Source organism: Paraburkholderia ferrariae NBRC 106233 (genome assembly GCF_000685035.1).
GTDB lineage: Bacteria > Pseudomonadota > Gammaproteobacteria > Burkholderiales > Burkholderiaceae > Paraburkholderia > Paraburkholderia ferrariae.
The window spans coordinates 226,808-283,031 of the sequence record NZ_BAYB01000008.1; the positions used below are offsets into that span (position 1 = coordinate 226,808).

Here is a 56,224-nt window from a genome sequence, read left to right on the forward strand (position 1 = left end):
ATGGTGACTCGGTAGCGCATCCGGGATCGGCATCCGAGGGTTGCATCATCATGGACCCGCATACCCGCTCGCAGGTTTGGACCAGTGGGGACCGCAAACTTCAGGTGATTCAATGAAGCGATTGGCCATGATATTGCTCGTCGCAAGCGGCGCGGCATTCGCGGCCCCACCCATTGGTACACCCGATCAGATATCTACTGCCGTCGATAGCAAAGGCGCGCAGGCGTTTTTCGAATCTCTCAGCGAAGATGACGCCGATAAATTGATGGACAAGATTGGTTCTGGTCAATCGCAGTGGATCGCACTGGCACCGAAGCTGGCAAAAGGTGCGGATGCATCCAACGCAGAAGGGCTTGGAATCGAACTGGCCTATGCCTTGCCCAAAAACCCCACGGCAGTACTCGGAGTCGTGGATCCGGTGGATGGCGATGGCCATAGCCTGCAAGTATCGCGTGTCTGCGGCATCCCGTTCATCGAGACGATTCCGCGTGGATACAAGGCCAAAGCTCTGCGTGCGGTCGAGAAGGTGAGCGACCCACAACTACAGCAGATCAAGGCGCGTTGCCTGAAAGCGCTGGAAAATTCGTGAGTACGCGAATCGGGCTGCGGTCTTGTCACGGTGATTCCGCAGCCCAAATCAACCGGGTGGCTTGCGAAGCTTCCCGCGATGCCGTGCATCGCCCCGATCAGTCTCCATCAAACCATCGCTATCGAGCCTCGCGACAAACTACGACTCCGGCCCGAACGAGAAGTTTTATCGTGTTCGATGGTGGGCCCGGATTAAGCCATTGCGTTGCACATTGCTTTCCCAAAACTCTCGAGCCAACCGCCCTTAGGCCCCCTGACGCAAGGGCTTTCGGACCCTTCCGCTGCCCCTCAGTCGTTGCTATGGAGATTCGTATTCAGGCCGCCCCAGCGCGATGCGTCGGTGGGCAGCACCTCCACCGCACCAGTCTGGCTGTTGCGGCGAAACAGAAGGCCGGAGCGGCCGGATAACTGGCGGGCCGCCACGACACTGCCGTCCGGCAGTTTGACCTTGGTGCCGGCCGTCACGTAAAGACCGGCTTCCACAATGCACTCGTCGCCGAGCGAAATGCCGATGCCCGCATTGGCGCCCAGCAGGCTGCGCTCGCCGATGGAATTCCGGCTCTTGCCGCCGCCCGAGAGCGTTCCCATGATCGAGGCGCCCGCGCCCACGTCCGAATTCCGGCCCACCGTGACGCCCGGCGTCACGCGCCCTTCGACCATCGATTCGCCCAGCGTGCCCGCGTTGAAATTGACGAAACCCTCGTGCATCACGGTGGTGCCGGCAGCCAGATGCGCGCCCAGCCGCACGCGATCCGCGTCGGCCACGCGCACGCCCTCGGGCACCACGTAGTCCGTCATGCGGGGGAAGCGGTCCACCGACGCAACGGTGAGGTGGTGGTATTCGGCGGCAACCCGCTCCCTCAGTTCGTCGACGTTGCCAGGCAGCACGGGGCCCGCCGATGTCCACGCGATGTTGGGCAGCAGGCCGAAAATGCCTTCGAGATTGATGTCGTTCGGCTTGACCGATCGCTCGGAAAGCAGATGCAGGCGCAGATACGCCTCTTCGGTGGAAACCGGCGCTGCATCGAGCGAATCGATTGTGACTTCCACGAAGTCGCCGCGAACGAGGCCGACTTTCTCGGCGAGGCAACTGCGCTTCCTGCCGCCACCCGTGGCGGGAAACCAGACGTCGAGCGTTTTGCCCGTTTCCGTGTCGCAGTATCGGTGGCCCGATCGCTGAATGGTCATCGAAGTCTCCTGTGTCGCAACGTGTCGCAGTCCGTGAACCGGTCGATGATAGCCGAGAGGCGGCCGCTTTCAGCGGACGGCCCCTCGTGCCCCTGGTGCAACGGCTACTTCGATTTCGCCGTCATATAGCCCACGGCCGCCTTGATATCGGCATCGGAGCAGTCGGAGCATCCGCCGCGCGGCGGCATGGCCTTGAAGCCCAGCAGCGCGTGATGCAGCAGCGTGGCGTCGCCTTCGGAGATGCGGGGCAGCCATGCCGCCTTGTCGCCGAGCTTCGGCGCCCCTGCCGCGCCCGTGCCGTGGCAGGCGAAACAGACCGAACCATAAACCGATTCGCCGGAGCGCGCCGGGCTTGCCGCCGCCGGTGCCGCAGTTGCAGTCGCCGCGACCGTTTCGTGCTGCGCGCCGCCAGTACCCGAAGGAATGGGCGCCGCCCCGCCCTCGTTCGCTGCCACCGCGCCGCCGCTCACGCCGTTCATGCCGCTCACGCCATTGAGCGTGCTGAAGTACGCGGCAATGTTGGTGACGTCGCGATCCGAGAGCGGCGCCGCCATCGCGTTCATCGCTGCGTTCTGGCGCGTCTTGCCGTCGCGGTAGGCCAGCAGCGCATTCTCCAGATAAGCGCGATGCTGGCCCGCCAGGTTCGGCACGCCGGGAATCCTCGCCACGCCGTCCACGTTATGGCATGCGAAGCAAACGGCCGCGCGCCGCTTGCCCGCGCCGACATCGGGCGCCAGTCCCGCGCTTTGCGCATGTGCCGCCGTGTAGAGCAGCGACAGCATCACCAGTCCGATCCGGATGATGAAATTCATCGGGAGTCCTCCAATATCAGTTGAGGTTGAAGCTGTCGTGCATCGAGATCGCAATCCCGTACACGAAGAACACGGCAATCCACACGCCCAGCACCGAAACCGCGCCGGTGCCGAGGCGCGACACCGTGCGGTCCGCCTGATACACGCCGCGCACGCGGCCCGCGCGGTACAGCAGCGTCAGGTAGAAGCCCCCCACGAGCCCGCCGATGCCCAGCAGCGTCGCGAAGAACAGGACCGTCGAAGGCCAGTCCGCATGAACGGTATAGGTCTGCACCGTGTACCCGAGCGGCCGCAGATAGTGGATGCGGATGACCTCGCGCCACACCGCGAGCACCCCCAGCAGTCCGAAGCCGCAGACGGCGGGCAGATAGCCGTGCGTATCGTCGCCGAGCTGCCGCATCCACAGCGCCATGGTGGCCAGCGCGCCGACGATGAACCAGCCCACGGGATGCAGCACGAGGCCCGATCCTGCGGGGAAGTCGAATTGCCAGGCGAGCATGGGCACGAGCGCGAGGCCGTAGCCCCACTGCGCGATCCGCTTGCCGAGCGCGCCCACGAAAGCGCGGTAAGCGGGCTCGCGGTCTTCGCGGCCGGCGAAGTAATGGGCATAGGCCAGCAGAAAGACGCCCACGGCCGGCACGGCAAGACCCATGATGAAGACATAACGCGGCCATTGAATCGCATGCAGCGCCGCGCCGCGCGTATCGACCATGCCGCCGGGCGCGTACCAGTTCATCCATTGTTCGGGCAACAGCGCCTGATACGAGAGCGCATGCATGATGAGCCCGTCGAGACAGAAGAGCCCGAACGCCACCCACGCGTAAAAGCCCACGTGCTTCTTCGCGCCTTCGTGATTCGCATGATAGAAGGCGAACCAGCAGCAGTACGCCACGATCAGCGTGAAGATGAAGGCGATGGCCCAGCGCCCGGACAGCACGTTCGACGTGTACCACTGCGGGTCGTAGATCACCTGGGTGAAGAGCAGCGGCGCCACGCCCAGCACGATCAGCAGCGAGACCGACACCTTGGCCACCTTGGTCATCGCCATCGAAAGGCGTTCCCAGTACGCGCCCGTTGCCTTGTCCGCCCCGCGCCGATGGAAGGCGAAAATCGCGAGGCCCGCCGAGCCGAGCGCAAGATGCACGAAGGCGATGTGCGCCACCCACGTGATCACCATCAGAACCTGAAACACCACGGGATGCGCGGGAACCCCGGCGGGGTCGCGCATCGTGTTCATCACGGCACCAATATCCATTGCTAGTTCCTCGACGGCGCCGGTTGCCCCGCCGCGTGTTGTTCTGCGATCAGTGCATCGGCGCTCTTGTTGCCGCCGCCGTTGCCGCCCTTGCTCTCGTCCTTGCCCTCGCTCGCAGCGACCTGCGCCTGCTGCCCGGCCGCATGCTGTTCGGCGATCAGGCGGTCCACGTTCTTGCCGCTGTCCACCGCGGCGAGATAGTGCGCAATCGCGCGGATCTCGTTGTCGGGCAGGTCGATGCGCGGCATGTACGGCTGCGTGCCGTACTTGAGCGGGCCGCGCAGGAAGGCGGCAATCATGTCCTCGTCGGTGGCGAGGTGCAGCTTGTCCGGCAGGCTGCGCAACGGGCCGCCCGGTTCGAGCGAGTGGCAGTTCGCGCAGGCGATCTTGGTGAGGAGGCGCCCCACTTCCAGTTCGTTCGCGTCGGTAACGGTCCTGAGCCGGTCGGGCACGAACGGATGCAGTTGCAGCAGGCCGTGTTCGGCAATGCGCTCGACTTCCGAATGAATGCCCTTGCCCGGCACGTCGCGCGCGATCACCTGATTGCCGTAGATGTACTGGCCCGCCACATAGGGCTTGCGCATCGACTCGCGCATGCGCTCTTCCGGCCATACGCCCACGATGGCGATGAACGTGAAGAGCGAGACGGCGAGCGACGTGTACACGCGCTGCGGAAAGGCCCAGGCAAACACGAGCCAGAGCGTGGAGACGAGAAACACCGCCACCATGCCCTTCGCGTAGACCGGCAGCAGATGCGTGTCGAGCATCACGAGCGCATTGGGCGGCAGCGTGCGCAGGTAGTAGAAGAACATCACCACGGCCACGGCGCCGCCGATCAGCCCGACGGGCGCGATAAAACGCACGACGCTGCGGCGCAGCGCGAGGTCTTTGACGCGGCTCGCCACCAGCAGGCCCACGAGCGCGGCCATCACGAGCATCCCGCCCGTGCGCGTGCCGAGTTGCGCGAAGAAGTTGACGTTGTAGAACGCCTCGCTCGTCGAGCCGGTTTGATACCAGCTATCGTGGCCCGGCCACATCATGAAGGACAGCACGCCGACGATCAGCAGCATCGTGGCCCACGAAGCGAGCGCGAACGACCAGGTGAGCTTCAGGTGGGTGCGCGCGTCCACCTTGCCGATCAGGTACACGAGCGCATACACGCCGATCACTTCGACCGTGAAGTACACCCACTCGCTCGCCCAGATCCAGACGAAGTTATGGATCAGCCCGCTCACGCCGCGGGGGCTCGCCACGGTGATCGCATACCAGATGCCGGGCCCGGTGATCGAGCCGATGATGTACGAGAACACCAGCAGGAACATGCCGTAGCGCTTGATGAACGTCATCAGTTCCGGCTTGTTCTCGCGGTACGCGCGCGTTTCTAGCAGTGCGAACAAAAACGACGCGCCAACGGATGTATGGGACGCGACGACGTGAATCACGCCGATGATCCCCATGACCCAGGCTGTGCCGATGCCCGGAACGTAAAACGTCGGATACATGCCTAGCATGCCCATACGTCTCCCCCCTTCTTTTACTTTCTACGGATCGAGCCCGGACCGGCGCGGCCCACGCACCTCGCGGCACGAACGAACGCGCGCCCGCAGCGCCCCGAGGGACTGCCGGACTGGCGGATGACTACGACGGAACGCCTGTGGCGGGAAGCCGTGCGATGCGCGGCGCCGCTCAGGCGATGGCGAACAACGAAGATGGCGGCGCGCGGCTGCCGCGGCCGTAACGGTGGACGGGCTGGGTGAAGCCGCGCTCGAAACCGGCGCCGGCCGCCGAAACGCCGGCCGCGCCGGGTACGACCCACGCTGCGGCGAGGGTGGGCAGCGCAGGCCAGTGATACGCGAGCAGGCAATAGCCGCAGCGCACGCCATCGGCCGGATTCGGGATGGGCGAACGCTTCGTTTCGGCCTGCGGCACGGCGACGCGCGTGCCGACCGCGCCGCCCGCACCACAGATCACAGCAGAGGGCGCGGCTTCGGCGGAGGCGAGCAGCCCCGAAATCGCCGGCGCGAAGCAGCCGAATACGAGGCCGAACAGCGCGAGCCACGTAAGCCGTCTGAAGAGCGCACCGTCCTGCTTCATCGTTCGACCCGCGTGGCCATGACGGCCGGCGGCGCGGCGCCCTCGTGGCGGCACGGCCCGACGCCACGCGCGCAGGCCGGCTCGCAGCCGGGCTGTGGCGGGCTGCGCACGACGAAGGGAACCGGCAACGACGAAAGACATGGCGGAGCTTTGCATTGCGCCGGCGCGTGACGCGCAGGACGCGTCCGTGGCCGGTTCGGGCCGTAACGTGAATTTCAGGGAGGGCCATGCTAGCAAAGGCTCGCCGAAACTACGCTGCGTACTGGTTATGTCCGGCATCGCTCAGACGAAACATCGGCCGGTTTTCGCCCTCGCCCTCACTCGTGTTTTCACCCTCATTACGGACCGCCGCACGGCGCGCGCTGCCCCGGTCCGTGCCTTTTTTGCATCAAACGCCACGGGACAATTGACGCGGCGAGGCCTGGCCCATTACGCTCTCGCGCTGATGGTTCCCGGAAACGGGATCAAAAGGGAACGCAGTAACAGGCGCCTGCGCCTCGAGTCTGCGGCTGTCCCCGCAACTGTGAGCGGCGAGTCCGCGCCTAACGAAGCCACTGGTCAATCCGGGAAGGCAGGCGCGGGCGACAACCCGCGAGCCAGGAGACCTGCCATCGACCGAGGTCCATGCAGCCGCAACGGGCGGGGTGTCCCGATGCGCCAGCGCCGCTTGCCGCGGCCGCTCGTTGCAGGGACAGCCCCGACCTCAGCCCCGCATATGAAACTCAAACCCATCCTTGTCGCGTCGGCCATGACGGCCTGCGCATGGCATGGCGCACAGGCCGCCGAAGCCAGCCCGCTCGCCCAGCAAGACCCGGCTCAGCCCGAAGCGCAATCCACAGGGCAACCCGCAGTACAACCCGCAGCACAGCCCGAAAACGCGCTGCCGAACATCCTCGTGGTGGGCGATACGCAGCATCTGCCGCAATCGTTCGACCAGCGTTACGCGAGCACCCAGGTCCTCACGCGCGCCGATCTCGACCGCCTCTCGCCCGCCGACCCCAGCATCACCCAGGCGCTCGCCACGCTGCCCGGCGTCACGCTCTCGCAGAACAGCGGCCCGGGCACCACCGCCTCGATCAGCATTCGCGGCTCGGCGAGCAACCAGGTGGCGGTCTTCATCGACGGCATCCGCGTGGGCTCAGCGACCACCGGCGAGGCTGAATGGGCCGACCTGCCCACCGAAGCCTTCGACCGCGTGGAAGTGATCTCGGGGCCTGCCGCGGCCTCGTTCGGCGCCGATGCGGTAGGCGGCGTCGTGCAGCTCTTCACGCGCCATGCGTCCAACCTGCCGAACCAGACCACGGCGTCGTTCGGCGGCGGTTCGAACAAGACCTTCGACACGCATCTGCGCACCTCCGGCACGGTGCCCTCCACCGGGCCGCTCGCCGCGCTGGGCGGCCTGACCTATTCGCTCGGGCTGCACGACTACAACACGGCGGGAATCGACGCCACCCAGCCGTGGGCCTACGGCCACGAAGACGGCCGCAACCCGTACCACGCGCAGGACGTGGACGGACGTCTCGGCTACGCGCGCGACAACTGGTCGATCTCGACCTTCGCGCTCTACCACCGCTCCGACCTGTCCTACGACAATCTGGGCGGCGACGACCGGCAGCTCGACCATCAACTGACCACCGGCATTGCGTTCCACCTGGACATCACGCCGACCACCCAGTTCGACCAGTCGGTGGGCTACGCGAACGATCGTCAGTTCCTCTACGCAAACGACCCGACGATTCCCACCGACGAAATCGACTCGACGCGCTTTAGCACGTCCACGTCGCTCACGCACCAGGAGACGGGCCACACGCTGTTCGGCATGCCGCTGACCGGCGAAACGAAGCTCGCCTACGACTTCACGCGCGAGCAGGCCTTCCTGCCCGTCGACATCCCGAGCGGCGTGCCCACGCGCAACGACTCGGCCGTATCGATGCACCAGTCGGCCACGCTCGGCCCCTGGACACTCTTCCTCGCCGGGCGTCACGAGATCGTGCAGGGGCAGTCGGTGAACACAGGCAACGCGGCTCTCGCATGGGCAATCACGCCGGTCTATACGGCGCGCGTGTCCTATGGCAACGCATTCCGTCTGCCGACCTTCAACGACCTCTACTACCCGAGCTACTCGAACCCGAATCTGCAGCCGGAGCGCAGCGATTCCGTCGAAGCGGCGCTCGATGCCACGACCTCGTACGGCACGTTTTCCGCGGCGATCTACGACACCCGCGTTCACGATCTGATCACCTACGACTCGCAGACCTTCCTGCCCGTGAACGTGGGCGAAGCGCATATCCAGGGGATCGACCTCTCGTACAAAGGCACGATCGGGCAGTCCACGGCGGTCAGCCTGACGATCGGCCTCATCAACCCGAAGGACGTCACCGACGACACGTGGCTCAATCGCCGCCCGCGCCAGACGGTCAATCTGAGCGTCGATCACACGTGGGACGAGTTCCACCTGCACGCGCTGAGCACGGGTATTTCGGTGCTGTACAACGGCTCGACCTTCGACGACCAGTTCAACACGATCTATCTGCCTTCGTGGACCACCGTGAATCTGCGTGCGGCGTATAAGGTCAATACGCATGTGACGCTTTCCGCCACGCTTTCGAATCTGTTCAACCGGCAGTACATGACAGCGTACGGATACAACAGCCTTGGGCGAACGGCGTTTGGCAAGGTGAGCTACACGTTCTGAGCGCCGCCGAACCACGACTGCCCCGGCGGCGAGTGGTAGACTGGCGCGGCACTAACCGCTCCGCTTATGTCCGCTCACACCCGCAAGCACCTCACCGCATGGCTTGGCCTCGTCGCCATGTGGCTGATCGTGCTCGCGCCGCTGGTGAGTCAGCTGGTGAGTCAATCGGCCGCGGCCGCGCATCGGGACACGCCTGGCGGGAACGTGCTGTGCTCGGCAAGCCCGCCGCCCGCAAGCGCTTTCCTGCAAGACAGGCATGACACGGCCAACCGCGGCTCGGCCTGCGGCTATTGCGACCTGCTGATCAATCATGCGGTCATGCCGCCCGCGCCGGCGGTCCCGCTCATGTTCCTCGCCGTGACGGCGCACGACGCCGTCGCGCCGCTCCTCTCCCGGTTCGTTCCATTCGGCGCCTACGCGTCGGGGCGCCCGCGGGCCCCGCCGGTCCGGTCGCAAACCGGTCTACAGGCTATCGGCGCCGCTTAGCGGCGCATGCCTCGCCCGCAGCCACCCTCGATCCACGCATTCGGCGCCATGCCGGATGCGCAACCGCCATGTCATCGCGCTTCGCGGCGCTGCCTCGTCTGAAGCGCCGCCGCAAGCGACATTCGTTACACGAACCCAGGAGATCCCTCCATGCGCCGTACCTTCCGCCAACTGGCCGTTGCCGTGCCGTTCGCCCTCGCCTCGCTGTCCGCCTTCGCCGCCTCGTCCGGCGCGATCACGGTGTCCGGCTGCTGGATCCGCTCGATGCCGGGCGATACGCCCTCTGGCGGCTACTTCAAGCTCGCGAACGCCAGCGACAAGTCCATCGATCTCGATAGCGTCGATACCGATGCCTTCGGCATGGCCATGCTGCATCAAACGCAGAGCAGCGGCAGCACGTCGAAGATGGTGATGGTGGACAAGGCCACGGTGCCGGCGAACGGCACGCTCGCCTTTGCGCCGGGCGGCTATCACGTCATGTTCGAGAAGGCGAAGAAGCCGCTCGCCGTCGGCTCGACGATTCCCGTCACCTTCAAGTTCAGCGACGGCGAGAAGATCGACGCGCAATGCGCCGTGAAAAACGCGGCAGGCCAATAAGCGCGCGCACCGCTAGTCGACGATGAAGAGCGTCGCGCCCGTCTGCGTGGACGAGCGATGCGGTTCGGCATTGTCGGCAACCTGGTAACTCATGCCGGGCTTCAGGACGAACGTGCGGCCGTCCTGAAGCTCGGTGTGCAGTTCGCCTTCGAGGCATAGCAGGATGTGCCCCTTCACGCACCAGTGGTCCGCCAGATAGCCCGCGGAATACGTGACGCGCCGAACGCGAACCGCGCCGAAGCAGCGCGTCTTCCAGCGTGCCACGCCGTGTTCGCCGCGGTGTTCCGTTTCTTCTATCGTGTCCCAATCGGTTACGCCGAAGGGAAAGCCCGAAAGCTGCATTGCTGTCACCTCGTTGTGTCTTGCGAAGTACGATGATAAAGCGCTTTCTTCTGCGTGCGCAGATACAGCGATACGCTGTTGCTACCGCTACGGATCGTGATGCGAAAGGCCCGCCAGGCAACTCATTCGGCCTACGTATCATTAAGTCGCTATTGCGGCTTCGTCCGGTATAACCACGGCCATTCGCCGTTATCGAGGCCGACGCACGATCCCTCCGTCCGTTCCTCCTTGAGAACGAATGCCGATCCGTCGAAAATCCAGCGCGTGACGTCGCCGCAATCGCCAAGACTGCGCACGCGCGTGAGGCTTTCGAGTTGTCCCGAACTGGCATCGAAGGCCGCGTCGGAGAGTTCGTTCTTCGCGGGCGCGGGCGAATCGGAGGATCCGATGCCCGCACTCGCATTCGTGCCGAAATCGACAGGCACGGCCCGATACGGAGCGGCACGCTGCACGCGATACCACAGCGAGGTGTGGTTGTACGCACCACTTTCGTCGCATGCCAGCGTCACCAGCGCTTCCTTGTCCGAGAGCGCCGCCGCCGAGTTGTCGCTGCGCCGTTGCGCCTGCGCGTCCGGGTCGCTATCGTCATCGTCGGAAGCGCACTTCTTGATGTCGGCGCGAAACTGCGTGCTGGTGGCCGCAATGAGGCGACGCGCCTCCGCGGCCGGCAACGCTGCGGCCGAAGCTGCCGCGCGCGGCGCGACCGGCAACGGCAGCGCCGCGGGTACCGAAGCAGCGCTCGCCGTTCCCTTGCGCACCCACGCCGTTACGGTGCTCACCCTGCCCTGTGCCGCATCGATGGCGAGCAGCGCGGCGCTTAGTCCTGCCAGCGATGTCTTCGGCGTATCGGCCCGGGCGGGATCGTCGAAGCTCAGGGTCGTGGCATTCCTCGCGGCTTCGACCCACGCGCTCACCACGGCGGCATCGTCCGTGGCGAATCGCGACGGATAAGGAGAATCCGGCTGCTTCGGCAGCGTCTTCCATTTCGCGGGCGTCGCGTCGAAAGGGCGACCGTCGATCCGCATTTGCGCCGCATCCGCCGGCTTGGCCGCCGCCATCCGCAAGCTCATCGCGCCATCAGGCCCGGCTTCGCGCGTGAGCCAGACCACCAGATTCGTGTCGTTATCGAGCGCGCCCACCGCGATACAGCGCTTGACGTTGTCGCAGGCGACTTCCCAATCCTTGAACGATCGGTAGTAGGACCAGGGGCCTTTCGTCGCGGTCGCGGTGGCAGTAGCACTGGCCGTTACCTCTGTAGACGCCACAGCGGCAACAATCAGCCCAACGGTTCCCAGCAGGCCAATCGCACTGCGCCAACGCGCCTTCGTATCGATGTTCTCTCTCTTCGGTTTCGGGCAGGGCATGCCGGGTCTTCCTTTCGTTTTGTTCACGGCGCTTCGCACACGATATTCCGCGACCCCGGCAGTGTCTCATCGCATCGCTGCGCATGCAACGTAAGTGCCGCCCCCCGGACGCAATGCGATACCGATACCGTCCTCCAGAAGCGCCATTTACTTCGCACGCGAATCATCTATATACTTCACATGCGAACTGAATTTTCATCAGCGAAAGCATCGTCCGTTCCCATGCAGGAGACAAGCCCGTGATTCCCGAAGTCAAGGTTGACCTTACCGGCGGCGTGTTGACCCTCACGCTGTCGCGTCCCGACAAAAAGAATGCACTGACCAACGAGATGTATGGCGCCCTTGCCGATGCGATCGGGCGCGCCGAAACCAACACGGAAATCCGCGTCGTGCTGCTGCAAGGCGACGGCGACATGTTCACGGCCGGCAACGACGTGGGTGAATTCGCTGCGCAGGGCAGCGGCGACGGCCCTGCCGAACGCCACGTGGTGCGCTTCCTCAAAGCGCTCGCGCATGCAACGGTGCCGATCGTGGCGGCCGTGCAAGGCAAGGCCGTGGGCGTCGGCACCACCCTGCTGCTGCATTGCGACCACGTGATACTGGGCGAGGACGCGCAACTCGTCACGCCGTTCGTAAATCTCGCGCTGGTGCCCGAAGCGGCGTCCAGCCTGCTGCTGCCCGCGCGCATCGGCTATGTGAGGGCGTTCTCGATGTTCGCGCTCGGCGAGCCGCTCCCGGCCCAGGCTGCGCTCGCGTGGGGACTCGCCAACTCCATCGTGCCGGTCGCGCAGTTGCACGCGCAGGCTCGCCAGATTGCCGAGACCCTCGCCGCGAAGCCGCGCGGCGCGCTGACGGCAACGAAGCGGCTGATGCGCGACGCGGAAACGCTTTCCGCACAGATGGACCGCGAAGGCGCGATCTTCGCGCAGCGACTGGCCAGCGCTGAGGCACGCGAAGCGTTTCTGGCATTTGCGCAGAAACGCAAGCCTGATTTCTCGAAGGTCGGTTGAACATCAGGCAGCGGGCGATATCGAACCGGTTGCCCGGCTATCGGAATCTCCATTGCGTTTATTTGTCCGCAGGCGGTTGACCTTTACGCGGGAATCGCTACTCCGCCCGATTTCGGATTTGTCAAATTGAATGGGGGTTGAATCAAAGGGTAGCATTAAGGAATTGAGAATTCATTCCTGTTGGGTGTAACCGTGTCGACAAGGAAACAAATGCCGCCGCGCTGAGTTGTCCATTGCCTTTGACGAGGACGAGCAAGCGCTGCAAATCTGCACCGTTCAGCGCGAGCCAATCGCGCGACAGATCGAATCCACGATGGTGATGCCAGGGCCCCTCGCAGATGAAAATTTCAAACTTGATGATGAATTTGCGCAAAAGATCGGCGGCCTTGTTTTCAGTCTATTGGCGGCCCATCAACCGGATCTGAAGCCATTTATCAGCGTGACGCACGATCCGAATGCGTCTGAAAGTCCGCACGATCCCGCATAAGCACCATTTGATGATTGACAATCAAAAAGCGATCAAGCAGCGTTTGTCCGTGCTTCAAGGTCTGGAGTGGAGCGGCGTGAGTCGTGCCGCAGGCATGCTCACCCTGGGTTTTGGCCCAAGGCACGAGGAAAAGAACTTCTATGGTGTTCCCAAGCAGGTCAGTGCATGGGCTCTGCATATTCAGTGCGCCTGGACGCTCAGCGAAGCGGGCAAAAGCATCGCAACCGAGGAATCGATTGCGACGCCCGACGAACAAGCCAACGCATTCATCATATCCTTGCAGCAACTGTTGGCCCGACGCTCCCCCGTTATTGTCGAGCGCGTATCGGGCAGTTCAGAATGCGGCCTGGTCATTTCCCTGTCGCAAGCGTTCCGTTTGATCGTCGCGCCGGACGTAACATCGGATGCCGAGGACTGGCGATTCTTCGAGTCGAAACGCGACGCCGCGCATTTCATCGTCGAAGGCGCCAGGATCGATCCTCTCTCCCTGCCGTGATAGCGGCATGAAGCAGAACTCAGAAGAACACTCAGATTAAATCGCCCCTGCAGGCCGGCCGAAGCAACGTCAAGCCTCGTCCACCGCCGGAAACTTCTCCTGCAAGCTCGCCAGCCAGCGGGCGACCACTTCGATCTCTTCTTCGCTGAAACCCTCGGTCAGCCGCGCATTCAATTCGGCGAGCCCGGACCGCGAGCGCTTCATGGCCGCGCGCCCTTCGGCGGTCAGCCAGAGCCGCGACGCGCGGCCATCGGTTTCGTCGGCATGGCGCTCGATCAGACCGGCGCGCTCGGTGCGGTCCGCCAAACCGCTCATGCCGGGCGCGCCGACGTCGAGCGCCGCAGCCGCCTCGCTCATGAGCGCGCCGTCATGCTTCCCGAGAAAAAACAGCAGCCCGGCCTGCGAAGCGGTCACCCCCCCGAGCGCGGTGCGCGCCTGGGTCCAGCGCTGCAACCGGCGCTGCCCGACATTCAGGAGATAGACGAGACGATGATTCATTTCCGGCCTTTGCGTACGCCATACTATTTATTTCGCATGCGAATAATATCATGGGCGATCCCGTCTCTCGCATCATGAGTCGTCGCGCAAACGAAAAACCCGGCTGCGAAAGCCGGGTTCTCCATCGCCGCACGTTGAGCCGGCGGCCTGAGCATCTCACTCAGAAGTTGAAGTTGTCGATATTCTGCGCGTCGAACGTGGTCGGCGGTCCGAGAATGACTTCGCCGTTCTTGCCGATGGTTCGCTTGCCCAGTTTGCCCGCATCGAACGATTCGCCCTCCTTGCCCGAGATCGTGCCCGAGGCCAGGTTCGCCGCCGCGTAAGCCGCGAGATAGCCGAGTGCGCCCGGGTCCCAAAGCTGGAACGCCTGTACGGTGCCGTTCTTCACGAACGCGCGCATCTGGTTCGGCGTGCCCAAGCCCGTCACCACCACCTTGCCCTTGCTCGACGAGGACGAGATATAGCGCGCCGCCGCCGCAATCCCCACGGAAGTCGGCGCGACAATCGCCTTCAGGTTCGGATAGGCCTGCAGCAGCCCTTGCGTCTCGACGAAGGACTTCTGGTCGTCGTCGTTGCCATAGGCGATCTTCACGAGCTTCATCTTCGCGTATTCGGGCTTCTTCAATTCTTCCTGCATCCACTTGATCCAGGTGTTCTGATTAGTGGCATTCGGCGTGGCCGAAAGAATCGCGAACTCGCCCTCGCCGCCCATCAGCTTCGAAACCAGTTGAATCTGGCCGCGCCCGATGCTTTCCGCATCCGCCTGATTCACGAAAATTTGCCGGCCTTCGGGCGCCGTATCGGAGTCGAACGTCACGACCTTGATGCCCTGCGACATCGCTTTCTTCAGGTAAGGCACGACCGCATTCGCGTCGTTGGCCGCAATGACGATCACGTCCTGGTGCTGCGTGATGAGCGTGTTGATATACGGCACCTGCGAGGACGCACCGGCATCCGAAGGACCGACCACCTTGCCGTCGCCCTTGAACTCCTTGATCGCTTCCATGCCGCCGTTATCGGCAATCACTTCATAGGGGTTGTTGATCTGCTTCGGCACGAAAGCGATCTTCAGCCCCTCCTTGATGCCGGCCGCGTGCGCCATGCCCCCGGCGCCCAACAGCATCGCGCACAGCAACGCCGTGCCTAATTGACGTACTGGCTTGAACATGAACGTGTCTCCTCGATGGATACCGGACACCCGTCCGGATGGTTGTCTGCGTATTGCCTTCCGATCCACTCCTGCCCTGCTGCCCGCACCCGCGTTTCATTCTCTGCACTGCCCACGCTCTCATGCCGCTCATACCGCCCGCGCAAGCGCGCGCCGCTCGCGCATGGTCCGCCAGCGCGCCGCGAGATTGGGAATCAGCACGGAAGCCAGCAGCAAGCCGCCGGTCACGATCGTGAGCGTTTCGCTGGAAACATCCGCAAGCGTGAGGGCATTCTTTAGCACACCTACGATCAGCAGCGACAACAGCACGCCGTACATCGACCCGCGTCCGCCAAAAATGCTGACGCCGCCGAACAGCACAGCCGCAATCACGGAGAGCTCGAAGCCTTCGCCGTTGTCGCCGCGCGCGCTGGTGAAGCGCAGTGTATAGACGATGCCTGCCAGCGCGCTCATCGCCCCCGAAATCACGAAGAGACGCAGCTTGATCTTCGCGACATCGATGCCCGAAAACGAAGCGGCCGTGCTGTTCGCGCCAATCGCGTAGAGACTGCGGCCGAACGCGGTGGCCTGCAGCAGCAGGACGAACACGACGGCGCAAGCCGCCACGATCAGGAACGGCAGCGGAATAAACGTATGCCCGAGCGTGTTCATGCCGAACGCGGTCCACGCGGGCGGGAAGTCGGCAATCGCCTGGTCGCCCAGCAGCACATACGCAAGGCCGCGAAAGAGCGCGAGCGTGCCGATCGTCACCGCCAGCGAAGGCAGGTTCAGCTTGACGATCACGAGTCCGTTGAAGAGCCCCGCAAGCGCGCCCGCCACCAGCACGAGCACCACCACGATCGGCATGGGCAACCCCAGGTGCCAGAGCAGGCCCATCAATGCGCTCGACGCGCCCAGCACCGAGGCCACGGAAAGATCGATTTCGGCGGCGACGATGATGAGCGTCATCGGCAGCGCCATCAGTGCGACTTCGCAGAGATCGGCCAGCACGTTGCTCAGGTTGTCGCCGGTGAGAAACACCGGCGACAACACGCGCCCCACCGCCAGCGAAGCAATCAGGAGCACGACCAGCAACGCCTCCCAACTGAGCGGCAACGCCGCTTTGCGCGTGAGCGGCGCGGAATCGGGTTTAGCCATGGTCGCGTTTCCTCATCATGCGTTTGGCGACGGAGCGGGCGAGCAGCGTATCGGCGGCAATCGCGGCCACGATCAGCGCGCCCTGAATGGCCTGCTCCCAGAAGGGCGAAACATGCAGCACGACCAGCGCGATGCTGATGACGCCCAGCACGAGCGCGCCCAGCGCCGCACCGAGTATCGTGCCCACGCCGCCCGTGATGGCGACGCTGCCCACTACCGCCGCGGCAACCACCTGCAGTTCGATGCCCTTCGCCGTGCTGGCATCCACCGTGCCGAAGCGCGCAAGCCACAGCGCGCCCGCTAGGCCCGCAATGCCGCCGGAAATCAGGAAGCCCGTCGCCACGCGCCGCTCCACGTTGATCCCCGCGAGCCGCGCGGCCTCGGGGTTCGAGCCAATGGCGTAGTACTCGCGGCCGGGACGGAACTGCTTGAGGTACACGGAAAGCCCGACCAGCAGCACCAGCGCGATCAGTGCGAGCACCGGAACGCCCGCCACGGTGCTGGTGGCGAGGCGCGAGAACGCATCGGGCAGGCTCGTCGCATTGATCTGGCCGCCATGCACCCACGCATAATCAGCACCACGAAATATATACAACGTGGAGAGCGTGGCGACCAGCGAGGGCACGCGGCCAACCGCCACGAGGAGCGCGTTGATCGCGCCCGCCGCGACCCCGATGGCGAGCCCCGCGGCCAGCGCCACGACCACGGGCATGTGGGGAAACGCCACGTAGAGACTGCCGACCGCATAAGCGCTGATGCCGACCGTCGAACCCACGGAGAGATCGATGTGCCGCATCAGGATCACCACCGTCATGCCGGCGGTCAGCAGGCTGACGATCGAGACGTTGAGCAATACGTCGCGCAGGTTCTGCAGGTTCAGGAACTGGGGCCTGGCGATTGCCGTGCCGCCGACGATGATCAGCAGTACGATGAACAGCGTCGTCTCGCGGCTCTTCGCAATCGCCTCGGCGAATGCGCCAGTCCCGCGACGCGCGGCAGGCGCCGTCTCGTGCGCCAGCGAATGGTGAGGGGTGGTGGAATGGCGCATCATGCGGCGTGCCCCAGGTGAGTGGCCGCTTCGCCGAGCGCGGCGCTCATGATGCGCTCTTCGGTGGCATCGGCGCGCGCGATATCGGCGGTAATGCGGCCTTCGTGCATGACCAGCACGCGGTCGGCCATGCCCAGCACTTCAGGCAGTTCGCTCGAAATCATCAGCACCGCCATGCCCTCGCGCACGAGTTCGGCCAGCGCGCCATAGACTTCGGCCTTGGCACCCACGTCGATGCCGCGCGTGGGTTCGTCGATGATGAGCACTTTCGGCCCCGTGGCAAGCCACTTGCCCAGCACCACCTTTTGCTGATTGCCGCCCGAAAGCGTGCCGACCGGCGCGTTCAGGTCGCCCGCCTTCAGCCGCAGGCGCGCGCCCCATTGCCCGGCCAGTTGCGTTTCCCGGGCGGCCGAAATGAGGCCGAAGCGCACGAGCCTGCCCAGCACCGTCATCGAAGCATTGCGCGCGATGGAGAGTTCGAGCGCGAGCCCCTGCTGGCGCCGGTCCTCGGGCACGAGCGCGAGCCCGGCCCGCACGGCGGCGGCGGGCTCGCCCATGGCAAGCGTCTTGCCCGCAATCTGCACCTGCCCGGCATCGCAGGCATCGATCCCGAAGATCGCGCGCGCCACCTCGCTGCGCCCCGCGCCCACAAGCCCCGAAAGCGCGACGATTTCGCCTGCGCGCACGTCGAACGAAATGTCCTTGAACACGCCGCGGCGCGTGAGGCCGCGCACGCGCAGCATGACCTCGCCGGGCGGCACGTCCGCCTTCGGGTAGAACGTGGCGAGGTCGCGCCCCACCATCTTCGCGACGATCTCCTGGGTCGTGAGCGCCGAGGTCGGGGCGTCGAACACCTTCGCGCCGTCGCGCATGATCGTCACGTGCTGCGTGAGCGCGAAAACCTCCTCCAGCCGATGGGTGATAAAGAGCACCGCCACGCCCCGGTCGCGCAGCTTGCGCGCAATCGCAAAGAGCCGCTCGACCTCCGGCAGCGAAAGCGCCGCGGTGGGCTCGTCCATCACGAGCACATTCGCATTCAGCGAAAGCGCCTTGGCAATTTCGATCACCTGCTGGTCGGCAATCGAAAGGCCGCGCACGAGCCGCCCCGGCTTCAGGTCCACGCCGAGCGAAGCGAGCAGCGCCGCCACCTCGCGACGCATCGCGTCGTAGTCGATGCGGCCGAAGCGGTCGAGCGGCTGCCGGCCCATATAGATGTTCTCGGCAATCGAAAGATCGAAGAAGAGCGTGGGCTCCTGGTAGATCACGGCAATGCCCGCGTCGTGCGCCTGGGCCGGCGTGGCGAACTGGCGCTCGACGCCGTCGATGCGCAACGCCCCGCTGTCCGGGCGGTAGACGCCCGCGAGAATCTTCACGAGCGTCGATTTGCCCGCCCCGTTCTCGCCGAGGAGCGCATGCACTTCGCCCGGCCATAGCGTGAGGCTGCCGTCGATCAGCGCGCGCACGCGCCCGAACGACTTGCTCGCCTGCCGCAGTTCCAGCCGGGGCACGCCGCCGGCCGTTGCTTTCGTTTCCACTCGCGTCTCCACGGTGCGTGGCCTAGATCCGGTAAATACGCTCGGCATTGCCGCGAAAGAGCGCGGCCTTTTCATCGGGGCTCGCGCCGCGCACGATCTGCGCATAGGCGTGCCAGAGGTCCGCGTAGCCCCCGAATTGCCGGTCCACCGGAAAATTCGAGGCGAACATCCCGCGGGCGGCGCCGAACGCGTCGATGGTCTCCAGCACGTAGGGGCGCAGGCTTTCCACGGTCCAGCTGTGATCGAACATGGCGAGCCCGCTGATCTTCACCGTCACGTTCGGGCAGGCCGCCAGCATGCGCAGGCCGTCGCGCCAGGCGCGGTAGCCCGCCACGCTGTCGCGGTCCACGAACATGCCCGCGTGATTCACGATCAGCGCAGTGCCGGGATACGCGCGCGCAAGCGCCGCGGCCTCCTCCATCTGCGAGGGATACAACTGCAGGTCGAACGAGAGGCCGTAGCGTTCGAGCAGCGCGAAATTCGCGCGCCATGCGGGCTCGCGCAGATAGTGGCGTCCCACATAGTCGTACAGCGGATCGGCGTGCACGTTGAGGATCTGGCGAATGCCGCGCGTGCGCGGGAACGCCGCATGCGCTTCGAGTACGCCCGGCGCATCGGGCGCGCCCAGATCGGCCTCGGCCACGATTGCATCGGGAAACGCGCGGGCGGCACCCGGATCGGCCAGCCCCGAGTCGGCCAGGCCCTCCAGCCAGCGCGTTTCCTCGACGGGATCGGCCGGATCGTGATTGGCCTCCACGTGCACCACTTTCAGCACGTCGATGTCGCCCGCCTCGCGCAGCAGGTCGGCCGGCAGATAGTTGAAGCGGAGTGCGCGCGCGTCGCCCACGAACGAGATGCCGGGATTCGCGAGCCACGGGTAGTGATGCGTATCGAGGTCCCAGAAGTGGACGTGCGGATCGACAACCTGCATGAGAGGCTCCCTCGCGCTCACGGCAAATGGAATAGCGGTACGAGCGGCGGCTGCACGGGCACGTTGCCCTCGCCGGTCTGCATGATGTCCGCCATGAAATCCCACCATTTGCGCTTGATGGGCAGTTGGGGCAGCGCGTCCAACGTGTGATCGTCGCGCTGGCCGGGGGCGAGCACCATGCGAAACGCCAGTGTCTCCATGATCGTGTCTCCGTGCTGCCGCTGTTGCGTCCTCTGGTTTTCGTGGATTTCGCGGCAGTCTTCACCGACTATAATTCCCGCATCGATAGCCAACCAATCCGATGTTGGGATCGGGCGATACATAAACCGGATCGCACAGGATGAACCATCAGACTGCCGTCGTTGCGCTCGTCAACCGGCTCAGGTTCCGGCACCTCGCCCTGCTCGTCGCACTCGACGACACCCACAACGTTCATCAGGCCGCCGACGCCATCAACGTGGCCCAGCCCAGTGCGAGCCGCATGCTGAACGACATCGAAGAGGCCTTTGGCTTCCGGCTCTTCGAGCGCAACGCGCGCGGCATGCAGCCCACCGCGCTCGGCGTCGTGACGCTCGCTTATGCGCGCCGCGCGCTTGCCGACCTCACGCGCTTTGCCGAAGACCTCGACGTGAAGCGCCGCGGCGGTCATGGTCAACTTACGGTGGGCGCGATCATGGGCGCCGCGCCCGATCTGCTCGCGCAGGCCGTGGCCGCGCTCAAGACCGAGCGGCCGCTCCTGAACGTGCGCATTCTCGGCGAAACGAGCGACCAGGTCGTGCAGCTCCTGCATCGCCGCGAGGTCGATCTCGCGCTCGGCCGCCTCACCACGCCGCTGCAGCACAACGATTTCAGCTTCGAGCCGCTCGCGCGCGAACCCCTCGTGCTCGTGGTGCGCGCCCAGCATCCCCTTGCGCGCCGCGAACAGATCACGCTCGCCCAGTTGATGGACTGGCCCTGGGTAGTGCAGCCCATCACGAGCCCCGCGCGCGAACTGTTCGAAGGCGAGCTCGCGCGCGCCGGACTCGCCACGCCGGTCAACCTCACGGAGTCGGCCTCGATCTTCGCGACGCTGCAACTGCTCGAAAGCTTCGACGCCGTGGCCATGCTGCCCGAGTCGGTCGTGCGCGATCACGTGCGCGGGCGCCTGCTCGCCGTGCTGCCCATCGAAATCGGCAAGAGCCTGCCGGGCTTCGGCGTGCTCACGCGCAAGGACGAGCCGCTCGCGGAGCCGGCCGAGCATTTCGTGGGCCTGCTGCGCCGCTTCTCCCAGCCGTTCGGAACGGACGATGCCGCGGTGCATGATCGTGCGCGCACGCAGGCGCTCGCGCCTCACTGAAGGTTGACGAAGAGGCCGCCGTCCACGAGCAGCGCCGCGCCCGTTACATAGCGGGCCCGGTCCGAGGCGAGAAACACCACGCATTCCGCCACGTCTTCGGGCGCACCCAGCCGCCCGAGCGGAATGCGCTTTTCGAAGTACGCGCGCTTCGCTTCGTCGGCAAGGTCCTCGGCGTTCAGGTCGGTGGCGATGGTGCCCGGCATCACCGAATTGCAGCGGATGCCATACGGCCCGAGCGCAATCGCACACGACTGCATGAGCGAATGCACCCCCGCCTTGGTGGGCGTGTAGTGCGTCTGCATGCCGCCGCCCACGAGCGCGCTGATCGAACTCGTCGCCACGATCGCGCCGCCCGTGCCCTGCTCCTTCATCTGCCGCGCCACGGCCTGGGTCACGTAGAACGCGCCGTTCAGGTTCACGCCTATCGTGCGCTCCAGCACCGCGGGCGGCATGTCGAGAAACGCATGGAACGGGCAGATGCCCGCGTTGCTCGCAAGCACGTCCACGTGGCCGAACCGGTCCACGGTCTGGCGCACGAGGTCGATGCCGGTCTGCGGCGCGGCCACGTTGCCTTCCACCGCAATCGCACGCCGCCCCAGCCGTTCGATCTCGTCGAGCACCTCGGAGATGGCCGCGCGCCGCCCGTACGAAGCGTCGTTATCCCCCCAGTAATTGATCGCCACGTCGGCGCCTTCGCGGGCACTGGCAAGGGCGATGGCGCGGCCGATGCCGCGCGACCCGCCCGTGACGATCACCACCTTGTCCTTGAGCAGCACGTCGATCTCCTTGCGACCGCCCTCGCGAATCGCGTGAATGCAGCGTCCCTGCGCAATCAATGGGTATAGGGTCTCGCGAGCGCGCAGTCGGGATTGAGCCGCACGCCGAAGCCCGGCGTCTCCGGCACTTTCATGCGCCCGTTCACCGGCACCGGTTCGTCGAGCAGGAGCGGCGTGAACATCGGCACGACCTGATCGGCCTTCGGCGCCATCATCAGAAACTCCGCGAACGGCGAGTTGTGGCGCGTGACCACGAAGTGATAGCTGTACACCGAGGAGCCGTGCGGCACGACCAGGGCGCCGTGCGCGTCGGCCAGCGCGGAAATCTTGATGAGCTCGGTCATGCCGCCGCACCAGTTCACGTCCGGCTGGATCAGGTCGCAGCACCCCATCTCCAGCAGCATGCGAAAGCCCCAGCGCGTCGCCTCGTGCTCGCCCGTGGACACCATCATGCCGCGCGGCACGTTGCGGCGCAGTTCGGCATAGCCCCAGTAGTCGTCGGGCGGCAGGGCCTCTTCGATCCACTTGAGGCCGTATTCGTGCGCGCCTTGCGCGAGCCGCGTGGCGTAGAGCACGTCGAGGCTCATCCAGCAGTCGTACATGAGCCAGAAGTCGTCGCCCACGCGCTCGCGCATGGCGGCGAGCCGTTCGAGGTTCTGGCGCAGCCCCTCTTCGCCTTCGGCCGGGCCGTGCCGCAACGGCATCTTGCCGCCGATGAAGCCCATCTCCTTCGCGAGATCGGGGCGCGCGCCCGTGGCGTAGAACACCAGTTCGTCGCGCACCGGGCCGCCCAGCAACTGGTACACGGGCTCTTCGCGCAGCTTGCCCAGCAAGTCCCACAGCGCGAGATCCACGCCGGAAATCGTGTTGAGCACCACGCCCTTGCGGCCATAGTAGAGCGTGGCGTAGTACATCTGATCCCAGATCTTCTCCAGGTCCGTCACGCGCTGGCCTTCCAGGAAGCGCGCGAGATGCCGCTCGACAATGAACGCGCCGATCTCGCCGCCCGTGGTCACCGCGAAGCCCACCGTGCCGTCGCTCGCCTCCACCTCCACGACCAGCGTGCCGAGCACGTCGATGCCGAACGAGCGGCGGCTTTGCCGGTACTCGGGATAGCGCGCCATGGGGGTGGCGACGTGATCGTCGATCCAGTGGCCGTCGGCCTGGTCGTGATAGTCGGCACCGCCGCCGCGCACGGTGAACGCGCGCACCTGCTTGATGGTAGGCATGGCCATGAGAGGTTGCTCCTCGAGAGGGATTAGCGCACGCGGCCGCCAGCCGCCTCCGGTATCCGGAAAGCTTCGGGGTTCATCGCTCGATGCCCCCGATCAGTAGGTTGCCCGGCCGCCGGAGAGATCGAACACCGAACCGGTGCTGAACGCACAGTCTTCGGAGCAGAGCCAGACGATCAGCGAAGCCGCCTCTTCCGGCATCAGGAACCGGTTCATCGGAATCTTCGCGAGCATGTACTCGATGTGCTGCGGCGACATCGAATCGAAGATTTCGGTTTTCGCCGCGGCCGGCGTCACGGCGTTCACGAGCACGTTCTTCGTGGCCAGTTCCTTGCCGAGCGACTTCGTGAGGCCGATCAACCCCGCCTTGGAAGCACTGTAGTGCGAAGCATTCGGGTTGCCCTCCTTGCCCGCCACCGAAGCAATGTTCACGATGCGCCCGTAGCCCTGCGCGATCATGCCCGGCACCACGGCGCGGCAAGTGAGGTAGCTGCCGATCAGATTCACTTCGATCACGCGGCGCCACATGTCCACGGGCAACTCCCATGTGAGGCCGTTGCCGCCGGTGATGCCTGCGCTGTTCACGAGCGCGTGGATTCCCCCATGCGTCTCGATGGTCTCGCGCGCGGCGGCTTCGACGGAGGCTTCGTCGGTCAGCTCGACCTTCACCGTGGAGACCGCGCCCAACGCCGCCAATTCGCCGCGCGAGCGCTCGAGCCGCTCGGCATCGATATCCCACAGCGCCACCGCCGCGCCCGAGCGCAGCGCGCGCTGCGCGACCGCATAGCCGATGCCGCGTGCCCCGCCCGTCACCACCATCACGCGGTTCTTGAGATCGAGCTGATTCATCGCGCCTCCTCGCCGGATACGGCGTGTCTCCTGGTGTTTGAATTCGGGTGTTGCCGGTTAACCTGCTGGCTCGACTATAGGTGCGGCCCGATACCCGAACAATCCGAAAGACGCATGGGCCGATAACGAAAACGGATCGGTCCCAGTTAGTGGTCAAACGGAGCCGGTAAAATTGCACGTCTCGCGATGCAATCCATTGCGCTTCGACCCGAAATTAAAGTCGGCCTGGCGGCCTTCAGACGGCGCGAGCACCGCCGTTATAGCCGTCAACTGCACCGGGTCTCGCGATCGGCCCATCGCAATTCCCGTGACAGATCCGGCAATCTTGACGTCACCCTTTTTGCGCATCGCTTCGATGCGCGACGCCAGCCGGTCACCCACATTCACGTCTTCCCGCCAGCAGGCGGCCCTCCGGGCGCCGCCGCCGGCGGGGTGTCGTTTTGCCTTTCCAGATCGATGAAACTCATTCCCTTATTGTTGTCCTCGTTGCTGATCCTCGCGGGCTGCGGCGGTGGCGGAGGTTCCAGCAGCGCCGGCGGCAACAGCGGAGCCGAAGCGGCCAACGGCAGCAACCCGGCCACCTCGCAAAACGCGGGCGGCAACCCACCCGGCAGCACCGGTTCGAACCCCGCAAACGCGAATTCCGCAGCCGTCGCCGGCACGATGACCTGCAACTCCCCGGTCGCGTCGAGCGCCACGGCCAGCAGCACGCTGGTCTCGGCCGATACACCGAACGCATCGAGCGGCCGCATCTACGCTTCGGGCGCATCGTTCCCGGCGGCCTTCGTCACCAACGCACCCTCGCCCGATACGCTCAACTGGTCGATCACCGATCAATCCGGCAATGCAGTGGCCGGCGGCAGCCTGCCCGTGGCAGCGGGCGCCGTGACGACCACGCTCACCTGCGCCTCGACGCTCGCCGGCTATTTCGCACTCTCCGCCACGCTTGCGAACAACGGCGGACAGGTTCCCGAGGCCGGCACCCGCCCCGCCGGCAATGCAACCTTCGGAGTACTGCCTAACCTGGCCGGCATCGTGCCCGCCGTGACCTACGCGCATCAGGACCTGCACCGCTTCGGCATGCAAGGGGAAAACGACAACGGCCCCGTGCTCTCCGCGCTCGGCATTTCGTGGACCCTCGACGACCGCTCGCTCGCGACCATGGAGCCGAGCGCCGCCAACACCTTCAATCCGAACGCCAACAACCTCGATCCGTTCTACACGAGCGGCAACGTGATGCGCTTCATCCGGCTCGACGGCATTCCCGCCTGGGCCAGCCCGACGAATGCGTTCGAAGACGAAACCCTGCCGCCGACCAACCTCACGTACTACCAGGGGTATATGGCACGTGTAGGCACCGAGTCGAACATCATTCGCACTACGTACTTTCCGAATCAGTCGGCCAACTACTACCAGGTCACCTGGGAACCCGATGCGCAGTGGGCCGGCACCAACGCGCAATTCGTGCAGCTTTATCAAACTGTCTATCAGGGTCTGCATTCGACCGACTCGCAGGCCGTGGTGATGGGGCCGACCGACTCCGGCCCGGACACGACCGCGAGCCAGCTCGCCGCGCTTCAGCCGCTCGGCTACGGCCAGTACATCGACGGCGTGACCACGCACGGCTACTACGACATCAACGGGACGTCGCCTTCGTACCCGCCCGAGCGTCTCGCGGGCGATCCGTCCACGATCTCGCAATCGCTGATCGGCGAAATGCGCGGCCTGCGCAGCGAAATGGCCTCGCAGTACAAGCCCGGCATGAAGCTGTTCCAGACCGAGGTGGGCATCATGTACGACAACGGCACGTCGTATAGCGCCACTTACCCCACGGCCAACGTGCTGTATGCGCAGGGCGCCGTGGTCGCCCGCTCCCACCTGATCATTCTGGGCGAAGGCGCCGACCAGACATGGGTGTTCTATGGCGCGGACTTCCCCGGCAAGGTGGGCTACGGCACGTTCTTCGACCTCGACAATCCGCAGGGCGAGTACGGCGCCACGAACATCAGCCCCAAGCCGGCCGCCATGGCCGTGGCCGCGATGACGCGCATTCTGGACGGCACCAACACGCTCGGCCCGGTGAACGGCACACCCAGCGGCGTCTATGCCTACGCGTTCCAGCAACTGAACAACGGCGCCGTGATTACCGCGCTCTGGACGCACAACAACAGCGTGTGGAGCGCGAGCAGCGGTTTCAGCTCGACGTATAGCGTGCCGTACACCCTCGCCGTGGACGCGCCCGGCACCAGCGGCACGGTGGCGGTGCTCGACGAGATGGGCAATCCTTCGACGCTGAACTACAGCAACGGCGCCCTGACGCTGAGCCTGACCGAGTCGCCGGTCTATGTGATCTCGCACAATGCGTCCGTCGCCAGCGCGAACGCCACGCTGCCCGCGGGGTATGTACCCAACTGAGTACCCAACTGAGTACCCAACTGAGTGCCCAACTGAGTGCCCAATTGAGTACCCAGCCGGGTGCCCAGCCAGGCGGCGCAAACCGTGCAGCAGCAAAAAGGCGTTACCGCGCCGGCAATGCCGCGCCCGATCGATCCGGGCGGCGTGTACTCACGCAGCCGATCATCCCTGCGCTCACGACCGCGATCCCGGCGAGCGTGAGCGCGGGCGGCCGCTCGCCCAGCACCAGGGCGGCCTCCACCGTCGCGAGCAGCGGCGCCAGCGCCGCGAACGTCGAACCGGTGGTGGCGCCGAGGATCGATACGGCTTTGCTGTAGAAGTACAAGCCGCCGATGGCGACGAACACGCCCTGATAGAGCGCCTGCACGGCAATGGCGCTCAAGGGCGCATGGGCGAAAGACACGCCGCGCGTCCAGAGATAGATCGGGCCATACACGAGCGCCGACCCCACGGAGACGATCGCCGTGGCGCGAAACGCGTCGATGGCCCAGCGCCGCGTCGTGATGTTGTAGACCGCCCAGAGCAGCCCGCCGAGCACGAACAGCGCGAGGGCGGCCGGCCCGCCCGCGCCGGACAGCGCCGTCGAAGCGGCAACGCCCATGCCGCCGAGCACGAGCGGCACGCCCCAGCGCTGCCCGCGCGATAGCCGGTCTTTGAGCACCGCTGCGCCCAGCAGCGACGTGAACGCGATCATGCTGCCCGGCGTGAGCGCGAAATAGCCGACGGGCGCGCGGCTCAGGGCGGCACCGACCACGAGGACATAGGGCGCACCCACACCGCCGGTCATCAGGATAACTGACAAAATCCCCGTCCCGCCAAGCCCGCGGCGCACGAGTACCGGAAGCAACAGCAAGCCCGACACCGAGAACCGGATGAAGGCGATGTCGTAGGTATCGAGCGACGAATGCGTGAGGCCGAAGCGCGTCACGACCGGGAAGCCGCCCCAGATGAGCACCGCCAGCAATCCATAGCCGATCCCGGCCAGCCGTTCGTCGAGCATGCGTTGTCTCCCCCTGGATTCGCGAACTCGTCGGATAACGAGTTACGCGCAAGCATGCGGGCCACCGAGAGTGCTGTCCAATATATTATTGGACCTCGATTAAGACAAAAAAGATATCAATTGCACCGGCCAGAATGAAAAAACGGCGGCCGCTTGCGCGGACCGCCGTCTCATTCGTTACGACGACAGGGGGAATCAGTCGCGATTGGCCTGCAGCACGGTCAGTGCGGCCATGTTGACGATCCGGCGCACCGTCGAGCTCGACGTGAGGATGTTCACCGGCGCATTCACGCCGAGCAGGAACGGCCCCACCGCCACGTTGCTGCCCGCGCCCGTCTTCAGCAGGTTGTAGGCAATGTTGCCCGCGTCCACGTTCGGGCACACCAGCAGGTTCGCGGCGCCCTTCAGGCGCGAGTGCGGCAGGATGCGCTCGCGCAGCGATTCGTCCAGCGCGCAGTCGCCGTGCATTTCGCCGTCGATTTCCAGATCCGGCGCCTGGGCCGAAACGAGCTTGAGCACCTCGCGCATCTTCGTGCCCGAAGCCGAGCTGCCCGAGCCGAAGTTCGAACGCGAAAGCAGCGCCACCTTCGGCGAGAGATTGAGCCACGCCATCTGCTTCGCGGCGGCAATCGTGAACTCGGCGATCTGCTGCGCGTCCGGGTTGTCGTTCACGTGCGTATCGACGAGCGCCACCGTGTGCTTGTCGAGCAGCAGAATGTTCATCGCCGCATAGAGGTTCGCGCCCGGCAACTTGCCGATCGCTTCATCCACGAAGCGCAGGTGGTCGTGGTACGCGCCCACGGTGCCGCACACCATGCCGTCCGCGTCGCCGAGGCGCACCATCATCGCGCCGATCAGCGTAAGGCGGCGGCGCATTTCCACGCGCGCCATCTCCTTCGAAATGCCGTCGCGGCAGCGCAGTTCCCAGTAGGTGGTCCAGTACTGGTGGAAGCGCTCGTCGTACTCGGGGTTCGTCACTTCCACGTCCTCGCCCAGACGCAGGCGCAGGCCGAACTTCTCGATGCGCGCGAGCAGCACCTCGGGGCGGCCGATCAGGATGGGGCGCGCGAGCTTCTCGTCGACGATCACCTGCACCGCGCGCAGCACGCGCTCTTCCTCGCCCTCGGCGAACACGATGCGCGACTTGCCGCCTTCGCGCACGTATTGCTTGGCCGTCGCGAAGACCGGCTTCATGAATGCGCCCGAGTGATAGACGAACTGCTGGAGTTCGTTCGTATAGGCTTCGAAGTCGTCGATGGCGCGCGTGGCCACGCCGTCTTCCATCGCGGCCTTCGCCACCGCCGGCGCGATGCGCAGAATCAGGCGCGAATCGAAGGGCTTCGGAATCAGGTACGTCGGGCCAAAGCGCAGATCATAGGCGCCGTAGGCGGCGGCCACCGAGTCGTTCGGCTCTTCTTCGGCAAGCTTGGCGATCGCGCGCACCGCGGCGATTTCCATGTTGCGCGTGATGGTGGTCGCGCCCACGTCCAGCGCCCCGCGGAAGATGTACGGGAAGCACAGGACGTTGTTCACCTGGTTCGGGAAGTCCGAGCGGCCCGTTGCCATGACCACGTCCGGGCGCGCTTCCAGCGCCACGTCCGGGAAAATCTCCGGCGTGGGGTTCGCGAGCGCGAGAATCAGCGGCTTCGCGGCCATCTTCTTGACCATCTCGGGCTTGAGCACGCCGCCCGCCGAGCAGCCGAGGAACACATCGGCGCCTTCGATCACGTCGGAGAGCGAGCGCGCCGGGGTGTCCTGCGCGAAACGCTCCTTGTCCGGGTCCATCAGTTCCGTGCGGCCCTTGTAGACCACGCCGGCGAGATCGGTTGCCCAGATGTTCCCGGCCGGCAGGCCCAGATCGACCATCAGGTCGAGGCAGGCCAGCGCCGCCGCGCCCGCGCCCGAGGTCACCACCTTCACCTCGCGGATGTCCTTGCCCACCACCTTCAGGCCATTGAGGAACGCCGCCGAAACCGTGATCGCCGTGCCGTGCTGGTCGTCGTGGAAGACGGGGATCTTCATGCGCTCGCGCAGCTTGCGCTCCACGGTGAAGCAGTCCGGCGCCTTGATGTCTTCGAGGTTGATGCCGCCGAAGGTCGCTTCGAGGCTCGCAATGATCTCGACGAGCTTGTCCGGGTCCGACTCGGTGATCTCGATGTCGAACACGTCGATGCCGGCGAACTTCTTGAACAGGACCGCCTTGCCTTCCATCACCGGCTTCGAAGCGAGCGCGCCGATGTTGCCGAGGCCCAGCACCGCCGAACCGTTCGTGATGACGCCCACCAGGTTGCCGCGGCTCGTGTACTTGAACGCGTTCTGCGGATCTTCGACGATCTCCTCGCAGGCCACGGCCACGCCCGGCGTATAGGCGAGCGCCAGATCGCGCTGGGTGACGAGCGGCTTGCTCGCCGTCACCGAGATTTTCCCGGGGGTGGGGTACTGGTGATATTCCAGGGCGGCCTGGCGATCGGTCTTGTTCATGTTCCTCACTCGTCCTCTTTGGGAGCCGGGAAGAACCCGGCGGTGTTCGAATGAGACGATTCTAGGCAGACGCCATAATCTGCCCATTTTGATTTAGTATGGCACCATCACTTTTTTCTTATGTCCTTGAGGCCAACTGGCCTCATGATCCGTCCCTTTGGCCACAATCAACCCCGACGAAGTCGCCCGGCGCCTGACCACGCGCCTGAAGATGCGCCACCTCGTGCTGCTCCTGCAGATCCGCCAGTACGGGTCGCTCACGCGCGTGGCCGAGCACGTCGCCACGAGCCAGCCGGCGGTGACCAATGCGCTCGCCGAAATGGAGAGCATGTTCGGCGGCCCGCTCTTCGAGCGTTCGTCGCGCGGCATGACGCCCACGGCGCTCGGCAAGGTCGTGCTCACGCGCGCGCAGGCCATGCTGCACGACCTCGACCACCTTGCCCGCGACATCGAGGCCGTGGTCGCGGGGCACGCCACGCGGCTGCATGTGGGCGTGATTCCGTTCGTCTCGGGGCGCACCCTCGCTTCGGCCATCCAGCTTACGCAGGCACGCTTGCCACAACGCGTCACGATGACGATTCACGAAGGCACGAGCGACGCGCTCATGCCGCTGTTGCGCGACCACACGCTCGACATCGTGATCGGGCGCGCGTCGGCCACGGTCGATCTCGCGCAGCTGCGCTTCGAGGTGCTGTACCAGCAGAAGCCGCGTCTGATCGCAAGCCGGCGCCTGGCCGCCCGGCTCGCGCGGGCGCGCCTCAGCTGGGACAAACTCGTGGAGCTCGACTGGATTCTCGGCGCGCCGCACACGCCCATGCGCGAACAGATCGCCGATATCTTTTTGCAGGCCGGCGTGGCGCCGCCCGTGCCGATCGTGGAAAGCTACACGTCGCGCCTGATCGGCGAAATGATCGTTGCGAACGAGAATGCGGTGTCGATCGTGCCCGCCGATATCGCGGAAGAACTCGTGCATTTCGCGGGCGTGGCGATCGTGCCGTATACGCTCGACTGGACCCTGCCGCCTATCGCGATGTTCACGCGCGCCGGGGTTTCGCGCGAGGTGGATGCGGCCTTCGGACAGTCGCTGCGCGAGCTTTATCAGGCAGTGGATAGCCGGAGCGTGGCCTGAATGGAAGTTTGCAATCCGCCAATGCATCGTCCACGACGAATCGCCACGAAACAAACTGAAAGTCACCCTTCGATCCACGGTGCATCAGCGCGCGCTTGCCCGCGTGGGTTCGCCCACATACGGCATGCGCATGGGAGTATTAGCTATTTCAGACGGGGGGGTTACGCGCCCCGTCGCTTTCCGGCATCGACCTCCCAGGTGACATCATGGAACGTCCTGTTTCGTTTGCATACCTGATTACTTTGCTGGCAACGGTGCTCGGGCTATCGGCCTGCGCCACCTCGCACGTGCATACCGTGGAGACGGTCCCGGCGGCGCAACAACCCGCCGCAGCCTCGCCGATGCCCGGGGGATATCAGTCTGCGGAAGCCGAAAATTTCATCGAGTTCTGCCTCGACCTCGACAGCCAGGACGACCACAAGGCGCACCCGGACGATCCACGCTATATCGCGCACTACGACAGGAACACGTGGGAGCCCATCTACAACAGCCGCCAATACGTCGCCGAGGATCTGGTCAAGAACTACGACAACGCGGCGGACCCCTGGTACAAGCTTTACCACGAGATTCGCGTGACCTGGGAACACGACCGGTTGCACAACCCGAACCCCGAGTTGCCCGTTCCGGACTGGAATGCCGAGGACCTCAAAAAAGATCCGCGCTACAACGGCTTCGGCCCCTTCCAGAGTGCATGGGTGCTGTATCGCAACAAGACCATCGCGTATCCGCCCACGTATGCCATCGCCATACGCGGCACGGTGTTCTCCTCGAAGCCGAGCGCAGTGGAGGATTTTCTGTTTCACCCGGTGCTGGCGCACGATTTCCTGACCAACGACGTTTCGTTCGCCAGCTACAACGGCGCCGCCGTGCACAGCGGCTTCGCGCATGCAACCTTCGTTCTCCTGCTCGATGCGCGCTATGGGGTGATGCCCGTGCTGAACCGATATCTGGACGGTGCCGACACGGCGAATCTCTACATCGTCGGGCATAGCCAGGGAGCCGCGATGGCGACGCTCGTTCATGCGTTCCTGCACTATGCGCAGAACGCGGCGACACCGGCCGACGATCCGTTCAAGCTCTACGGCAAACACTACGCATTGAAGTCCTACGACTTCGCCCAGCCCAAGCCCGGCAACTTCTATTTCGCGGCCGACTTCGCCCGCTACACGCAGGCAGCCGACAGCGCCATTGTCGTCAACAACGCAATCGACGTGGTGCCGCAGGTGCCCCTGACGCTGCAGGATCTCGGCGACATCGAAGGCTACGTCAGCCACATGCCGTTCTGGTCCAATGCGCTGCGCTACGTCGCGGGCATCGGCAGCGGGTTTCGCGGCACCGTCGGCCGCGTCGCGGAGCCATTCGTCAAGCGCGCGGACTCGGGCTACGGCAACTTCTACGGGTACCCGCCGGGTACGGCCTGCGATACGGACAAGACCGGCAAATCGTGGAACTTCGTGCCCGCGGGCCATCTGATTCTGGTGTTCGGCCAGCCGCCCGCGCCAACCAGCCCCGACGCGAGCGACACGTTCGTGCAGCATCACGCGTGGACGTATCGCAATCTGATTCACGAGCAACTGGAACAGGGCGGCGCGGGGCAGGTGCCGGGTAGTGGCACCGTTCAGTCGCCGTAACGGGCAACGGAAGCGCCGGCGCGGCGAGTCACGCCACTTCATACGATCCGCCGCGCCCCTGCTATGCAGGCATCGGACCCGGACCACGCGGGATGCCATCCCCCGCAGCATTCGCAGCGCGAGGCGCCTCGGGAGGCTCCCAGGTCAGGATGTCTTCAGGTCTCAGGAGACGGAAAACCTGCCCCCTGGAGCGCCATCCGGGAGCAGCCGCCAGTTGGGACTGGAACTCCTGCTCGCCCTCATAGCCGAACAGCACCGGTTCGTTTTCGCTTGACTTGATAATTCCCTCGTAGTCCTTCTCATCGAAGACACTCAACGGTTGCTCCAGCGCGAGGCGCACCGGAAAACCGAACGAAGCGACGAGCGCGATCAGCGCCCTCGCCGCCTCGCTCATGCCGCGCGCGGACCGGCTATGCGGGAAGTCCGGCAGGAAACGGCTGTCGTTGGCGTGCCGCGCCGCCAGCGGTTTCAGATCGTCCTCCTTCACAACCAGCAGCCATCCTCCGCCTGGCGCACCCGACCATCGTCCGGAAACGGAGTCCGACGCGCGCGACACCAGTACGGCAACGCGTGTGGCGGTGCCGTTTCCCGCCTCGGCGAACTCGCGGGCCGCATCGTCGAATTCCGGCGGCCCTCCCGCGCCAGGCGCCAGTACACCCGACATCCAGTTCATCAGGGAACGACGCAGGCCCCGTTCGAGGGAGCGCGCACCCAGCCGGTTGAGAACCCATAACCAGAACCAGCGCGGTGTCTGCTCGCGCGTCGGCTCCCGCATTTCGAGCATGACCAGCTCACCCCATGCCGCCGGGCAGTCCCATCCGCCCGGGTATCCCTTGCCGAGTTCCCCCAGGTTGTATTTGCCCGGGCCGGTACGCTGCAGCATGCAGATCATGACGGCGACGCTGGCCCCCACAGGTGCCTGACCGTGTTCGACAGCATTGACCGTGACAAGCAGCGAATTCCAGGCATCAAGCACAATCTGCGGAGCGAGTTCCAGAACAGGGCGCAGTGTGCTCGACAGCGCGAGCGCGCCGTCAAGCGCACTGTCGAGAGCGCGGCGCTCGAACGCCCGCGCCACGGAGGCTTCCCCCAGGTAGTGATCGACTGTGGAATGCCTTTGTACGATCGCATGGAATTGACGGCTCACGTCGTCCAGAGCCTCTCGCAATTTCTCGACAGTACTGATCGCGCTGAAATCGTGCCCATAGGTCAGCACTTCGAGTCCACGATAGACCCTGCCCCGTTCACCGACATCGGAGCCGGGAGCCAGTCCCCCCAGTGCCGCGCCCAGATAGATGGCGTGAGCCAACGGCCCGGCATAAGCGCCGAGCAGCCGCCAGAACGACGCAATCAGCCGGACATCCTCGGAGAGCGGCCCGCCGATTTCGAACCTGGCGTCGTACGCCATCCCGACGCTATCGATTGCGGATGCCACCCGCGACCACGCAGGACTGGTGGGCAAGATACGCAGGTGGTCCGCGAGCCGTTGAAAGACCGGAACATCGTGGCTCCCGAAGCATGCCGCCAGGTCCTTCTCCCGACCCAGGATCACGCGGGCAAGGCGATACGCCCTCCGCAAGGAAATGCCGCCGGCCCGGCGGTTCGCTCCCGAAGCGTTATAGCGCCAATGGCGCGTTCTCGATGGATCCTGCGGCTCGACATAAAGCAGCGAGTCTTCGCCGAGGAGCAGCATGTCTTCGATCTCCCCGCCCAGCTTCCCTTCGCCTTCTCCCATCTCCCGGCACGCTTTTGCCCAGTGCTTGCGCGCATCCTCGCGCGTAAATTTTTCGCCCAGATACCAGCTCATTCGCTGGACCAGGTTGAACAACCGGTCCAGATCGCTCCGTTTCAATGTTTGGCCGGCGAGATCCGCGGCCCCTGCCGCACGCGGCCTCCGCTCCTCGTGGGCAACGGGCTTTGCACCGGTCCGCCGCGAACAGATCCGTTCATCTAAATACACCCTGAAAGCCTCTTTGGCACGCTCCCCCTCCAGATCCAGCTCTTCCTCCGCAAGCCATTTCCGCGTCGGGTAATAAAGCGCGTCGTGAATCGTCTGCATCAGTTCCGGCTTCTGTCTTTCCAGCGTCACGAGGTTGAGGTCCTTCATCGCAAGCTCGAGCGCGAACTGAAGCGTCACACCGACTTTCGCCGCACTGTCACTGCGAATGTATCCCTGCGGCAAGTCAAGCAAGCCATCCTCCCGCCTGATCGACGCAACCTCCCGGGCAAGCTCCAGCGCGTGCAGTTCCGAGCGGTGCCGCAGCACCCACTGCCACACTTTTTTATCGAGCACGTCGGAGTCCGCCAGATAGCGAGAATCCGGCGTTCCCGCCAATGCGACGCCTTCATCCACCTCCAGCAGACGCCCCAGGTATTCGTCGAAGTCGCCCGGCTGAAACGCGACGAGCAGCCGGTGCGTATAATATGAGGACTCCAGACCATAGGCCACGTGGCGGCCAGCCGCATTCAACCGCTCGTAGTATTCCCGGTCCGTGAGAAAGCAGGTGAACGCGCCTTCGGCAATCAGCTTCTTCAGGAAGCTGATAATTTCGACGAGCTTCTCCTCCAGGTCCGGCACCTTGTCGAGTTCGTCGATCACGAGCACGGGTGCGAGCCCGGCATTGCGCAAACGCAGCAGCAACATGGGCAGGACACGGTCGAGCGTCTTCAGCGAGAGGTCCGGCATGAACACGGTGTCGAGGTGCCGCTCGCGCTTGTGCGACCGGGTTGACGACGTTTTGAAGAGGGTCGATGCCCCGAGCGCCGCGGCGATCCCCGCAAGCGCAGGCAAGACCACGTCGTGCGTGCCGATCGCGCCGCCCATCGCCACCGATGCACCGGCAACGAGCGACGCGAGCGGCTTGACCAGATCGACGAGCTTCGTCTCCGTGCTCGTAGAAGAACGCGTCTCGGTCGAAGCGTCCTGGCCGGTCTTGTCCGTGGACTTGATCTCGCCTGAGATGCGCTGATGGGCGTTGCACACGCCGTTGAGGGCGACCAGTTCGCGCATCCCCTGAGTGAAATCGCTGCTCCCCGGAAACAGCACGCCGACATTGAGCCGGCCCGGTACGTCCCAGAACTCGCGAAGCCGGCTCGCGTGCGGATCCTCCAGGATCTCCACTTCGAACTGGGCGGCCAGTTCGGCGTAATCGACGCTATCGTAACGACGCGAAAGTTCGAGCACGCTCCTGCGGTAGGCCTCCACATATTGCTGCACGACCGCCCGGTGCAGCCCGAGTATCACCTGCACGAGCGCCTCTTTCGCGGGATCGGTGTCGTCCGCCTTGTCACGCAGGCGCGACGATGCACGACGAGGGTCGGTCTGACCGTTCGTCGCGAACAGGCTGGGCCCGTTCAGAAAGACCGGGAGCGGCAGCGCGGGACGACCGGGCTCGCCACGCAGGCTCTTGCGTATCATCGAATCGAGCGCGGCCTCCACCATCGTCGTCTTGCCGGAACCGCGGTGGCCGGCAATCAGGAACGAGCACCCGCTCAACTGCCCCTCGCAATAGCGCTCGAGCTCCTGGCGAAAAACGCGCGCCGCGGCACACGACGCGCCCATCACCGTGTCCGCTCCTGTCGAATCGAGCGGATCAAGCGAATGCGGACTAAGCGGGTCGAAGAGGTTCCGGATCCGGATCGACATGCGGTACCTCAGTGTCTCGCGGCACTTGCGGGCGCCGGGGGTGCCGCCGCGTTCTCACCCGTTGCGCGGGCGCCCGCCTGGCTGGCCGGCGAGCCGGAGAACGTCCCCACCGATTCGGCCAGGCAAATCGCGAGAACGCCGCCCACGAACGCCAGCACCATGCCCATCAGAAGCAGCGTCAGGACAGGCGACATCGTCCAACCCGTGCTCGCGCCTCCGAATCCGCCCCAGTGCCGCCGAAAATAGATCGTTTCGGGTGCCATGTTCCGGAGGGTGAAGTAGATGAGCAGGGCGGCGAATAGAATGAGCACGAAATCGCCGAAGCACAGGAGCAGGAAAGCCGCGTCCCTCCATGCGGTTCTCTGAACCACCGGCCCGACCTTGCCCGGACCCGCTCCCGAGGCAGCACTGGCCGGCGCGGCAGGACACACCGCCGATGCCGGCACGCTCGGGCAACTTGCCTGAACAGGCTTCTGGGCCGGCGGATCGCTGGCCTGCGCCGCGCTTGCCGCAACGGTCCCGCAGGCGGGCTCGATCGTCACCGTGACCTCGGCATCCGCCGATGGGCCATAGCCGGGTTTCTGCTGCTTCTGACCCGCGTGCTGATGAACGACGGTTGGCGCGGCACACGTCGCCACCTCGGCAGCCGCCGCCCCCGCTGCCCACATCACCCACGAGAGTGCAAGCAACGACAGACACAGCGTTAGCGAACGAACGATAAGGCGCATCGCTTCCCCTCGGCCGACGGCTCATCACTTCAGGCATCCCGTTTCGTTGGCGCGCGTTACTGGGGGTGCCTCTGCTTCGAATATCCAGAACATTAGACAGCGGCACACGGGAGCTATGTGTCCTGACGCACACAACGCGCGAGGGCGTTTTCATCACAGTGCTGTCCGAGGTGCGTAAGGCTGAAGGTTTGGGCTTGATCGCATTCTCGGAGCGCAAAGTCAGGCAACGGTCAGGAATGGGCCTCGCGCGGGCGGGGGATTTGTATGTAAGCGATCCCTACCTCGCCTACAATCTGTTCTGGCCGTTGCCCATCTGACTCATACCGGAGCGTGAACCCATGTACGTGGTCTCTCTTACCTACCAGGCATCGCTCGAAGCCATCGACGAAGCGCTCGAAGCACACCGCCAGTTTCTCGACACGCACTTCGCGGCCGGCGTCTTTATTGCGGCGGGACCGAAGGTGCCGCGTGAAGGCGGTGTGATCCTCGCGGCCGGCATCGAGCGCGAAAGGCTCGATGCGATCCTCGCTACGGACCCGTTCGCCGTGAAGGGCCTCGCCGGATATACGGTGACCGAGTTCAAGGCGACGCGGATCGGGGCTGGCGTGCAGTTGCAGACGCGCGCGGGATGAGGGTGGGGTCGCCGGGCGCGATTTTTCCTTAAAACACCCCAAGCGCCAGACCCGCCGCAAGCCCTGCCCCCACCTCCGCGCACCGCGCAAGATCCTCGGCGCCGAGCACCTTGCGCGCGAGGATCCGCTCGGGCGTCTGGGCATGCGTGCAAACGATCACGCCCGGCGCCACGCTCTTGAGCCGCCACCCCGTAGCAATACGCTCGACCTGCCGCAGGGCGTTCTGCCCGTCGCTGCCCGCGCAGATCATCGCCGCATAAGGACGCCCGTTCACGCGATCGAGCACGCCGTAATAGCTGCGGTCGAAGAAGTCCTTCATGATCCCCGACATCGCCGCCAGGTTCTCGGGCGTCGCGAACAGATAACCATCGGCAGCCAGCACGTCGGCGGGCCCGCACGCCTGGGCGCGCTGCAGCCGCACGGCCACGCCCTCCTGCTCGCGCGCCGCCTGCGCGGCCGCCTCGGCCATCTGCTGCGTGCCCCCGGTCATCGTGTGGTAGACGATCAACAGCGTTTTCATACGCGGTTTTCCATAAGCCATTGAAGAAGAGTTCGAAGCTCCTGCGCAACGTCGTGCGCACCCTCAATGATAAGGAAACCCGGCGATAAACTGTTCTACGCGTGTCCCCACGCCGACTAACCACCGGGCCGTCACAAGCCATGGCACGCATCCTGGATGCCGGCCGATCAGCACGCTTTGCACTTTGCAGGCGACGCTCGAAAGCTTGCAGCAAACCGCACGCTATTCCGGCCGCCCGTAATTTCTTTGCAGTACGAAATGCATGACGTCGGTCCGCCCTTCTTCGAAAGCCGCCTCGCAATAGGCAAAGTACAGCCGCCAGATACGAATGAACGCGTCATCGAAACCCAGCGCGCTCACGGCGTCCAGGTGGCTTTCGAAGGCATCCCGCCAGCGCCTGAGCGTGTGAGCGTAGTCGCGCCCGAAAGCGAACACGGGCACCGTGTCGAGGTGCGCCTGCATGGCGGCACGAACGAAGCGTTGAGGACTGGGCAGCATCCCGCCGGGAAAAATCGTTTCGCGGATGAAGTCGCTCGACGCGCGATAGCGCTCGAACTGCGCATCGGCAACGGTGATCGACTGCACGAGCGCCCGCGCGCCGGGTTTGAGCAAACGCCGCAGCGTGTCGAAATAGCGCGGCCAATACGCTTCGCCGACGGCCTCGAACATTTCGATCGAGACGATCGCATCGTATTGACCAGAGAGCTCGCGATAGTCGAGCAGCGCGATGCTCACGCGGTCGCCGAGCCCCGCAGCCCGCACGCGTTCGGTGGCCCATGCGTGCTGCTCCTGCGAGATCGTCACCCCGTAGACCTCGATGCCGAGGCGTGCCGCATGCAAGGCGAAGCCGCCCCAGCCACAGCCGATTTCCAGCACGCGCATGCCGGGAGCGAGAGCGAGGGTATCGACGATGCGCTGGTACTTCGCGGTCTGCGCCTGCGCAAGCGGCCGCTGCCCGTCGCCTTCGAAGCAGGCGCTGGAGTACGTCATCGTTTCGTCGAGCCATGCGCCATAGAACGCGTTGCCGAGATCGTAGTGTGCGTGGATATTGCGGCGGCTCCCCGCGCGCGTGTTGCGCCGCAGGCGATGGCGCAGCCCATACCACAGGCGCGCGAGCGGACCGCCATGCACGGTCGTGGCAACGGCGGTCTCGTTGCGGATCGCGAGCCGCAGCAGCGCGGTGAGGTCGGGCGAGTCGAGCCATTGCGCGCGCAGCGCGTCGGCAAAGCCGATGTCGCCGGCACGCAGGATCGCGCGGCAGGCGCGCCAGTCCCGCACATGCAGCGTCGCAGCGGGCGCCTCGCGCGGATCGCCGAAAACGTGCTGCGTGCCGTCGGGGGTCGAGAGCGTCAGATGGCCGTGGCGGATCTTGCGCAGCAGTGCGAGAAAGAGGCGCGCGGAGAGCGGCATCGGCAGATGCACGGCCGTAGGCAGGCGAAGCAGTGTCATGAACGGGCCTCGTGGTCGGGCCGGCGGACGGCTGGCGCCGGCGTTGTAGGGTTCTTGCCGTAGAACGGCACGCGCTTGCACCACAGGCGCAGCGCCTGCCAGTGAATCCGCAGCACGACGCCGGGCGTGACGAACGGCTGGCGCACGAGCGCACACAACGCGCGGCGGGCGTCGAGCGGTTGCGCACGCATCGAAATGGCCGTGCGCAGCAGCACGCCCAGGTCGTCGGCGTAGTCGATGGCCGTCGTGAGGCGCGTGCCGCGCTGGCGCACGCGGAACAGGTAGTGGCCTTCGATGCGGCAGAACGGCGACACGTGAAATGTCTTGCGGCAGCGCAGCTCGGTCGCCTCGCCGATGGGCGCGTGCTCCGGCGCGCTCAGCAAATAGCCGTGATGGCCGCCGAAGGTGTTGCGCACGTCGGCATAGAGCGCGCGCAGGTATCCCGCGCGGTCGTAGCAGTACCAGAAGCTCACGGGATTGAACGCATGCCCGAGAATGCGCGGGAGCGTTTGCAGCCAGATCGGGCCGTCGGCGGGAATACCGGCTTCGGCAAGGCGTTCGCGCATCCACGGCGCGAGCGCGCGGCCATCGCGCGGCCCGTAGTCGCGCGTATCGAGCGCGAACAGCCGCGGCCGGTTCACGCCGAACCACGCGCTTGCCAACGCGTCGAGCCGGTCGAGATCGCAGCACACCTGGAAGAGCGGATAGGCAAACGCATGCCGTTGCGGCCGCAGGCGCTCGTGCACCACGCGGCCCGTGAGCAGATAGCCCGCGTGGCCGCCGCAGACGAACGGCGCGGGCACGCCCGAAGCGGTGTCATGCGGCTTCATGGCTTCGCCCACGCGGGCAGCACGCCGAAATCGCGCGCGACCCGCAACGCAGACTTGAGGCCGTCTTCGTGAAAACCGTAGCCGGTCCACGCACCGGCAAACCACGTCGCGCGCCGGCCTTGCAAGGCGGGCAGGCGCTGCTGGGCATCGATGGCCGCAAGATCGAAGAGCGGATGCGCGTACACGTAGCGGCCCAGCACCGCGTGCGGCGCCGGCTCGGCGATGGGATTGAGCGTCACCACGACCGGCGTACGAAACGGCAACGGCTGCAACTGGTTGATGAGGTAGCTCACGCAAACGGGTTGCGCGCCATCCGCACGTCCGGCCGGCGCCCGGCTCAGATAGTTCCACGCCGACCAGACGCGCCGGCGGCGCGGCAGGAGCGCCGCGTCCGTGTGCAGCAGCGCCACGTTGCGCTGGTAGCGCACCGCCCCGAGCACGCCGCGCTCGGTGTCGTCGGCATCGGCCAGCAACGCCAGGGAGGTGGGCGCGTGGCTCGCGAGCACGGCGGCGTCGAAGCGCTCCAGCCCCGCTGCATCGGTCGCGATGCAAACCCCCTCGTCGCGGCGCAGCACGGCACGCACGGGGGTGCCCAGCCGGACGTCGGCGAGCGTGCCGACGATGCGCGCCACGTAGTCGCGCGAGCCGCCGGCCACGGTCTTCCAGGGCGGCCGGTTGCCGACCCGCAGCAGCGCATGGTTCAGGCAGAAGCGCAGGAAGGTCGCGGCGGGAAAGCTCAGCACGTCGCGCGCAGCGCTCGACCAGATCGCGGCGGCCATCGGCAGGAGATAGTGATGCTGGAACGGCGCGCCGTAGCCGCCCGCCGCCAGCAGCTCGCCGACCGAGAGGCGTTCGCGCCGTGCCGCTTCGAGGTTGCGCTCGGCACACGCGTTAAAGCGCAGGATATCGCGCAGCATGCCGATGAAGGTCGGCGAGAAGACGTTCCCGCGTTGTGCGAATACGGTGTTTAGATTCGTGCCCGCCCATTCGAGCGCCCCGCCATCCACGGAAACCGAAAACGACATGTCGCTGCGGTGCGCGCGCACGCCCAGTTCGTTGAAAAGCGCGATCAGGTTCGGATACGTGCTGTCGTTGAAGACGAGAAAACCGGTATCCACGGGATGGCGCAAGCCTTCGAGTTCGACATCCACGGTATGCGCATGGCCGCCGGGCGAGGCGGCCGCCTCGAAGAGCGTGACGCGATGCCGGCGCGCGAGCAGGTACGCGCTTGCCAGGCCGGCAATGCCGGCGCCGACCACAGCCACGCGACTGCCGGGTGGCAAGGCGGAGGCTATGGCCTCGCCTTTCCCTCCAGTCGTTTCGTTATCCATATTATTTGCTCTCCCTGATCCGGTGCGTTGTCGTTGTGCAGGCGAATGGCGGTGTCTCAGGCACGAAAACGTGCGTCCGCGCGGCGCGCTGCGCGCTTGCGCAGCAGGTAATGCGCGACGCCCCATTCCTGGCCGTGGCCATAGCCGAACAGCTCCGCCACCGCCATGTAGAACATGCGCCAACGCTGGAACGCGAGGCGCGCGTCGCCGCTTGCCGCGAGGAGCGGCTGCGCATGAGCGCGCGCGGCATCGAGCGCGGCGAGCCACTGGTTCGCGGTGCGCGCGTAGTGCGTGCCGTCGATCCACCATTGGTGCGTCACGTAGAGATCGTCCTGAAAGCGCAGCAGCAGATTCGCGGAGGGCATCGTGCCGCCCGTGAAGAAGTGGCGGGACATCCAGTCGCTGCCGTCGCGCACGTCGAAGTGATAGGCGAGCAGGCGGTGCGCAAAGAGATGGACGAACAGCCGGCCATCGTCGGCGAGCCAGCGCGAGATTTTCTCGAGCAGGAGCCCGTAGTGCTTCATGTGCTCGAACATCTCGATCGAGAGCACGCGGTCGAAAGCGGCTTCGTGCGGCGCGAATTCGAACGCCGCCACGTCGCCGGTCACGATGCGGACGTTCGCGAGGCCCTGTTCCGCGGCCCGGCGCTCGATGGCCGCGCGCTGCCCGTGCGAGTTCGAGAGGCCGACGATCTGCGCGCGCGGATAGCGCTGCGCAAGCCACAGCGTGAGCGCGCCCCAGCCGCAACCGAGGTCGAGAATGCGCTGACCGTCGGCGATCTCCGCGCGGCTCGCATAGAGCGCCAGCATGGCTTCTTCGGCCTGCGCGAGCGTTTCGTCGCCGCTCGGGTAGTAGCCGCATGAGTACTTCAGGCGCGGCCCCAGGTGTGCCGCGAAGAATGCGTCCGGAATCTCGTAGTGCTGGGCGTTGGCGGCCTGCGTTTCGATCGCGATGGGGCTCGCGCGCAACTCGTCGATCAGCGTTTCGAGCGCCTCGGCGCGGCGCGTGCCGTCGTGCGCATGCTCGTCGGCAAGCCGGCGCCGCATGAGCCTGCGCATGCCCATGCGGATCAGCCAGTCCGGCAGCCAGCCGCGCTCGCACCAGCGGATCGCGGCGTGGGTGTCGTAGGCGCAGGCGGGCGCGACGTACTGCGGCGCGTCGTGCGGGTGGGTGGTGGCGGTGGTGGCGGCGGTCATGGTCGCGGGCTCCTCATGGGCGGTCCTGGGATTCGTCTCGCTCTTGTGCGGCGTCGCCATGGCGGCGCGGGAGGCCGCCCGGCGGCGAGGCGGCGGCGCGCCGCACGGGCCACGGCACGAACGCGCTCGTGGTCGCCATGTATTCGCGGTAGCCGGCGCGCGTGTGGACGAGCCGCGCTTCGAGCAGCGGCACGCCGGACAGCTTGAGCAGGAGCCACGCCATCGCGCACGGCGGCACAAGCGTGAGCCACCCCCACGGCTGGCCGGCCGACCAGACGGTGTAGGCGCACCAGTGCAGGGTTTCGAAGAAGTAGTTCGGATGACGCGAGTAGCGCCACCAGCCGCGCGTGCAGACGAGCCCGCGGTTGGCGGGATCGGCAAGATGGCTGCGCAGTGCGCGGTCGGCGGCGGCTTCGCCCGCAAGCGCCGCGAAGCCGATCCCCAGCGCGCCGACGATGGCCGGAATGGCGGGCGTTTGCGGCTGCCAGGCGGGCACGAAGAAAGCGATCGACAGTACGATCGAGATCACCGCCTGCAGCATGAAAAAGCCGAGCATCCGGCGCGGTGCGGCCTCGCCCCAGCGCTCGCGCAGCGCGGCGTAGCGCGCGTCTTCCGGGCCGCGGCAATTGCGGCGCCACAAATGGACGCCGAGGCGCAGCCCCCACGCACCGCCGCCCAGCGCCACCGCCAACCGGTTCAACGGCGCGCCGGGGCCGACCGCGGCGGCAAACACCGCGACGCCGCCGAGCGTCAGCGCCCAGACCGGGTCGATCATGCCCGCGTTGCCCGTGCGTCGCTGGACGAGCCAGACGGCGGCGAACGCGATAACGAGCGCAGCAAAGGCGAGCGCGACAGCAGGGACGGCCGGCATATGGGCTCCGTGGGGCTCCGTGCGGAGACTAATGCCGGTAATTACGAGCGAGAGGTCAAAACGGATGCAGCCGGATACGGGATCGCCCGCCAACCGGGCGCCGCGTCGAGGCGATCTTCGCTGCCGGGTGCCCGCGAGACCTCAGGCCGTTGCGTGCATCGGTCCCGTCGCGACGACCGGGCCGGTCGGCTGGCCCGTGGGCGAGCCGCCGGGCGGTTCGATCGAGACCGCCAGCACCGCGCGCGCGCTCAATTGCGCGACGACGGCGGGAGGCAGGCTCATGCGGGCGGGCGCATCGGCGGGGAAAACACCGAGCGCGATGGGCTTTTCGCCGGGCGGGATCAGCCAGAGTTCGGTCGCGCGGTCTGCGCGGATCGCCGGCTTCACGGCGGGCACGATGACCATTTCGCTGCGCCGGAGATCGACGGTCGCCGTCCAGTGCGCGACGCCATCCGGGCGCGCGAGCGTCGCCACCATGTAGGTGCCGGCCGGTGCCAGCGCCACCGGCGTGGCCGGCGCGGGACCACGCGCCTCCCGCAGCACGACGACGTTGACGATCGCGAGCGCGACGGCCGCCATGCTCGCGCCTACGCCTACCACGCGCCACAGGCGCAGGTTGCTCCACCACGCGAGCGCCGCGGGCGGCGGCGTGTCGCGCGCAGGCAGGAAACCGAGGTCGCGCTCGATGCGCGTCCACACGCGCGCCGGCACCGCCAGCGGACGAAGATCCCCGGCGAGCGGCGCGAGGCGGTCCTGCCAGCGCTCGATTGCGGCGCGCAGCACGGGATCGGCTTCGGCCGCGCGCTCCACCGCACGACGCTCGTGCGCGTCCAGGACGCCGAGCGCATATTCGGCGCCGCTCAGTTCGGGATCGCGGTCGGCAGGCGTGCTCATCGTTCAAGACACGTTTTGAGTTGCATGAGACTGCGGCGTATCCAGCTTTTCAGCGTGCCGAGCGGCACGCTCATGCGCTCGGCCAGTTCGCTGTAGGTGGCGCCGCTGAAAAACGCTTCGCGCACCGCGCCGCGCTGCGTGTGCTCCAGTTGCTTCAGGCAACGTTCGAGCCGCTGCCTTTCCTCGCTGGCTTCGACCAGCGCGGCGGGCGTGGGGCTGTCGTCCGGCAGGGCGTCGGCAACCGGGTCGTCGAGTTGCGACTCGCGGTGCTGACGCAGGCGGTCGATGGACCGGTTGCGCGCGAGCGTGACGAGCCAGGTCATCGCGCCGCCGCGTGCGGCATCGAAGCGGTCGGCGCGCCGCCAGGCGGTCGTGAAAACCTCCTGAAGCAGGTCCTCCGCTTCGCCGCGGTCTTGAACCATGCGCACGATCACCGCGAACAGGTGGCGGGAGGTCAGGCGGTAGAGTTCGGCGAAGGCCGCCTGATCGCCGCGGGCCGTCGCCTCGAGTAGTTCGTTCAGGCGCGCGCGCCGGACGGCGTCGAGCGCTTCGGCGCGCGAGGCGCCGCGTCCAGGCGCAACCGCATCGTCTTCGTGGACTCCGCCGGACGAATCGCTCATGCGGGGAATGGGGCGTGGGGAGCCCATAGTCAGGAATTCCGACGAATATAGCATCGTCAGCCTCGGGTGTGCCGACGCGTGGCATCGGCGCGGCGCGCAGGGTTGGGCAGCAATGCCTTCATATACGGAGCGGAAGATACAACGGACGCACGCCGATGCCGGTTCAATCGGCCGCGTAGAACGGCAAATACTCCATGGCGCCCGAGATGCCCGAGATGCCCGAGATGTCCGAGAACTCCGGTACGACGCGTGCGCCGATCTCGCCGAGCACGGCACGGGTCGCCGAACGATTGCTGACGAGGCCCCACTCCACCGGTTCTGCGTAACCCGCTGCGCTTTCGCGGGACGCTACGCGCGCAGCGGTCAACGCATCCAGCAACTTCTCCCCAGGCGGGGAATGAATCGCGTATCCCTCGTTAGCAAGCGCAGCGGTCGAGATGGACAGCGCGGCACAGACCTGTGCCTTCGCGCCCAGGTCTTTCACGTCCCACTCTCTCGATTGCGCAATGGTGCGGGCCAATCCGGCATCGGCAAGCGTCTCGCCGATGAGGAAAACCGGCTTGTCCGCCCCCCACGCCTCCGGAGGGCACAGCTTGCCCGCGGGATTCAAGGCGATGAACGGATTGGCCTCGGCCGGGTAGATGCGGCATGTCCGCGGCCGACGCTCGTAGGCGCCGCAGCGCAGATCGGCTTGCAGATGGGGACAGGGGCCGTCGAACGAAGCGACCAGCGTGGCCACGATGCGCACCGGCAACTCGCCGCTCTGCGCCGGAAACGAGCGCCCTTTCTTGTGCCTCGCCTGAAGATTGTCGGGCGCCGGCTCATCCGGCCACGGTATCGCTTCGCAGAAGAGCTTCACCTCGCCGCCATCGCGAAGCCAGATGATCGCTTCGTCCACACTCAGCGGAAGCCGCAGGTCGTGACAACATTTTCCACACTGCGTACAGGCAAAGCGAAGGGGATGACTCATCGGGGGTACGGTTCGATTGCGGTGCTGCCGGCGCCGGCTCGCCTCTGTGCAAAATCAGGCACTACGTCCAGCCGGCGCGTTGCCCGGCCGGACGTGGCCTCGAACAGTACTCGCTCGCCGGCGGGCCGTCAATGACGCGCGCCGGCAAGCCTGCCGCAGCGGGGTGTCAGCGCTCCCACGGCCCCTGCGGATGGGGCGTCTGCCTTTCGTAGCGAGTCATCGCGGCACGCACGACGTCGCGCCCGATTGCCCCTTCGTCCGCCAGTGCCTTGAGCGCCGCCAGCGCGATCGACACCCGGTCCACTTCGAAGAAGGCCCGCAACGCCGCCCGGGTATCGCTGCGGCCGAAGCCGTCCGTGCCGAGCGTCACGTAGCGCTGCGGCACGAATGCGCGTATCAGTTCCGGCACCGCGCGCACATAGTCGCTGGCCGCCACCACCGGCCCGCGTGCGGCGCAGAGCGCCTGGCTGACGTAGGCCGAGACCTCGCCCTCACCTGGATCTGCGCTCAGGCGCGCAGCGCGTTCGGCCGCAATACCGTCGCGGTGCAGTTCGGTGAAGCTCGTCACGCTCCACACGGCCGCGTCGATATTCCAGTCGTGCTTGAGGAGGCGCGCCGCCTCCCGCACCTCGCCCAGAATCGCGCCCGCACCCAGCAACTGGACCTGCGCCGCCGCGGGCGCCACGCCGTCGAGCGCATACATGCCCTTCAGCACGCCTTCGCGAATCGCCGCAAAATCGCCGCCGGCCCCCGCGGGCACGGAAGGCTGCGCGTAGTTCTCGTTCGTGACGGTGAGGTAATAAAACACGTCTCGTTGCCGCTCGATCATCTCGTGCATGCCTTCGTCGACGATGATCGCCGCCTCGTAGGCAAACGCGGGATCGTAGGCACGGCAGTTCGGCACCGTCGATGCGCCCAGATGGCTCGTGCCGTCCTGGTGCTGAAGCCCTTCGCCGCCGAGCGTGGTGCGCCCCGCCGTTGCCCCGATCAGAAAGCCGCGGGCGCGCTGGTCCGCCGCGGCCCAGATCAGGTCGCCGATGCGCTGAAAGCCGAACATCGAGTAGTAGAGATAGAACGGCACCATCGTCAGGTCGTGGACGCTGTACGCGGTCGCCGCCGCGATCCACGAGGAGATGGCGCCCGCCTCCGAAATCCCCTCTTCGAGAATCTGCCCCGTCGTATCCTCGCGGTAGTACAGCATCGAACCGCGATCCTCTGGTTCGTACAACTGACCAATCGGCGAATAGATGCCGACCTGACGAAACAGATTAGCCATGCCGAACGTGCGCGCCTCGTCCGCCACGATGGGCACGATGCGCGGCCCCAGCGCAGCGTCCTTGAGCAGATTGCCGAGCATGCGCACGACGGCCATGGTCGTGGACATCTCCTTGTCCCCGGCCTGCAGCGCGAATTGCCCCCAGGCGGGCATCGCCGGCACGGCAGGCGCCTGCGATGCCGCTCTCCGCCTTCTGGGCAGATAGCCTCCCAGGGCAGCCCGGCGTGCATGCAGGTATTGCATTTCCGGGCTGTTCTGCGCAGGTTGGTAGAATTCGAGCTGCTCGACATCCTCGTCGGAGAGCGGCAGCCGGAAGCGGTCGCGGAAGGCCTTGAGCTGCTCCACGTCCAGCTTCTTCTGTTGATGCGTCGTCATGCGCCCCTGGCCGATCGAGCCCATGCCGAAGCCCTTCATCGTCTTCGCGAGAACAACGGTCGGCTGGCCCGTGTGCCGCATTGCCGCGTCGTAAGCCGCGTGCAGTTTGCGCACGTCGTGGCCGCCGCGGCGCAGACGGTCGATGTCGTCGTTCGAGAGCGACGCGGCGAGCGCCGCCAGTTCCGGGCTCTGGCCGAAGAAGCGCTCGCGGTTGTACGCGCCGTCATTGGCGGAGAAGGTCTGGAACTGGCCGTCCACGGTGTTCGCGAAGGCGCGCAGGAGCGCGCCCGTGCGATCGCGGGCGAACAGCGCGTCCCAGTCCGAACCCCACAGCACCTTGATGACGTTCCAGCCCGCGCCCGCGAACTGGGCTTCGAGTTCGTCGACGATGCGGCCGTTGCTGCGCACCGGACCGTCGAGCCGCTGCAGGTTGCAGTTGATCACGAACACCAGATTGTCGAGCCCCTCGCGCGCCGCGAGCGAGAGCGCCCCGATCGATTCGGGTTCGTCCATCTCGCCGTCGCCGAAGAAGCCCCACACCTTGCGCGCTTTCGTTTCGAGCAGGCCGCGATTGCCCAGGTAGCGCATGAAGCGCGCCTGGTAAATCGCGTTGATGGGACCGATGCCCATGGAGCCGGTGGGAAACTGCCAGAAGTCCGGCATGAGCCACGGATGCGGATACGAACACAAGCCCGGGCCACCGATCTCGCGCCGGTAATGTTCGAGGTGCGTTTCGTCGAGAAAGCCTTCGAGAAAGGCACGCGCATAGACGCCGGGCGACGAATGCGGCTGGAAATACACGAGATCGCCGCCATGCTCGTGCTGCGCGCCGCGAAAGAAGTGATTGAAGCCCACTTCGAACAGATCGGCGGCGGAGGCGTAGCTCGCAATGTGGCCGCCCAGTTCGCCGTAGGCGCGATTCGCGCGCACCACCATGGCAAGTGCGTTCCAGCGCAACGCGGCGGAGAGCCGCTCTTCGATGTCGAGGTCGCCCGGATACGGCGGTTGCTGCGCCACGCTCAGGGTGTTCGCATAAGGCGTCACGCTCGCGCGTGCCGGTGCGATTCCGCGCGCGCCCGCCTGTGCCGCGAGCCGGTCGAACAGGTACTGCGCACGCGCGGTGCCGGCGTGATGCAGCACGCCGTCGAGCGCGTCGAGCCATTCGGCGGTCTCCTGCGGATCGCTATCCTCGGCCGCCCGCTCATGGGCCCGCATCCATTGAGTACCGCTCGACAAATCCGTCATGACGCGACTCCGGCTCCAGGTGAACTGCGTGTGAACGACAGGATCAGCTTACCTGTGGGTGTGCAGAATTTGCGTCTGTTTTGCGGGCAGCCTCGTTTTCGTATAGTGTATTTATTCCGGAATTTTCCCCATTCAAGGAATATTTGCACCATGAGCGCCGAAAAGCCCGCCGGGCGGCGTCTGGACCGCATCGACATTGCGATCCTGCAGCAGCTCCAGCAGAACGCGCGCATTACCAATGCCGAACTCGCACGGGCCGTGAACCTCTCGCCCACGCCCTGCTTCAACCGCGTGCGCGCACTGGAAAAGCTCGGGCTCTTTCGCCAGCAGGTGACATTGCTCGACGCGGATGCGCTCGGTCTGCACCTGAACGTGTTTATTCAGGTGAGCCTCGAAAAACAGGTGGAAGATGCGCTGCGCCGCTTCGAGCAGGCCGTGGGCGAGCGCCCGGAAGTGATGGAGTGCTATCTGATGACGGGCGACGCAGACTATCTGCTGCGCGTGGTCGTGCCGGACATGCAGAGCCTCGAGCGTTTCATCGTGCAATGGCTGACGAAGATCCCGGGCGTATCGAATATCCGCTCCAGCTTCGCACTGAAGCAGGTGCGCTACAAGACGGCGCTGCCGCTGCCGGCAACCGGCCTGACGCTCGCGGAGCGCGACGCGCAGCCCGACGACTGGGTTTAGCCGGGGCGCGCATCTTGCGCGCGCTCCTGCAACCCGAGCCGCTCGTTCATCCGGCGCCGCGGCCGGCCGTACGCTGCGCGTCTCAGGGCGCGGAACGCCCGGCGCGCCGGCACATCCAGGCGCGTGCCGGTGCCTCGGCCGCCGTGGCCACGTTGCGCCACCAGCTCTCGCCCCGGCGCGGCGAGCCGAGATCCAGCCGCTCGCCCATGCGCGGCGTCGCGAGGTCGATCGCACGCGCCGCGGCCAGTTCCGTCACGCGCTCGAACGGCTCCTGCCAGCGGTGCATCGCGAGGTCGAACGTGCCGTTGTGCACCGGCATGAGCCAGCGTCCGCGCAGATCGACATGCGCCTGCACGGTCTCTTCAGGCTGCATATGCACATAAGGCCATTGCTCGTTGTAGGCGCCCGTTTCGAGCATCGTCACGTCGAACGGGCCAAAGCGCTCGCCGATCTCGCGAAAGCCGTCGAAATAGCCCGTATCGCCGCTGAAGAACAAACGCAGATCGTCTTCGACGATCACCCACGACGCCCACAGCGTGCTGTTGCCGTCGTAGAGGCTGCGCCCCGAAAAATGCTGCGCGGGCGTGGCCGTGAACGACACGCCGTCGATCTGCGTGCCCTCCCACCAGTCGAACTGATGCACTTTGGCCGCATCGACGCCCCACTCGATCAGGCGGTCGCCCACGCCGAGCGGCGTCAGGAACACGCCCGTCGTCGCGGCAAGCGCGCGCACCGTGTCGCGGTCCAGGTGGTCGTAGTGATCGTGCGAAAGCATCACGCCGCGCAGCGGCGGCAACGCGTCGAGCGCGATGGGCGGCGCGTGAAAGCGCTTCGGGCCGAGATGGCGAAACGGCGAGGCACGCTCCGCGAACACGGGGTCGGTCAGCCAATACTGGCCGCGCAGTTTGAGCAGTAGGGTCGAATGGCCGAGCCGGTAAAGGCTGCGGTCCGGCGCGGCATCGAGCGTGGCGCGCGTGAGACGCTCCATGGGCAGGGTTGCCGCCGGCGTCGTGCCGCGCGGCTTGTTGAACAGCATGTTCCAGGCAATGCGCAGGGTGTTGCCGGCCGGCTCGACCGGGCGCGGCTTGACGTTGCGAAAGCGCGCGCCGTCGTGCTGCGGCGAAACGCCGAACCGGGCGCGCGAGCGTTCGGCGGTGACAAGACCCAAAGTGCGGCGCAGATAATCGGTCAGCGATACCATGGAAGGAGTCCGGCGGAATAAGTACACTGCACAGTGTAGTGTATTTTTGAGAAAAGTAAACTCCCCGGTGTAAAATCAGCATATGGAATCGAGCACCGCCCCCCAACGCCTGACCGACCGCAAGCGCGCCGCCATCGTGGAAGCGGCCATCGAGGAATTTCTCGCGGCCGGCTTCGAGGCAACCAGCATGGACCGCATTGCGGCGCGTGCGTGCGTCTCGAAGCGCACGGTCTACAACCACTTCCCGAGCAAAGAAGCGCTGTTCGAAGCGATCATGCTGCAGCTCTGGGACGCGAGCCACGCCACGGACACCTCCCCCTGGCGCGCCGGCGAGCCCCTGCGCCCACAACTGGTCGAACTCCTGATGCGCAAGCTGCGCCTGCTGAACGACGCGTCGTTTCTCTCGCTGGCGCGCATGGCGATCGCGACGGCCATGCACGCGCCGGAGCGCGCGAACGACATGGTGACGCGCATGGGCGAGCGCGAGGAGGATTTGACGGTCTGGATCCGCGCAGCCACGGCAGCCGGGAGGCTCAACATCGACGACCCGCTGTTCGCCTCGCAGCAGTTGCAGGGGCTCGTGAAGGCGTTTGCCTTCTGGCCGCAGGTGGCCATGGGCAAGGCGCCGCTTGACGAGGACGAACAGAGGAAGGTGGCAGAAGCGGCCGCCGACATGTTTCTGGCACGCTATGCGTGAGGAGAAACGGGGAGGCGGCTTTCGGGGTAGCGCGTCCGGGAGGCGTCAATCCCGATGGGAAAGCTGAAACACATTCCCTTCGGGGTCCTCTCCATCGCATAGCAGATACGGAAACCCCTCATAGCGCTTGGGCTCGCGCATCGATACCCCGGCAGACGACAAACTCCGGCACAGCGCCTCCAGCCCCGTATCGATAGAAAAGACCAGCTTCGCGTTGCTATGCGGCCCGCGTGGCGTTGCCGACCGATACGCCTCGCCCACGCGATGCAGCGCCAGCTCCACGCCGCCCACATCGAGCACGGCCCATTCGCCTTCGATCTCCTCTACCGCTGGAAAGCCGAAGTGCGTCTGATAAAACGACTTCAGCAACGACACATCGTGCACGTACAGGATCAGGCGAGACAGACGCGCGAGCGGGGTGGTCATCTACGGTCTCCAGACACGGTGGCTTTTGGGTTGGATCGTTTTCGGGTTGGCCATACCTCGGTGGCCGTCCCGGCACTCTAGCAAAGAAGCGCGATCCAGACGCGCAGCCCGGCCGCGCTACCCCCGCGCACCCGTCGCACGGGCAACGCATTGCCGCGCGAGCACATCGGTCGGGTCGATCAACCTCACGCGCGCCCGTCTGCCGACGAACGTCTCCTGCGGCAGCAGCAGGGGAAGTTCGGTGCAGCCCAGTATCACGGCCTCGACGCCCGCCTCGATCAAGCCCTCCAGCGCGGCGGCGACATCGTCCTGGCACGGCCCCGTCGTATGGCCCGCCTTGACGCCCTGAACCCCGTAGATCGCCGCCATCACGCGCGCCTGCAATGCCGGCTCCGGCACGATCTGGCGCAGCCCCTCTCGTTCGAGCGCCTTGCCGTATACGCCGCTCTCGATCGTGCCCGAAGTGGCCAGCACGCCCACCTCGCGCAGCGACGGAAACGTCTCGCGCAGATAGCGCACCGTGACGCTCAGCATGTTGACGATCGGAATCGCGAGGTAGGGCTGAATGCGCTCCACGAACGCATGGGCCGTATTGCACGGAATGGCGATGACGTCTGCGCCGCCCTCCTCCAGCCGCTTGCAGGTGGCGTAGAGCGAGACGGTAGGATCGGCACCGTGGCCGATCAGGTTTTCGGTCCGGTCGGGAATCTGCGGATTCTGCTCCACCAGCAGCTTGATGTGATCCTGATCGCGCTGTGCCTGGGTGTTGCGCACGATCTTCTGGAGAAAATCGACAGTGGCTGCCGGGCCCACGCCACCCAGCACGCCGACCTTGAACGCCGGTAACGCAGGCTCGCAGCGGCCCGACAACGCGTACTGTGCATAGACGAGCGGCACGTCGATCAACGGCACGGAAAGCGCACGGCTTTCATCCCTGCCGTCCACGCGGTCCACCGCGCTCAACGCGCGCACGCCGGGCACGATAACCTGCGCGCCTTGCTCGACGAGGCGCGCGCAGGCCAGCGCCCGCGTCGCACGCCCGGCGCCCTCTTCGCAACGCGCATGGATCACCTCGAATTCGGGCATCGAGAAGTACCTCTCGAACAACCCGCTTGCGCGCACCGTCTCCGAAACCAATACGCCGATGCGGCGAACGCCCGGAAAAAATTCGCGCACATGCGCACGCACGGCCTCCACCATATCGACGATCGGCAAGCGCGTATTCGCTCTCAGTTCGTCGATAAACGTGTGGCTCGCGAAGCACGGCAACAGCACCGTCGTCGCGCCGCGTCGCTCGAAAACGCGGATCGCATCGAAGATCCGGAGTTTGTGCGCCGTCAACGGCGCCGCATCGCACGCGGGGGCACGCAGCGCAGGCGCCGCGAAAAACGCTTCCGCCTGACCATTGCCGTCCCTGCCCGAATCTTCCCTTAGCAATCCGAACATTTCTTCGGAGCTGGCGAGCGGTTCGATTCCGGCAACCACGCCTGGCCGCTGCCGGCCCCCGTCGTACCGGCCATTCATTGCGCTTCGCCCGGAACCTGGGCGAAAACCGCTGCGCCGGCCTCCTCCTGCACCGGTTCGCGTGCGTCCTCCCACTTCGCGATCACGGCGGTCGCCACGCTGTTGCCGATCACGTTGGTCATGGTACGGCCCATGTCGAGAATCTGGTCGATGGCGAGCACCATGGCCACCCCGGCCGCCGGCAGATGGAACATGGGCGCAACGGCGGCCACCACCACCACGGAGCCGCGCGGCACGCTCGCCATGCCCTTGCTGCTCAGCATCAGCACGAGCAGCATGAAAATCTGCTGCGAAACAGGCATGTCCACGCCAAAGGCCTGCGCGATGAAGATGGCGGCGAACGCCTGGTACATCATCGAGCCGTCCAGATTGAACGCGTAGCCAAGCGGCAGCGTGAAGCCCACCACCTTTTTCGGAACGCCGAACTTCTCCAGTTGCTCGGTCAGGCGCGGATAAGCCGCTTCGCTGCTTGCCGTGGAAAACGCGATCATCGCAGGTTCGCGCACTGCCTTGAGCAGTACGAACGTACGCCGGCCGAGGAACGCATAGCCCACGCCGATCAGAATGACCCACAACAGCGCAAGCCCGAGATAAAACGCACCGATCAGCTTGCCGTACGTGTACAGCACGTCGAGCCCGCGCAGCGTGACCGCCGAGGCGATCGCCCCGAACACGCCAAGCGGCGCAGCCCGCATGACGTAGTGCGTGACGCGCAGCATCACGGGCACCATGCCGTCGATCGCGGCAATGACCACGGCCACGCGCGGGTCGCGCTTGAGTGCGCCGAGGGCCAGACCGAAGAACACCGAGAACACCAGGATCTGCAGAATGTCGTTGCGCGCCATCGCGTCGAGCAGGCTGGTGGGAAATGCGTGGGTCAGCACGTCCCTCGCGTTGAGCGCGGCTGTGTTCAAGCCGGTCACCGTTTCGCCCGGGCCGGCCACCATGTGCAGCCCGGCGCCGGGCTGCAGCGCATTGGCCAGCAACAGCCCGAGCGCGAGCGAAACGAGCGAAGCACCGACGAACCAGCCCACCGAACGCAGGCCAATGCGGCCCACATCCTGCCCGCTGTCCATGCCCGCAAGCCCCGAAACGAGCGTGACGAACACAAGCGGTGCGATGATCATCTTGATGAGCCGCAGGAAGATATCGGTGACGATCGAGAAGTCGCCCGCGATGGCTTTCAGCGTGGCAGGATCGGCGGCGGTGTGGCACGCGTAGCCCGTGGCCACGCCCAGCAGCATGCCGATGCCGATATTCAATGTGAGGCGATTTTTCATGTCCGTCCTTCAGTGGCCCGTTCGATGACCCGGTGGCAGCATGGCGGCGCCATGCTCGCGAAGAAACCGGACGCGACGCCGTAAAGGGCATCGCGCCGAAGTCAGAGCGGATGGTAGAGAGGGACAGAAAAACGTTGATGCCGGTGCGGTATGCGCGTATGCGAAACCCGCATAAGCCGGGAAAACCCTGGCGCTCAGCCCGGCGCGGCGGTACGGAAGTGCTGCCAGAGCGTATCGAGGAATTCGCTGCGGTTGGAGACGTCACGATACGCACGCAGCTCGACATCGAGGTTCCAGCCGCTGGGGCCGGCCGGCACGAGCTCGCCCGCAGCGAGTTCCGCGGCAATCGCGCTCTTCGGCAGCCACGCAATGCCCTCGCCTTCCATCACCAGCTTCTTGAGCACTTCCGCCATGTCCGATTCGTAGTGGAGCCGCAGCGCGGGCGTGGTGGCCGCGCGGCCGAGCAGCAACGAAACGCAGCGGCCGAAGTAGCTCGTTTCCGTGTACGAGATGTGAGGCAGGGGCTCTGCCGCGGTGCCCGGCAGCCGGAACCGCGGCGCCGAGCGCGGATTGGGCCGGCTAGCCGGCATGAGCGTATCGATCCCCACGCGCACGTGCTCGTACTTCGCGGGGTCGAGATGCAGCGGAAGTTCCGGGTGGTGATACGCGAACATCAGCTCGCAATTGCCGTTCACGAGCATCAGGATCGAGTCGTGCACGTTCGTCGGCACGACCCGCGCGCGCACTTCGCCGAAGTCGGCGGCGAGCGCCTTGAGCCATGCGGGCAGAAAGTTCAGCGCGATCGTATGGCCCGCGGCGATCTGCAGGCTCTTGCCCGCAATGCGCTGCTCGGTGCGGATGATGGCGCGCGTGTCGAAGAGCTTGCTGAGGATGTCTTCCGCCACCTCGCGAAAGAGCTGGCCGGCAGGCGTGAGCACGGGCGGGAAGCTGCTGCGGTCGATCAGCTCCGCGCCCACCCACTGTTCGAGCGACTGGATCCGCCGGCTAAAACCCGATTGCGTCACGTTGCGGAATTCCGCCGCGCGCGAAAAGCTCTGATACTGAGCGAGGGCGACGAAGTCCTCGATCCATTTGATTTCCATACGCTTCGGGTGCTCGTGCTTGCGGAAGCGCACATTGTACGCTGGCGCCTCGCGCGCCCTGTGCGCCGCACGCTCACGGCGGTGGGGGCACGCCGCCCAGTTGCACCGCCTTCACGGCAGCGGCTTCGATCACGCGATGCGCA

53 protein-coding genes and 1 riboswitch (2 of these 54 cut by a window edge) are annotated in these 56,224 nt (G+C 65.8%); of the genes, 15 read left to right on the forward strand and 38 right to left on the reverse strand.

The window, feature by feature from the left end:
- On the forward strand, window positions 1-116 hold the 3' end of the coding sequence (locus BFE01S_RS42920; protein ID WP_084169683.1) for a tlde1 domain-containing protein. The gene continues 262 nt to the left of window position 1, outside the view; only the last 116 of its 378 coding nucleotides appear in the window; its start codon lies beyond the left edge, outside the window; it ends in the stop codon at window positions 114-116.
- Window positions 113-589 (forward strand): hypothetical protein, encoded by a 477-nt coding sequence (locus BFE01S_RS09820; RefSeq protein WP_028225334.1) that lies wholly within the window; start codon window positions 113-115, stop codon window positions 587-589. Before BFE01S_RS42920 ends, BFE01S_RS09820 begins: the two co-directional genes overlap by 4 nt.
- A 287-nt stretch (window positions 590-876) precedes the next feature.
- On the opposite strand, the gene BFE01S_RS09825 is transcribed toward BFE01S_RS09820, so the two are convergent.
- From BFE01S_RS09825 to BFE01S_RS44990, 5 genes are all read right to left on the reverse strand, one after another.
- Entirely contained in the window at window positions 877-1,776 is a 900-nt protein-coding gene (locus tag BFE01S_RS09825) for a DapH/DapD/GlmU-related protein (RefSeq protein WP_028225335.1), read from the reverse strand.
- Between the two features lie 104 nt (window positions 1,777-1,880).
- The gene (locus BFE01S_RS45430) at window positions 1,881-2,588 is read right to left on the reverse strand and encodes a c-type cytochrome (RefSeq protein ID WP_052420841.1); all 708 of its coding nucleotides are present in this window, start codon (window positions 2,586-2,588) and stop codon (window positions 1,881-1,883) included.
- 16 nt (window positions 2,589-2,604) lie between these two features.
- Window positions 2,605-3,843, reverse strand: a complete 1,239-nt coding sequence (locus tag BFE01S_RS09835) for a hypothetical protein (protein ID WP_028225337.1) — start codon at window positions 3,841-3,843, stop codon at window positions 2,605-2,607.
- Between the two features lie 2 nt (window positions 3,844-3,845).
- On the reverse strand, window positions 3,846-5,354 hold the full coding sequence (locus BFE01S_RS38105) for a c-type cytochrome (protein ID WP_218002904.1): 1,509 nt from the start codon (window positions 5,352-5,354) through the stop codon (window positions 3,846-3,848).
- A 175-nt stretch (window positions 5,355-5,529) separates the two neighbouring features.
- Entirely contained in the window at window positions 5,530-5,937 is a 408-nt protein-coding gene (locus BFE01S_RS44990; protein WP_042337411.1) for a DUF2946 domain-containing protein, read from the reverse strand.
- 428 nt (window positions 5,938-6,365) lie between these two features.
- Window positions 6,366-6,564, forward strand: a riboswitch (cobalamin riboswitch).
- Window positions 6,565-6,652: 88 nt separating this feature from the next.
- On the opposite strand from BFE01S_RS44990, the gene BFE01S_RS38115 reads away from it, so the two are divergent.
- The 3 genes from BFE01S_RS38115 (at window position 6,653) to BFE01S_RS09860 (ending at window position 9,715) form a co-directional block, all read left to right on the forward strand.
- A complete protein-coding gene (locus tag BFE01S_RS38115) occupies window positions 6,653-8,632 on the forward strand; it encodes a TonB-dependent receptor domain-containing protein (protein ID WP_322787819.1) in 1,980 nt (659 codons plus the stop codon).
- Between the two features lie 66 nt (window positions 8,633-8,698).
- Window positions 8,699-9,118, forward strand: a complete 420-nt coding sequence (locus BFE01S_RS09855) for a DUF2946 domain-containing protein (RefSeq protein WP_028225338.1) — start codon at window positions 8,699-8,701, stop codon at window positions 9,116-9,118.
- Between the two features lie 150 nt (window positions 9,119-9,268).
- Window positions 9,269-9,715 (forward strand): copper chaperone PCu(A)C, encoded by a 447-nt coding sequence (locus tag BFE01S_RS09860; protein ID WP_028225339.1) that lies wholly within the window; start codon window positions 9,269-9,271, stop codon window positions 9,713-9,715.
- Window positions 9,716-9,727: 12 nt separating this feature from the next.
- On the opposite strand, the gene BFE01S_RS09865 is transcribed toward BFE01S_RS09860, so the two are convergent.
- Complete coding sequence (locus BFE01S_RS09865; protein ID WP_028225340.1) at window positions 9,728-10,057, reverse strand: DHCW motif cupin fold protein; 330 nt, start codon at window positions 10,055-10,057, stop codon at window positions 9,728-9,730.
- Window positions 10,058-10,206: 149 nt separating this feature from the next.
- Entirely contained in the window at window positions 10,207-11,421 is a 1,215-nt protein-coding gene (locus BFE01S_RS09870; protein ID WP_052420842.1) for a DUF1176 domain-containing protein, read from the reverse strand.
- Between the two features lie 239 nt (window positions 11,422-11,660).
- Here BFE01S_RS09870 and BFE01S_RS09875 point away from each other — a divergent pair, with 239 nt between their 5' ends.
- From BFE01S_RS09875 to BFE01S_RS09885, 3 genes are all read left to right on the forward strand, one after another.
- Window positions 11,661-12,431 (forward strand): enoyl-CoA hydratase, encoded by a 771-nt coding sequence (locus tag BFE01S_RS09875; RefSeq protein ID WP_028225342.1) that lies wholly within the window; start codon window positions 11,661-11,663, stop codon window positions 12,429-12,431.
- Between the two features lie 226 nt (window positions 12,432-12,657).
- Complete coding sequence (locus BFE01S_RS38120; protein ID WP_052420843.1) at window positions 12,658-12,918, forward strand: hypothetical protein; 261 nt, start codon at window positions 12,658-12,660, stop codon at window positions 12,916-12,918.
- Window positions 12,887-13,414, forward strand: a complete 528-nt coding sequence (locus BFE01S_RS09885; protein WP_169742614.1) for a hypothetical protein — start codon at window positions 12,887-12,889, stop codon at window positions 13,412-13,414. The genes BFE01S_RS38120 and BFE01S_RS09885 overlap by 32 nt, the downstream gene beginning before the upstream one ends.
- A gap of 69 nt (window positions 13,415-13,483) precedes the next feature.
- Here the strand turns inward: BFE01S_RS09885 and BFE01S_RS09890 are convergent, their stop codons facing one another.
- From BFE01S_RS09890 to BFE01S_RS38125, 7 genes are all read right to left on the reverse strand, one after another.
- Entirely contained in the window at window positions 13,484-13,912 is a 429-nt protein-coding gene (locus tag BFE01S_RS09890; protein ID WP_028225344.1) for a MarR family winged helix-turn-helix transcriptional regulator, read from the reverse strand.
- 160 nt (window positions 13,913-14,072) lie between these two features.
- A complete protein-coding gene (rhaS, locus tag BFE01S_RS09895) occupies window positions 14,073-15,080 on the reverse strand; it encodes a rhamnose ABC transporter substrate-binding protein (protein ID WP_028225345.1) in 1,008 nt (335 codons plus the stop codon).
- A gap of 129 nt (window positions 15,081-15,209) precedes the next feature.
- Window positions 15,210-16,217, reverse strand: coding sequence for an ABC transporter permease (locus tag BFE01S_RS09900; protein ID WP_028225346.1), 1,008 nt, complete (start codon window positions 16,215-16,217; stop codon window positions 15,210-15,212).
- Complete coding sequence (locus BFE01S_RS09905) at window positions 16,210-17,268, reverse strand: ABC transporter permease (RefSeq protein WP_028225347.1); 1,059 nt, start codon at window positions 17,266-17,268, stop codon at window positions 16,210-16,212. Before BFE01S_RS09905 ends, BFE01S_RS09900 begins: the two co-directional genes overlap by 8 nt.
- On the reverse strand, window positions 17,265-18,800 hold the full coding sequence (locus BFE01S_RS09910) for a sugar ABC transporter ATP-binding protein (protein ID WP_028225348.1): 1,536 nt from the start codon (window positions 18,798-18,800) through the stop codon (window positions 17,265-17,267). Before BFE01S_RS09910 ends, BFE01S_RS09905 begins: the two co-directional genes overlap by 4 nt.
- Window positions 18,801-18,822: 22 nt before the next feature.
- Entirely contained in the window at window positions 18,823-19,731 is a 909-nt protein-coding gene (locus tag BFE01S_RS09915) for an amidohydrolase family protein (protein ID WP_028225349.1), read from the reverse strand.
- 17 nt (window positions 19,732-19,748) lie between these two features.
- Window positions 19,749-19,931 (reverse strand): hypothetical protein, encoded by a 183-nt coding sequence (locus BFE01S_RS38125; protein WP_052420844.1) that lies wholly within the window; start codon window positions 19,929-19,931, stop codon window positions 19,749-19,751.
- A 140-nt stretch (window positions 19,932-20,071) separates the two neighbouring features.
- Here BFE01S_RS38125 and BFE01S_RS09925 point away from each other — a divergent pair, with 140 nt between their 5' ends.
- A complete protein-coding gene (locus BFE01S_RS09925; RefSeq protein WP_028225350.1) occupies window positions 20,072-21,067 on the forward strand; it encodes a LysR family transcriptional regulator in 996 nt (331 codons plus the stop codon).
- Here BFE01S_RS09925 and BFE01S_RS09930 read toward each other — a convergent pair.
- The 4 genes from BFE01S_RS09930 to BFE01S_RS44160 form a co-directional block, all read right to left on the reverse strand.
- On the reverse strand, window positions 21,061-21,843 hold the full coding sequence (locus BFE01S_RS09930) for an SDR family NAD(P)-dependent oxidoreductase (RefSeq protein WP_028225351.1): 783 nt from the start codon (window positions 21,841-21,843) through the stop codon (window positions 21,061-21,063). The two genes, BFE01S_RS09925 and BFE01S_RS09930, sit on opposite strands and share 7 nt — an antisense overlap.
- A 56-nt stretch (window positions 21,844-21,899) precedes the next feature.
- Complete coding sequence (gene rhmD / locus BFE01S_RS09935; RefSeq protein WP_028225352.1) at window positions 21,900-23,078, reverse strand: L-rhamnonate dehydratase; 1,179 nt, start codon at window positions 23,076-23,078, stop codon at window positions 21,900-21,902.
- A gap of 93 nt (window positions 23,079-23,171) precedes the next feature.
- Window positions 23,172-23,924: an SDR family NAD(P)-dependent oxidoreductase gene (locus tag BFE01S_RS09940; protein ID WP_028225353.1), complete on the reverse strand. Its 753-nt coding sequence runs from the start codon at window positions 23,922-23,924 to the stop codon at window positions 23,172-23,174.
- Window positions 23,925-24,077: 153 nt separating this feature from the next.
- Entirely contained in the window at window positions 24,078-24,311 is a 234-nt protein-coding gene (locus tag BFE01S_RS44160) for a hypothetical protein (protein ID WP_156966964.1), read from the reverse strand.
- Between the two features lie 69 nt (window positions 24,312-24,380).
- Here BFE01S_RS44160 and BFE01S_RS09945 point away from each other — a divergent pair, with 69 nt between their 5' ends.
- Complete coding sequence (locus BFE01S_RS09945) at window positions 24,381-26,339, forward strand: hypothetical protein (protein ID WP_028225354.1); 1,959 nt, start codon at window positions 24,381-24,383, stop codon at window positions 26,337-26,339.
- Window positions 26,340-26,442: 103 nt separating this feature from the next.
- Here the strand turns inward: BFE01S_RS09945 and BFE01S_RS09950 are convergent, their stop codons facing one another.
- Together BFE01S_RS09950 and BFE01S_RS09955 are read right to left on the reverse strand one after the other, a co-directional pair.
- Complete coding sequence (locus BFE01S_RS09950; RefSeq protein WP_028225355.1) at window positions 26,443-27,339, reverse strand: DMT family transporter; 897 nt, start codon at window positions 27,337-27,339, stop codon at window positions 26,443-26,445.
- A gap of 195 nt (window positions 27,340-27,534) precedes the next feature.
- On the reverse strand, window positions 27,535-29,820 hold the full coding sequence (locus BFE01S_RS09955) for an NADP-dependent malic enzyme (protein WP_028225356.1): 2,286 nt from the start codon (window positions 29,818-29,820) through the stop codon (window positions 27,535-27,537).
- Window positions 29,821-30,031: 211 nt separating this feature from the next.
- Here BFE01S_RS09955 and BFE01S_RS09960 point away from each other — a divergent pair, with 211 nt between their 5' ends.
- Window positions 30,032-30,949: a LysR family transcriptional regulator gene (locus BFE01S_RS09960; RefSeq protein WP_042337467.1), complete on the forward strand. Its 918-nt coding sequence runs from the start codon at window positions 30,032-30,034 to the stop codon at window positions 30,947-30,949.
- Window positions 30,950-31,155: 206 nt separating this feature from the next.
- Complete coding sequence (locus BFE01S_RS09965; protein ID WP_084169689.1) at window positions 31,156-32,580, forward strand: lipase family protein; 1,425 nt, start codon at window positions 31,156-31,158, stop codon at window positions 32,578-32,580.
- A 61-nt stretch (window positions 32,581-32,641) separates the two neighbouring features.
- On the opposite strand, the gene BFE01S_RS09970 is transcribed toward BFE01S_RS09965, so the two are convergent.
- Both BFE01S_RS09970 and BFE01S_RS09975 read right to left on the reverse strand, forming a co-directional pair.
- Complete coding sequence (locus BFE01S_RS09970) at window positions 32,642-36,226, reverse strand: hypothetical protein (RefSeq protein ID WP_028225359.1); 3,585 nt, start codon at window positions 36,224-36,226, stop codon at window positions 32,642-32,644.
- Between the two features lie 8 nt (window positions 36,227-36,234).
- A complete protein-coding gene (locus BFE01S_RS09975) occupies window positions 36,235-36,954 on the reverse strand; it encodes a hypothetical protein (RefSeq protein ID WP_028225360.1) in 720 nt (239 codons plus the stop codon).
- A 338-nt stretch (window positions 36,955-37,292) separates the two neighbouring features.
- Here BFE01S_RS09975 and BFE01S_RS09980 point away from each other — a divergent pair, with 338 nt between their 5' ends.
- Complete coding sequence (locus BFE01S_RS09980) at window positions 37,293-37,586, forward strand: YciI family protein (RefSeq protein WP_028225361.1); 294 nt, start codon at window positions 37,293-37,295, stop codon at window positions 37,584-37,586.
- Between the two features lie 28 nt (window positions 37,587-37,614).
- On the opposite strand, the gene BFE01S_RS09985 is transcribed toward BFE01S_RS09980, so the two are convergent.
- The 10 genes from BFE01S_RS09985 to mdeB all read right to left on the reverse strand — a co-directional run bounded on the left by BFE01S_RS09985 (window position 37,615) and on the right by mdeB (window position 49,163).
- A complete protein-coding gene (locus BFE01S_RS09985) occupies window positions 37,615-38,106 on the reverse strand; it encodes a flavodoxin family protein (RefSeq protein ID WP_028225362.1) in 492 nt (163 codons plus the stop codon).
- Between the two features lie 222 nt (window positions 38,107-38,328).
- Window positions 38,329-39,555, reverse strand: coding sequence for an SAM-dependent methyltransferase (locus BFE01S_RS09990; RefSeq protein ID WP_028225363.1), 1,227 nt, complete (start codon window positions 39,553-39,555; stop codon window positions 38,329-38,331).
- Entirely contained in the window at window positions 39,552-40,358 is an 807-nt protein-coding gene (locus tag BFE01S_RS38130) for a DUF1365 domain-containing protein (protein ID WP_042337468.1), read from the reverse strand. Before BFE01S_RS38130 ends, BFE01S_RS09990 begins: the two co-directional genes overlap by 4 nt.
- A 23-nt stretch (window positions 40,359-40,381) precedes the next feature.
- Entirely contained in the window at window positions 40,382-41,716 is a 1,335-nt protein-coding gene (locus BFE01S_RS10000) for an NAD(P)/FAD-dependent oxidoreductase (RefSeq protein ID WP_042337413.1), read from the reverse strand.
- A gap of 56 nt (window positions 41,717-41,772) precedes the next feature.
- A complete protein-coding gene (locus BFE01S_RS38135) occupies window positions 41,773-42,912 on the reverse strand; it encodes an SAM-dependent methyltransferase (RefSeq protein ID WP_084169691.1) in 1,140 nt (379 codons plus the stop codon).
- A gap of 13 nt (window positions 42,913-42,925) precedes the next feature.
- Entirely contained in the window at window positions 42,926-43,783 is an 858-nt protein-coding gene (locus BFE01S_RS38140) for a DUF1295 domain-containing protein (RefSeq protein ID WP_042337415.1), read from the reverse strand.
- A 141-nt stretch (window positions 43,784-43,924) separates the two neighbouring features.
- Complete coding sequence (locus tag BFE01S_RS10015) at window positions 43,925-44,677, reverse strand: anti-sigma factor (RefSeq protein WP_028225365.1); 753 nt, start codon at window positions 44,675-44,677, stop codon at window positions 43,925-43,927.
- Window positions 44,674-45,297: a sigma-70 family RNA polymerase sigma factor gene (locus tag BFE01S_RS10020; protein ID WP_028225366.1), complete on the reverse strand. Its 624-nt coding sequence runs from the start codon at window positions 45,295-45,297 to the stop codon at window positions 44,674-44,676. Before BFE01S_RS10020 ends, BFE01S_RS10015 begins: the two co-directional genes overlap by 4 nt.
- A gap of 163 nt (window positions 45,298-45,460) precedes the next feature.
- On the reverse strand, window positions 45,461-46,267 hold the full coding sequence (locus BFE01S_RS38145; RefSeq protein ID WP_084169693.1) for a YkgJ family cysteine cluster protein: 807 nt from the start codon (window positions 46,265-46,267) through the stop codon (window positions 45,461-45,463).
- Window positions 46,268-46,433: 166 nt separating this feature from the next.
- Window positions 46,434-49,163, reverse strand: a complete 2,730-nt coding sequence (mdeB, locus tag BFE01S_RS10030) for an alpha-ketoglutarate dehydrogenase (RefSeq protein WP_028225367.1) — start codon at window positions 49,161-49,163, stop codon at window positions 46,434-46,436.
- Window positions 49,164-49,313: 150 nt separating this feature from the next.
- Here mdeB and BFE01S_RS10035 point away from each other — a divergent pair, with 150 nt between their 5' ends.
- Complete coding sequence (locus BFE01S_RS10035; RefSeq protein ID WP_028225368.1) at window positions 49,314-49,850, forward strand: Lrp/AsnC family transcriptional regulator; 537 nt, start codon at window positions 49,314-49,316, stop codon at window positions 49,848-49,850.
- An 82-nt stretch (window positions 49,851-49,932) separates the two neighbouring features.
- Here BFE01S_RS10035 and BFE01S_RS10040 read toward each other — a convergent pair whose 3' ends face one another.
- Window positions 49,933-51,051 (reverse strand): MBL fold metallo-hydrolase, encoded by a 1,119-nt coding sequence (locus BFE01S_RS10040; protein ID WP_028225369.1) that lies wholly within the window; start codon window positions 51,049-51,051, stop codon window positions 49,933-49,935.
- Window positions 51,052-51,133: 82 nt separating this feature from the next.
- Here BFE01S_RS10040 and BFE01S_RS10045 point away from each other — a divergent pair, with 82 nt between their 5' ends.
- Window positions 51,134-51,748 (forward strand): TetR/AcrR family transcriptional regulator, encoded by a 615-nt coding sequence (locus BFE01S_RS10045; protein ID WP_028225370.1) that lies wholly within the window; start codon window positions 51,134-51,136, stop codon window positions 51,746-51,748.
- 45 nt (window positions 51,749-51,793) lie between these two features.
- Here the strand turns inward: BFE01S_RS10045 and BFE01S_RS10050 are convergent, their stop codons facing one another.
- The 5 genes from BFE01S_RS10050 to BFE01S_RS10070 all read right to left on the reverse strand — a co-directional run.
- Window positions 51,794-52,174 (reverse strand): VOC family protein, encoded by a 381-nt coding sequence (locus BFE01S_RS10050; protein WP_042337416.1) that lies wholly within the window; start codon window positions 52,172-52,174, stop codon window positions 51,794-51,796.
- 117 nt (window positions 52,175-52,291) lie between these two features.
- The gene (gene cuyB, locus BFE01S_RS10055) at window positions 52,292-53,698 is read right to left on the reverse strand and encodes a cysteate racemase (RefSeq protein WP_028225372.1); all 1,407 of its coding nucleotides are present in this window, start codon (window positions 53,696-53,698) and stop codon (window positions 52,292-52,294) included.
- The gene (locus BFE01S_RS10060; RefSeq protein WP_028225373.1) at window positions 53,695-54,978 is read right to left on the reverse strand and encodes a dicarboxylate/amino acid:cation symporter; all 1,284 of its coding nucleotides are present in this window, start codon (window positions 54,976-54,978) and stop codon (window positions 53,695-53,697) included. The genes cuyB and BFE01S_RS10060 overlap by 4 nt, the downstream gene beginning before the upstream one ends.
- 194 nt (window positions 54,979-55,172) lie before the next feature.
- Complete coding sequence (locus tag BFE01S_RS10065) at window positions 55,173-56,081, reverse strand: LysR substrate-binding domain-containing protein (RefSeq protein ID WP_028225374.1); 909 nt, start codon at window positions 56,079-56,081, stop codon at window positions 55,173-55,175.
- A gap of 73 nt (window positions 56,082-56,154) precedes the next feature.
- On the reverse strand, window positions 56,155-56,224 hold the end of the coding sequence (locus tag BFE01S_RS10070) for a hypothetical protein (protein WP_028225375.1). 215 nt of this gene lie beyond the right edge of the window; only the last 70 of its 285 coding nucleotides appear in the window; its start codon lies off the right edge, out of view; it ends in the stop codon at window positions 56,155-56,157.

Excerpts from the sequence above, each read along its gene's own strand:
- BFE01S_RS09820 (WP_028225334.1), top strand. The coding sequence starts at position 113 with ATGAAGCGATTGGCCATGATATTGCTCGTCGCAAGCGGCGCGGCATTC.
- BFE01S_RS09825 (WP_028225335.1), bottom strand. The coding sequence starts at position 1,776 with ATGACCATTCAGCGATCGGGCCACCGATACTGCGACACGGAAACGGGC.
- BFE01S_RS45430 (WP_052420841.1), bottom strand. The coding sequence starts at position 2,588 with ATGAATTTCATCATCCGGATCGGACTGGTGATGCTGTCGCTGCTCTAC.
- BFE01S_RS09835 (WP_028225337.1), bottom strand. The coding sequence starts at position 3,843 with ATGGATATTGGTGCCGTGATGAACACGATGCGCGACCCCGCCGGGGTT.
- BFE01S_RS38105 (WP_218002904.1), bottom strand. The coding sequence starts at position 5,354 with ATGCTAGGCATGTATCCGACGTTTTACGTTCCGGGCATCGGCACAGCC.
- BFE01S_RS44990 (WP_042337411.1), bottom strand. The coding sequence starts at position 5,937 with ATGAAGCAGGACGGTGCGCTCTTCAGACGGCTTACGTGGCTCGCGCTG.
- BFE01S_RS38115 (WP_322787819.1), top strand. The coding sequence starts at position 6,653 with ATGAAACTCAAACCCATCCTTGTCGCGTCGGCCATGACGGCCTGCGCA.
- BFE01S_RS09855 (WP_028225338.1), top strand. The coding sequence starts at position 8,699 with ATGTCCGCTCACACCCGCAAGCACCTCACCGCATGGCTTGGCCTCGTC.
- BFE01S_RS09860 (WP_028225339.1), top strand. The coding sequence starts at position 9,269 with ATGCGCCGTACCTTCCGCCAACTGGCCGTTGCCGTGCCGTTCGCCCTC.
- BFE01S_RS09865 (WP_028225340.1), bottom strand. The coding sequence starts at position 10,057 with ATGCAGCTTTCGGGCTTTCCCTTCGGCGTAACCGATTGGGACACGATA.
- BFE01S_RS09870 (WP_052420842.1), bottom strand. The coding sequence starts at position 11,421 with ATGCCCTGCCCGAAACCGAAGAGAGAGAACATCGATACGAAGGCGCGT.
- BFE01S_RS09885 (WP_169742614.1), top strand. The coding sequence starts at position 12,887 with ATGCGTCTGAAAGTCCGCACGATCCCGCATAAGCACCATTTGATGATT.
- BFE01S_RS09890 (WP_028225344.1), bottom strand. The coding sequence starts at position 13,912 with ATGAATCATCGTCTCGTCTATCTCCTGAATGTCGGGCAGCGCCGGTTG.
- rhaS (WP_028225345.1), bottom strand. The coding sequence starts at position 15,080 with ATGTTCAAGCCAGTACGTCAATTAGGCACGGCGTTGCTGTGCGCGATG.
- BFE01S_RS09900 (WP_028225346.1), bottom strand. The coding sequence starts at position 16,217 with ATGGCTAAACCCGATTCCGCGCCGCTCACGCGCAAAGCGGCGTTGCCG.
- BFE01S_RS09905 (WP_028225347.1), bottom strand. The coding sequence starts at position 17,268 with ATGATGCGCCATTCCACCACCCCTCACCATTCGCTGGCGCACGAGACG.
- BFE01S_RS09915 (WP_028225349.1), bottom strand. The coding sequence starts at position 19,731 with ATGCAGGTTGTCGATCCGCACGTCCACTTCTGGGACCTCGATACGCAT.
- BFE01S_RS38125 (WP_052420844.1), bottom strand. The coding sequence starts at position 19,931 with ATGGAGACACTGGCGTTTCGCATGGTGCTCGCCCCCGGCCAGCGCGAC.
- BFE01S_RS09925 (WP_028225350.1), top strand. The coding sequence starts at position 20,072 with ATGAACCATCAGACTGCCGTCGTTGCGCTCGTCAACCGGCTCAGGTTC.
- rhmD (WP_028225352.1), bottom strand. The coding sequence starts at position 23,078 with ATGGCCATGCCTACCATCAAGCAGGTGCGCGCGTTCACCGTGCGCGGC.
- BFE01S_RS09940 (WP_028225353.1), bottom strand. The coding sequence starts at position 23,924 with ATGAATCAGCTCGATCTCAAGAACCGCGTGATGGTGGTGACGGGCGGG.
- BFE01S_RS09945 (WP_028225354.1), top strand. The coding sequence starts at position 24,381 with ATGAAACTCATTCCCTTATTGTTGTCCTCGTTGCTGATCCTCGCGGGC.
- BFE01S_RS09950 (WP_028225355.1), bottom strand. The coding sequence starts at position 27,339 with ATGCTCGACGAACGGCTGGCCGGGATCGGCTATGGATTGCTGGCGGTG.
- BFE01S_RS09955 (WP_028225356.1), bottom strand. The coding sequence starts at position 29,820 with ATGAACAAGACCGATCGCCAGGCCGCCCTGGAATATCACCAGTACCCC.
- BFE01S_RS09960 (WP_042337467.1), top strand. The coding sequence starts at position 30,032 with ATGCGCCACCTCGTGCTGCTCCTGCAGATCCGCCAGTACGGGTCGCTC.
- BFE01S_RS09965 (WP_084169689.1), top strand. The coding sequence starts at position 31,156 with ATGGAACGTCCTGTTTCGTTTGCATACCTGATTACTTTGCTGGCAACG.
- BFE01S_RS09970 (WP_028225359.1), bottom strand. The coding sequence starts at position 36,226 with ATGTCGATCCGGATCCGGAACCTCTTCGACCCGCTTAGTCCGCATTCG.
- BFE01S_RS09975 (WP_028225360.1), bottom strand. The coding sequence starts at position 36,954 with ATGCGCCTTATCGTTCGTTCGCTAACGCTGTGTCTGTCGTTGCTTGCA.
- BFE01S_RS09980 (WP_028225361.1), top strand. The coding sequence starts at position 37,293 with ATGTACGTGGTCTCTCTTACCTACCAGGCATCGCTCGAAGCCATCGAC.
- BFE01S_RS09985 (WP_028225362.1), bottom strand. The coding sequence starts at position 38,106 with ATGAAAACGCTGTTGATCGTCTACCACACGATGACCGGGGGCACGCAG.
- BFE01S_RS09990 (WP_028225363.1), bottom strand. The coding sequence starts at position 39,555 with ATGACACTGCTTCGCCTGCCTACGGCCGTGCATCTGCCGATGCCGCTC.
- BFE01S_RS10000 (WP_042337413.1), bottom strand. The coding sequence starts at position 41,716 with ATGGATAACGAAACGACTGGAGGGAAAGGCGAGGCCATAGCCTCCGCC.
- BFE01S_RS38135 (WP_084169691.1), bottom strand. The coding sequence starts at position 42,912 with ATGACCGCCGCCACCACCGCCACCACCCACCCGCACGACGCGCCGCAG.
- BFE01S_RS38140 (WP_042337415.1), bottom strand. The coding sequence starts at position 43,783 with ATGCCGGCCGTCCCTGCTGTCGCGCTCGCCTTTGCTGCGCTCGTTATC.
- BFE01S_RS10015 (WP_028225365.1), bottom strand. The coding sequence starts at position 44,677 with ATGAGCACGCCTGCCGACCGCGATCCCGAACTGAGCGGCGCCGAATAT.
- BFE01S_RS10020 (WP_028225366.1), bottom strand. The coding sequence starts at position 45,297 with ATGAGCGATTCGTCCGGCGGAGTCCACGAAGACGATGCGGTTGCGCCT.
- BFE01S_RS38145 (WP_084169693.1), bottom strand. The coding sequence starts at position 46,267 with ATGAGTCATCCCCTTCGCTTTGCCTGTACGCAGTGTGGAAAATGTTGT.
- mdeB (WP_028225367.1), bottom strand. The coding sequence starts at position 49,163 with ATGACGGATTTGTCGAGCGGTACTCAATGGATGCGGGCCCATGAGCGG.
- BFE01S_RS10035 (WP_028225368.1), top strand. The coding sequence starts at position 49,314 with ATGAGCGCCGAAAAGCCCGCCGGGCGGCGTCTGGACCGCATCGACATT.
- BFE01S_RS10040 (WP_028225369.1), bottom strand. The coding sequence starts at position 51,051 with ATGGTATCGCTGACCGATTATCTGCGCCGCACTTTGGGTCTTGTCACC.
- BFE01S_RS10045 (WP_028225370.1), top strand. The coding sequence starts at position 51,134 with ATGGAATCGAGCACCGCCCCCCAACGCCTGACCGACCGCAAGCGCGCC.
- BFE01S_RS10050 (WP_042337416.1), bottom strand. The coding sequence starts at position 52,174 with ATGACCACCCCGCTCGCGCGTCTGTCTCGCCTGATCCTGTACGTGCAC.
- cuyB (WP_028225372.1), bottom strand. The coding sequence starts at position 53,698 with ATGAATGGCCGGTACGACGGGGGCCGGCAGCGGCCAGGCGTGGTTGCC.
- BFE01S_RS10060 (WP_028225373.1), bottom strand. The coding sequence starts at position 54,978 with ATGAAAAATCGCCTCACATTGAATATCGGCATCGGCATGCTGCTGGGC.
- BFE01S_RS10065 (WP_028225374.1), bottom strand. The coding sequence starts at position 56,081 with ATGGAAATCAAATGGATCGAGGACTTCGTCGCCCTCGCTCAGTATCAG.